At 33.6% G+C, this 50008-nt stretch carries 45 protein-coding genes and 1 pseudogene (1 of these 46 only partly in view); 13 read left to right on the top strand and 33 right to left on the bottom strand.

Going from position 1 to position 50008, the window contains the following annotated elements:
- Window positions 1–817 precede the first annotated feature (817 nt).
- Together AN960_RS13055 and AN960_RS13050 are read left to right on the top strand one after the other, a co-directional pair.
- Window positions 818–1255 (top strand): HIT family protein, encoded by a 438-nt coding sequence (locus AN960_RS13055; protein ID WP_056472092.1) that lies wholly within the window; start codon window positions 818–820, stop codon window positions 1253–1255.
- Between the two features lie 353 nt (window positions 1256–1608).
- Window positions 1609–2169, top strand: coding sequence for an HTH-type transcriptional regulator Hpr (locus AN960_RS13050; protein ID WP_056472088.1), 561 nt, complete (start codon window positions 1609–1611; stop codon window positions 2167–2169).
- 284 nt (window positions 2170–2453) lie between these two features.
- Here the strand turns inward: AN960_RS13050 and AN960_RS24045 are convergent, their stop codons facing one another.
- Together AN960_RS24045 and AN960_RS24040 are read right to left on the bottom strand one after the other, a co-directional pair.
- Window positions 2454–2543 (bottom strand): YjcZ family sporulation protein, encoded by a 90-nt coding sequence (locus tag AN960_RS24045; RefSeq protein ID WP_097973758.1) that lies wholly within the window; start codon window positions 2541–2543, stop codon window positions 2454–2456.
- A gap of 98 nt (window positions 2544–2641) precedes the next feature.
- A complete protein-coding gene (locus AN960_RS24040) occupies window positions 2642–2725 on the bottom strand; it encodes a YjcZ family sporulation protein (RefSeq protein ID WP_082459494.1) in 84 nt (27 codons plus the stop codon).
- A 417-nt stretch (window positions 2726–3142) separates the two neighbouring features.
- On the opposite strand from AN960_RS24040, the gene AN960_RS13045 reads away from it, so the two are divergent.
- The gene (locus AN960_RS13045; protein ID WP_056472085.1) at window positions 3143–3964 is read left to right on the top strand and encodes a peptidylprolyl isomerase; all 822 of its coding nucleotides are present in this window, start codon (window positions 3143–3145) and stop codon (window positions 3962–3964) included.
- A gap of 35 nt (window positions 3965–3999) precedes the next feature.
- Here the strand turns inward: AN960_RS13045 and AN960_RS13040 are convergent, their stop codons facing one another.
- Together AN960_RS13040 and yhaM are read right to left on the bottom strand one after the other, a co-directional pair.
- On the bottom strand, window positions 4000–4203 hold the full coding sequence (locus AN960_RS13040) for a sporulation YhaL family protein (protein ID WP_056472082.1): 204 nt from the start codon (window positions 4201–4203) through the stop codon (window positions 4000–4002).
- A gap of 68 nt (window positions 4204–4271) precedes the next feature.
- Complete coding sequence (gene yhaM, locus AN960_RS13035; protein ID WP_056472078.1) at window positions 4272–5210, bottom strand: 3'-5' exoribonuclease YhaM; 939 nt, start codon at window positions 5208–5210, stop codon at window positions 4272–4274.
- A 338-nt stretch (window positions 5211–5548) separates the two neighbouring features.
- Here yhaM and AN960_RS13030 point away from each other — a divergent pair, with 338 nt between their 5' ends.
- On the top strand, window positions 5549–5734 hold the full coding sequence (locus tag AN960_RS13030; protein WP_056472075.1) for a YhzD family protein: 186 nt from the start codon (window positions 5549–5551) through the stop codon (window positions 5732–5734).
- A gap of 51 nt (window positions 5735–5785) precedes the next feature.
- Here the strand turns inward: AN960_RS13030 and AN960_RS13025 are convergent, their stop codons facing one another.
- The 6 genes from AN960_RS13025 to AN960_RS13000 form a co-directional block, all read right to left on the bottom strand.
- Window positions 5786–6349: a cysteine hydrolase family protein gene (locus AN960_RS13025; RefSeq protein WP_056472071.1), complete on the bottom strand. Its 564-nt coding sequence runs from the start codon at window positions 6347–6349 to the stop codon at window positions 5786–5788.
- Between the two features lie 121 nt (window positions 6350–6470).
- Window positions 6471–7019 carry a YrrS family protein gene (locus tag AN960_RS13020; RefSeq protein ID WP_056472069.1) on the bottom strand — a complete coding sequence of 183 codons (549 nt, stop codon included), beginning with the start codon at window positions 7017–7019 and terminating at the stop codon, window positions 6471–6473.
- Window positions 7020–7399: 380 nt separating this feature from the next.
- Window positions 7400–8188 (bottom strand): enoyl-CoA hydratase, encoded by a 789-nt coding sequence (locus AN960_RS13015; RefSeq protein ID WP_056472068.1) that lies wholly within the window; start codon window positions 8186–8188, stop codon window positions 7400–7402.
- Between the two features lie 72 nt (window positions 8189–8260).
- Entirely contained in the window at window positions 8261–9748 is a 1488-nt protein-coding gene (locus tag AN960_RS13010; RefSeq protein WP_056472066.1) for a coproporphyrinogen III oxidase, read from the bottom strand.
- A 123-nt stretch (window positions 9749–9871) separates the two neighbouring features.
- The gene (locus AN960_RS13005) at window positions 9872–10741 is read right to left on the bottom strand and encodes a Cof-type HAD-IIB family hydrolase (protein ID WP_056472064.1); all 870 of its coding nucleotides are present in this window, start codon (window positions 10739–10741) and stop codon (window positions 9872–9874) included.
- 386 nt (window positions 10742–11127) lie between these two features.
- Entirely contained in the window at window positions 11128–11484 is a 357-nt protein-coding gene (locus AN960_RS13000; protein WP_056472063.1) for a YlbF/YmcA family competence regulator, read from the bottom strand.
- A gap of 174 nt (window positions 11485–11658) precedes the next feature.
- On the opposite strand from AN960_RS13000, the gene AN960_RS12995 reads away from it, so the two are divergent.
- The 6 genes from AN960_RS12995 to AN960_RS12970 all read left to right on the top strand — a co-directional run bounded on the left by AN960_RS12995 (window position 11659) and on the right by AN960_RS12970 (window position 18769).
- Window positions 11659–12753 (top strand): YheC/YheD family endospore coat-associated protein, encoded by a 1095-nt coding sequence (locus AN960_RS12995; protein WP_056472061.1) that lies wholly within the window; start codon window positions 11659–11661, stop codon window positions 12751–12753.
- Window positions 12754–12771: 18 nt separating this feature from the next.
- A complete protein-coding gene (locus AN960_RS12990; RefSeq protein ID WP_056472058.1) occupies window positions 12772–13857 on the top strand; it encodes a YheC/YheD family endospore coat-associated protein in 1086 nt (361 codons plus the stop codon).
- The gene (locus tag AN960_RS12985; protein ID WP_056472056.1) at window positions 13857–15212 is read left to right on the top strand and encodes a YheC/YheD family endospore coat-associated protein; all 1356 of its coding nucleotides are present in this window, start codon (window positions 13857–13859) and stop codon (window positions 15210–15212) included. Before AN960_RS12990 ends, AN960_RS12985 begins: the two co-directional genes overlap by 1 nt.
- The gene (locus AN960_RS12980; protein WP_056472053.1) at window positions 15209–16384 is read left to right on the top strand and encodes a YheC/YheD family protein; all 1176 of its coding nucleotides are present in this window, start codon (window positions 15209–15211) and stop codon (window positions 16382–16384) included. The genes AN960_RS12985 and AN960_RS12980 overlap by 4 nt, the downstream gene beginning before the upstream one ends.
- Before the next feature lie 233 nt (window positions 16385–16617).
- Window positions 16618–17538 (top strand): PucR family transcriptional regulator, encoded by a 921-nt coding sequence (locus tag AN960_RS12975; protein ID WP_056472052.1) that lies wholly within the window; start codon window positions 16618–16620, stop codon window positions 17536–17538.
- A 133-nt stretch (window positions 17539–17671) separates the two neighbouring features.
- Window positions 17672–18769: an ABC transporter ATP-binding protein gene (locus tag AN960_RS12970; RefSeq protein ID WP_056472049.1), complete on the top strand. Its 1098-nt coding sequence runs from the start codon at window positions 17672–17674 to the stop codon at window positions 18767–18769.
- Window positions 18770–18805: 36 nt separating this feature from the next.
- On the opposite strand, the gene AN960_RS12965 is transcribed toward AN960_RS12970, so the two are convergent.
- The 9 genes from AN960_RS12965 to AN960_RS12925 form a co-directional block, all read right to left on the bottom strand.
- Window positions 18806–19057 carry a hypothetical protein gene (locus AN960_RS12965; protein ID WP_056472046.1) on the bottom strand — a complete coding sequence of 84 codons (252 nt, stop codon included), beginning with the start codon at window positions 19055–19057 and terminating at the stop codon, window positions 18806–18808.
- A 77-nt stretch (window positions 19058–19134) separates the two neighbouring features.
- On the bottom strand, window positions 19135–19329 hold the full coding sequence (locus AN960_RS12960; RefSeq protein WP_056472044.1) for an alpha/beta-type small acid-soluble spore protein: 195 nt from the start codon (window positions 19327–19329) through the stop codon (window positions 19135–19137).
- 191 nt (window positions 19330–19520) lie between these two features.
- Window positions 19521–20255: an amino acid ABC transporter ATP-binding protein gene (locus AN960_RS12955; RefSeq protein WP_056472041.1), complete on the bottom strand. Its 735-nt coding sequence runs from the start codon at window positions 20253–20255 to the stop codon at window positions 19521–19523.
- A gap of 14 nt (window positions 20256–20269) precedes the next feature.
- Window positions 20270–20956 carry an amino acid ABC transporter permease gene (locus tag AN960_RS12950; protein ID WP_056472038.1) on the bottom strand — a complete coding sequence of 229 codons (687 nt, stop codon included), beginning with the start codon at window positions 20954–20956 and terminating at the stop codon, window positions 20270–20272.
- Complete coding sequence (locus AN960_RS12945; protein ID WP_056472108.1) at window positions 20943–21740, bottom strand: amino acid ABC transporter substrate-binding protein; 798 nt, start codon at window positions 21738–21740, stop codon at window positions 20943–20945. Before AN960_RS12945 ends, AN960_RS12950 begins: the two co-directional genes overlap by 14 nt.
- Window positions 21741–22160: 420 nt before the next feature.
- Window positions 22161–23042 carry a hemolysin family protein gene (locus AN960_RS12940; protein WP_056472036.1) on the bottom strand — a complete coding sequence of 294 codons (882 nt, stop codon included), beginning with the start codon at window positions 23040–23042 and terminating at the stop codon, window positions 22161–22163.
- Window positions 23043–23442: 400 nt separating this feature from the next.
- Complete coding sequence (locus AN960_RS12935; protein WP_056472034.1) at window positions 23443–24759, bottom strand: hemolysin family protein; 1317 nt, start codon at window positions 24757–24759, stop codon at window positions 23443–23445.
- 163 nt (window positions 24760–24922) lie between these two features.
- Window positions 24923–25339, bottom strand: coding sequence for a MerR family transcriptional regulator (locus AN960_RS12930; RefSeq protein ID WP_056472031.1), 417 nt, complete (start codon window positions 25337–25339; stop codon window positions 24923–24925).
- Between the two features lie 617 nt (window positions 25340–25956).
- Window positions 25957–26547 carry an HD-GYP domain-containing protein gene (locus AN960_RS12925; protein WP_156339679.1) on the bottom strand — a complete coding sequence of 197 codons (591 nt, stop codon included), beginning with the start codon at window positions 26545–26547 and terminating at the stop codon, window positions 25957–25959.
- A gap of 383 nt (window positions 26548–26930) precedes the next feature.
- Here AN960_RS12925 and serC point away from each other — a divergent pair, with 383 nt between their 5' ends.
- Window positions 26931–28025: a 3-phosphoserine/phosphohydroxythreonine transaminase gene (gene serC, locus AN960_RS12920; RefSeq protein WP_056472026.1), complete on the top strand. Its 1095-nt coding sequence runs from the start codon at window positions 26931–26933 to the stop codon at window positions 28023–28025.
- The gene (locus AN960_RS12915) at window positions 28022–29182 is read left to right on the top strand and encodes a phosphoglycerate dehydrogenase (protein ID WP_056472023.1); all 1161 of its coding nucleotides are present in this window, start codon (window positions 28022–28024) and stop codon (window positions 29180–29182) included. Before serC ends, AN960_RS12915 begins: the two co-directional genes overlap by 4 nt.
- A 123-nt stretch (window positions 29183–29305) precedes the next feature.
- Here AN960_RS12915 and AN960_RS12910 read toward each other — a convergent pair whose 3' ends face one another.
- From AN960_RS12910 to AN960_RS12865, 10 genes are all read right to left on the bottom strand, one after another.
- A complete protein-coding gene (locus AN960_RS12910; protein ID WP_056472021.1) occupies window positions 29306–30496 on the bottom strand; it encodes an acetyl-CoA C-acetyltransferase in 1191 nt (396 codons plus the stop codon).
- Window positions 30497–30548: 52 nt separating this feature from the next.
- Window positions 30549–31967 (bottom strand): sigma-54 interaction domain-containing protein, encoded by a 1419-nt coding sequence (locus AN960_RS12905; protein WP_056472018.1) that lies wholly within the window; start codon window positions 31965–31967, stop codon window positions 30549–30551.
- An 84-nt stretch (window positions 31968–32051) separates the two neighbouring features.
- Window positions 32052–32828 (bottom strand): 3-hydroxybutyrate dehydrogenase, encoded by a 777-nt coding sequence (locus tag AN960_RS12900; RefSeq protein ID WP_056472106.1) that lies wholly within the window; start codon window positions 32826–32828, stop codon window positions 32052–32054.
- A gap of 30 nt (window positions 32829–32858) precedes the next feature.
- Window positions 32859–33515, bottom strand: a complete 657-nt coding sequence (locus AN960_RS12895) for a 3-oxoacid CoA-transferase subunit B (protein WP_056472015.1) — start codon at window positions 33513–33515, stop codon at window positions 32859–32861.
- Window positions 33516–33527: 12 nt separating this feature from the next.
- Window positions 33528–34229 carry a CoA transferase subunit A gene (locus tag AN960_RS12890; protein WP_056472012.1) on the bottom strand — a complete coding sequence of 234 codons (702 nt, stop codon included), beginning with the start codon at window positions 34227–34229 and terminating at the stop codon, window positions 33528–33530.
- 42 nt (window positions 34230–34271) lie between these two features.
- Entirely contained in the window at window positions 34272–35702 is a 1431-nt protein-coding gene (locus AN960_RS12885) for a GntP family permease (protein WP_056472009.1), read from the bottom strand.
- Between the two features lie 370 nt (window positions 35703–36072).
- Window positions 36073–36948, bottom strand: a complete 876-nt coding sequence (locus tag AN960_RS12880) for an NAD-dependent epimerase/dehydratase family protein (protein ID WP_056472007.1) — start codon at window positions 36946–36948, stop codon at window positions 36073–36075.
- Window positions 36949–37120: 172 nt separating this feature from the next.
- Entirely contained in the window at window positions 37121–42301 is a 5181-nt protein-coding gene (locus AN960_RS12875; protein WP_056472004.1) for a S8 family serine peptidase, read from the bottom strand.
- Window positions 42302–42917: 616 nt separating this feature from the next.
- On the bottom strand, window positions 42918–43679 hold the full coding sequence (locus AN960_RS12870; protein ID WP_056472002.1) for a metallophosphoesterase: 762 nt from the start codon (window positions 43677–43679) through the stop codon (window positions 42918–42920).
- 78 nt (window positions 43680–43757) lie between these two features.
- Entirely contained in the window at window positions 43758–44294 is a 537-nt protein-coding gene (locus AN960_RS12865) for a sugar O-acetyltransferase (protein ID WP_056472105.1), read from the bottom strand.
- A gap of 206 nt (window positions 44295–44500) precedes the next feature.
- On the opposite strand from AN960_RS12865, the pseudogene AN960_RS12860 reads away from it, so the two are divergent.
- Window positions 44501–45045: pseudogene (locus AN960_RS12860) on the top strand (LysE family translocator).
- A gap of 327 nt (window positions 45046–45372) precedes the next feature.
- Here AN960_RS12860 and AN960_RS12855 read toward each other — a convergent pair.
- From AN960_RS12855 to argF, 4 genes are all read right to left on the bottom strand, one after another.
- Window positions 45373–46380 (bottom strand): PTS sugar transporter subunit IIC, encoded by a 1008-nt coding sequence (locus tag AN960_RS12855; RefSeq protein ID WP_056472000.1) that lies wholly within the window; start codon window positions 46378–46380, stop codon window positions 45373–45375.
- 117 nt (window positions 46381–46497) lie between these two features.
- The gene (gene argH, locus AN960_RS12850; protein ID WP_056471997.1) at window positions 46498–47889 is read right to left on the bottom strand and encodes an argininosuccinate lyase; all 1392 of its coding nucleotides are present in this window, start codon (window positions 47887–47889) and stop codon (window positions 46498–46500) included.
- 27 nt (window positions 47890–47916) lie between these two features.
- Window positions 47917–49131, bottom strand: a complete 1215-nt coding sequence (locus AN960_RS12845) for an argininosuccinate synthase (RefSeq protein WP_056471996.1) — start codon at window positions 49129–49131, stop codon at window positions 47917–47919.
- 48 nt (window positions 49132–49179) lie between these two features.
- Window positions 49180–50008, bottom strand: partial view of an ornithine carbamoyltransferase gene (gene argF / locus AN960_RS12840; protein ID WP_082459491.1) — the 3' portion only. It continues 209 nt past the right edge of the window; only the last 829 of its 1038 coding nucleotides appear in the window; its start codon lies off the right edge, out of view; it ends in the stop codon at window positions 49180–49182.

Here is a 50008-nt window from a genome sequence, read left to right as displayed (position 1 = left end):
ATTTTAAGGTGTACCAATTTATTGAACATTAAAGCAAATGAGGTGTCTGTTAAAGACAATTTATAATTACTCCAATAATCTTTCACCTTCATCAAGAAGCAACTTAGGTTGCTTCTTTTTTTTATGTTGATTCCACTCCGGGGTGCTCCATTTCCTCCTAGGTTCGTTCCTACGAGGGTTCAGCATTCACGCTCCACGTAATACTCAAAATTGATCTAATTTCCTATTATTAATTTAGTTGTAACTTCCACTCAAATCTCATTACTAAGCCCTTTTTTAATATTATATATCCTTTTCCTGCTTTTACTGTTATTAAAAGTTTTTCATTGTTTTGCATACTTTCTTTAATAGAGGGCATCATAATTCTTGAAGGGAAAGCAACACACTTTCCAGTTCAAAATTTGAAATGAGGTGTGTGTTAAAGGTAATTTAATTTGCGTTCAAACCTATGCAAGGGTAGTTCGTTGAAGTGAAATATCTCCAAAGATAAAACATCGTTGTACAAAACAGCAGTGAAAACATCAAAGGAGATGGTTAGCTTGAACATTATCACTTATAAACAAAGGTTTTAGTATACCAATTTGTAAATGAGGTGTCTCGACCAGAGCATATAAATTTATTTTAAGGTGTACCAATTTATTGAACATTTAAGCAAATGAGGTGTCTATTAAAGACAATTTATAATTACTCCAATAATCTTTCCCCTTCATCAAGAAGCAACATAGGTTGCTTCTTGTTTATTTTTACTTAACCCCTATTTCCACTTTATCCTACGCCTATGTTAAAATAAGGAAAAAAGTGAAAGGAAGTATAAAAAATGGCACATGACGCTAATTGTATTTTCTGCAAAATTGTTGCAGGTAGCATTCCAGCTTCTAAAGTTTACGAGGATGATGATGTTTTAGCTTTTTTAGATTTAAGTCAAGTTACAAAAGGACACACATTGGTCATTCCAAAGGATCATGTTGAAAACATATTCGAAATGAGTGAAGAGACAGCTAGTACATACTTCCGAAAAATACCTCACATTGCTAATGCAATGAAAGAAACTTTTAATGTTCAAGGTGTAAATATTTTAAATAATAGCGGAGAAGTTTCAGGTCAAACTGTATTTCATTATCATATGCATATTTTACCACGATACGGAAATAATGATGGTTTTGATGTAAAATGGCTTTCAAATCAAAATCAATACACAAATGAAACGCTTCAAGAGATTGCAAAATCTATCGAAAATAACATTATTAAAAAATAATAAAATAGTCCCATTTATATACGAAAACAGGAGAGTGAATATCTCCTGTTTTCGTTTTTTTCATTTAAATTCCATCTAAATTCTGCAATTTACACTATATTTTTAAAGATTTATATTATATATTTACTATATTACCAACAATGTTTTATCGACAATCACTCTATAGTTTCGCTAAAAATATTATATAAACATAGTTTTCACAACCTATAACACTCAATTATAATATAAAAATGTAGAATTTTATCAACTACTTTGTGAAAATTTTTAAAAATTCTAACTAAAAGTTCTTTATTTCTTCACATATTATTGGCATAATAATAAATAGATAGTTAAATAGAAAAGAAGGTGAATTGATGAAAACTGAACAAAAATTATACACAATGAAAGAAGCTTTGATTTTTAGTCAAAGAATTGCCCAAATTTCTAAAGCATTATGGAAGTCAGTTGAAAAGGACTGGCAACAATGGATCAAGCCCTATGATTTAAATATCAATGAACATCATATTTTAATGATCGCCTTCCACTTAAAGGGTGCGTCTATTTCTGAAATTGCTAAATTTGGTGTAATGCACGTATCGACTGCTTTTAACTTCTCTAAAAAGCTTGAAGAACGTGGTTTATTAGTGTTTTCTAAGAAAGTAGAAGATAAACGTAATACGTATATTGAATTAACTGAAAAAGGTAAAAATATGCTGCTAGAGATCCTAGGAGAATTTGATCCAGAGACAAATTCAGTTTTTCAAGGTACTTTACCATTAAAAGAATTTTATGGTAAATTCCCAGAAAACATGGAAATAATGGCTATTTTACGTAATATTTATGGAAAAGATTTTATGGATATATTCGAAACAACGTTAGGTAACATAGATAAAGAATTTATTGAAGAAGATAACCGTTTAATTAAGAAACCTTAATATCTTCTTTAAAGTTACAATTTCAGTTTATCTGTCCTTGAAATTGTACAATCAAATAGAAGCGGGGCAAGATTAATTAAATCCTTCCGCTTTTTATTTCGGCCACTTTTGTTCAAAATTTCACATAAATACCTCTTTGAAACCCTCAGGCTCATTTCCTTTTCATTTCAAGTTCAAAATTTAACTAATCAAAGAATATGTACATCTTTAACTTATTTTAATCTGGAATAAAAACTCAACCGGAGGTACAATACCTCCGGTCGAATAATTGTCTTATTTACAAATTAGATGCAAGCTGCTCCTACGATAATTAATAAGATGAACAATACAACGATTAACGCAAATCCTCCACCATGGAATCCTACGCCCATCATTCACACCTCCTTTTGCTACATATCTTATCTTATGCGTGTATTAAAAAATGGTCTGGGCAAATGTATAAATAACCTTCATTTTTGAAGATTCATACTACTTATAAAAACGAACACCCGATAATGATTAACAAAATAAATAGGATCACGATTAATACAAATTCATTCGATGCTTTCCCCTCCATTTTTCCACCCTCCTAAAAGTAATTCTTAATAATATATAGACGAATGTCTTAATTGATTGGGCGAATGTCACGATTGACAAGTTTTTTATTTGTAGGATAAGCCAGTTTTTTAGGTGAGGTCTGGGGATAAAGTATAAAATTAGAGCTATAAAAAATAGAATTTATCCTTCCATTTATTACTCTCATAATTGCCTATATTTCATTTAATAACTAGTTCAAGATTCCTTAAAATTGACTAATTTTTAATTAAAAAGTATACCAAATTATTCTTTTTTTGGATAAACTTTGTCACATTGAGGAAAAATATGTTATATTAAGTGAAGTAATTTCCAGTAAAAGGTATGTCTAAATAAAGGAAAAATTAAGGTTTACGCTCTATACTTTAATAAGCAAAATTTTTTTTTAGGAGATGTTTAAATGAAAAAGTTAATCGTATCTGCAGTTTTAGCTACCTCAGTATTCGGACTAGCAGCATGTGGAACTGCTGGTGTTAGTAACGATGTAGTTGCTACATCTAGTGCGGGAGATATCACATCAAAAGATTTATATGACAAGATGAAGGATACAGCAGGCTTAGCTATGCTTAAGCAAATGGCTATTGAAGATTATTTAAAGAAAAACTACAAAGTTAGTGATAAAGATGTTGATGCAAAGTTCAATGAGTATAAAACACAAAATGGTGACCAATTTAAAGCTTTCTTAGCTCAGTATGGATTTAAAGATGAAGCAGCATTTAAAGATCGTGTTAAAGTTGATTTATTAACTGAAAAAGCTGCTGAAGCTTCAGTAACAAAAACTGAACTTGCAAAATATAAACCAGAAATTAGAGCTAGCCATATTTTAGTAAAAGATGAAGCTACAGCTAAAAAAGTCGAAGAAGAATTAGCTAAAGGCGCAGACTTTGCTGCAGAAGCAAAAAAATATTCTACTGACACTGGTTCAAAAGATAAAGGTGGAGATTTAGGCTATTTTGGAGAAGGTGCTATGGTACCTGAATTCGAAGCAGCTGCTTATAAATTAAAAGTTGGAGAAATTAGCCAACCAGTCAAATCACAATTTGGATACCATGTTATTAAATTAACTGGTAAAAAGACTGCTAACGAAAAAGATGCTCGCAAAAAAATTGCTGAGTCTAAGCTAAGTCAAGAAAACTTCTCAGCATTCTCTGATGAACTTCTTAAAAAAGCTAAATTTAAAGTAAAAGATAAAGACTTAGAAAGCCAAGAGAAAAAATCATAAAAAACAAAACCTGCCTAATTGGCAGGTTTTTTAATTTAATTGGATGAAATCTCAGAGTTAATAAGTAATTGCTCTCTTCGTTCTCTTTCTTCTTTAATTCTTTGTAAGTAAATTTCTCCCTCTTTTTCAATGAAAGCTTCATCTGCATCTCTTTCTTGTTTAGAAGTGTAAAGCACCATAAATCCACTTACAAAAATTCCTAAGATCACGATATACATCCAAAATGGTAATATTGGCATTGATTTTCCTCCTTAGTAGACAAGCATTTGCTTCATTATATGGCTAATAAGGAGGAAGTATGATTAATTTAAAATTTTGGTTTGTAAAAACTACGATTTTCTAATGGGAAAATACGCTCTGTATATTCTCCTGGTTCAACTCTTTCAAGTGCGCGGTCTAACATATTCATTTTTGCATCAATATTATCAATATAATGTAAAATTTCCGCTTCTTTAATTAAAGGTAGTTTTGGACTACCGTACTCATACTTACCATGATGACTTAAAATAAGATGCTGCAGAACAGTAACCTCTTCTCCCTCAATACCTAGTTCGATTGAGGCATTTCCAATTTCAATTGCCATAAGTGAGATATGGCCTAACAAATTACCTTCGACAGTATACTTTGTTGAAACTGGACCAGATAATTCTCTTACTTTTCCTAAATCATGTAGTATAATTCCAGCATATAGTAAATCCTTATTGATCGAAGGATATAAATTTGCAATTGATTCACCTAATTTCAACATACAAAAAACATGGTATGCTAAACCAGAAACAAATTCATGGTGGTTCTTAGTTGCCGCTGGAAAATCAAGAAAATCCTCCTGATTTTTTAATACTAGATACTCGGTAAGCTTTTTAAGTTTTTCATTGGTCATATTATTAATGTATGAAGTAATTTTCTCATATAATTCTTCTTTAGAAACTGGTGCTCTTGCGAAAAAATCTTCTGGATTAACTTCGTCTGTATCTTTAGTTGGACGAATTTGGCGTAGCTTAAGTTGAAGTTTTCCTCTATAATCGTGTAGCTCCCCTTCAACTTTTACAACAGTTCCTTCTACATACGCTTCTTCTTGCTCTGAAGAAATATCCCAAAGCTTCGCCTCAATATCTCCACTTTGATCTTGTAAAGTTAAAGATAAGAATGTTTTTTGATTACTTGCTACACCTTTCGTAACAGCTTTGACAAATAAAAATGTTACAAAACGTTCGCCAACTTCATGATCATATACTTTTTTATCCATAAGTACCTCCATTTTGTATATGCTTCCTTAAGCTCTACTTAAGTAATTAGCTTAAAATATTTTGGAAAATCAATTTCACAAAATAAAAAAAGGAAAATCAAATTATGTATTAGTCGTTTTACTTATCCTATTATACGTTAAAATAGATACTTAGCCCAACAATGTTCATACAAAAAATTAAGACATAATCTAACAATTCTTAAAATCTGTTAAAGCCTCCAAACGTCAAAATTTTAAATCTGCACTGAATTTTTTTATAATTCAATTTATTACTTTACACAGCTTTTCAATTTATGCCAAAATAGTAATATCGTAACTACTTTAGGGAGGTCTAGAACATGGCAACTTATCGAATTACTGCTTTTGAAAAAAGTGGAGAATCAATTGTCGATGAACAATTTGAAGCTAATTCTGACTTAGAAGCAAAAAATATTGGTACAGAAAAACTTACTACAATCGGTGCACTTGATAAAACCCACCGTTGCATTAGTCAAACTGGTAAACTTCTTTTATTTCATCCATAATAAAAAAGAAGCTGCGAAAATTTATCGCAGCTTTTTTGTTTTTTATCTAAATTAGTTTAAAGTACCTATCCATGTGTTGACGCTTTGAACTTCTGCTTGGCGTGGAAATATTTTTTCAATGAGAATACGCTGAACTTCAGGATCAATATCGAGACATGCATCCGAAAGTACAGTAAGAGAAAAGTCTTTATCTGCAGCTTCTCTTAAAGTCGATAAAACGACTCCGCTTGTTGAAATACCGCAAAGTACAAGTGAATCAATTTTTTGTGAACGAAGAATAATTTCAAGATTACTACCTGCAAACGCAATAACACGATACTTCGTAATTACTGGTTCGTTCGGTTTTGGCTCAACTGAATGGTGAATACGTGTTGCTGAATCAGCGAAAGTCATGCCACCTGTTTTAGTCATTGCTGAGAAAATCTTATTTTGTGGACTGACCTCCGGATAGCCTTCACTAAAACCTACTCGAACGAAAACAACTGGAATATGATTTTGACGAGCCGCTTCAACAGCTTTTTGAAATGGTTTCAGGATATCTTGATTTTCACCAAAACGGGATACAATACCATTTTGTAAATCCATTACTAATAATGCTGTTTTTTGATTTTTCATACCTTGTTGTTTCTCCTTTCGATTTACATAAAACTAAAAGACAATAAATAATTGATTTAAAATAGGCTGTCGAGAAATTCTCGACAGCCTTAGGATTACCTACGTGCATCCTATTTACATTTTATGAAGCAGGTTCAACTTTTGTAGCTTTATAGCCGGAGCCATCCCATATGAGATGTACTCGATATTTTTGCGAGCCTCTTGTCTTTGCTGATACAGTCCCGACTGAGCCGCCTGGATTACTTTTGTCACTTCCTAAAAACCATACAGTCATATTGCTTGAATCTATTCCAGCAGCAGAAGAGATTGTCTGCAGCATCGCCTGCCAGTCTTGGGAATTTCGATCATAGCTTGTAACATGCTTCGCACCATTTTGTGCACCCGTTTGTTCCGGTGTTTCAGGTGCCGTGCCATCTGAATCGTCATCATCAACAGTTTGAACTGTTGTTGATGTCTCTTTTACACCATTATCATCATTCTTTTCGCTGTTTTTGGCCGATGCATAAGCACTATTTTTAGATCCTGCCTTATTATCATTCGGCGAAAAAATGGAATACGAAATAAATGCTATTAGGATCAGTACGATTCCAATTGATCCAAATAAAATGAGTTTAGTTTTTTTTCTTTTCGCTCTTGACGTTGAACGTGAATTACTTTGAATCTTTTTCAATCTAACCACTCTCCCAAAACTGAGAATGTCAACATTCTACCATGAGTGAAGAAAAACTTGTAGTCTTGTATTTTAAAATTAACCATTTCGTAAAACAACTGTTAAGTTTATTATTCATTTTTAGACACAATTTAACTAACAAAGACTAGTGCATAATAGAAAATAGACAATCTAATTTTTAATGATTTAATCTTATTTATATTAAAAACATAGAATTACAGAAAGAAAATAGTAGTGTAATAGTAAATAGTCATTATATCAAATTTATTGTTAATTACTATTTTAAGTTATTTAATTGTACTTTTGTTCATTTTATTTGTACATCTTTTCTTTCCTTCTTCACCAAAAAAATCGACCGAATCCAGTCGATTTCATTATCCTTATTTACCAGTAAAAACCGGCAGTCTCTTTTGTAAAAATGCCTGAACACCTTCTTGATGATCTGTTGTTCTTCTCATTGCACTTTGTCCTTCTTTTTCAAATAAAAGGACATTTTTTAAAGACTCTAAGTTACCGTTACAATAAATTTGTTTTGTTTGAATCATCGCACTTACTGGTTTTTGAAGTATAGACTTCACTCGTTCATTAATTTTTTGTTCAAAATCCCCACTAATTACTTCATCAATTAAACCGATTTCTAGCGCTTGAGTTGCATTTAGTTTTTTACCTTCCCAGATCAGTTGTTTAGCTCTTGTTTCACCTAATCTCTTTTCTAAGAAGTAGTGTGCACCACCATCTGGTATTAAGCCAATTCCGATAAAGTTCATTGCCAATACACCTGATTCGTGAGCAAGAACAAAGTCACTAGCAAGAGCAAAACTTAGTCCTATACCAGCAGCTGGTCCATGAATCGCACTAATAACGATTTTAGGTAAAGTATATAATTTAACTACTACATCTGTAATTAAATCCATTACTGGACCAAAAGCAGACTCATCTGTATTACTTAGCATCGATTTTAAATCCCCACCTGAAGAGAAACCTTTGCCATTTCCACATAGAACGACTACATCAACGTCTGAGCTTGCGATTTCATCCAGTACATCTCGAAATTGTCTGAATGTATCTTCATTCATTGCATTCAATACTTCAGGACGATTAAATACAACAGTTGCAACTCGTCCCTCTTTTCTTAATAAAACATGTTCTGCCGTGTTCGAAATTGACATAAAAAAATCCCCCTTAATTTCATGGTTAATTTAAACATTAAACATCACAAGGGGATATTCCTTTATTTTTCATTAATTTGATTGATTACTTTTCGAAAATAACTCATCTAAAATCTTGATTTTTGCATTTGTATAATGCTCATAACCCTCATTATATGATTTAGGATCTTTCGCATTAGCAAATCGTGTAATTTGACGAGTTTCTGGATTTACAAATTTACTAGATGCACCACAGCCTAAACCAATAATCGTTTGTTCTTCTTCCATAATTAATATATTATACAAGCTTTCTTGGCCATCAATAGAGTATCCTATGTTCTCAAGATTACCTAATATATTTTTTTGACGATATAAATAGTATGGATGATAGTTATGATTTTTTGTCCAAACTGTTGCTTCATTCATCATTTGCTGCACTTCATCTCGATCTGCAACTTTATATTTTTGTTTGTTTTGCGTCATTTCTGAAGCTCTTTTAAATGAAAGTGTGTGAACAGTCAATGATTCAGGCATTAACTTTTCAGTTTCATCTAATGTATATTGGAATTCTTTTAAACCTTCTCCAGGTAAACCAATAATCAAATCCATATTTATATTATTCATCCCCATGGCACGGGCTAAATGGTACTTAGTTATTGTTTCATCTACAGTATGATGTCTTCCAATCGCTTTTAAAGTTTCTTGAATATAGGACTGTGGATTGATACTTATTCGATCAATATTCCATTTATTTAAAACATCTAATTTTTCGGGTGTAATTGTATCGGGTCTACCGGCCTCCACCGTAATTTCACGAACCTGCTTCATATTTGGAAATGATTCGTACATCTTAGCATACAGTAAGTCCATTTCTTCTGCTGTAATACTAGTCGGTGTCCCTCCGCCATAATAAATCGTAGTAATGTTAATTCCACGTTCCTTTAGAAATTCGCCGACTTTTTCCATTTCATAATGTAATCCATATAAGAATGAATCGACTGCACCCTGTTTCCCTTGAATAGCATAAGCTGGGAATGTGCAATAAGCACACTTAGTAGGGCAATAAGGGATACCTATATAAAGACTAACTTCATTCTGCAAGTTATATAAATCTGGAATTACTTTTAATTGACGATCAACGATTGATTGCATTAATTCAATTTTTTCGTCATGGATTAAATAGTCATTTCTTAGCTCTTCATGCGCCATTTCCTTTGATACACCAGCTTTAAGTTTTGAATGAAGAAGCTTCGTTGGTCGAATACCAGTTAAGATTCCCCACTTTTGCTGAATTCCAGTATGCTCTTGTAGTAATGATAAAAAGACAAAGTTAACTGCTTTCTTTTTAAATTTAAATGATTCTCTAGCATCTTTACCATCTACATAGCTTGTATTTGCTTGGAATTGCGTACCTAATTTACCAGATACTTGTTTATTTATTTCATCTAACTCAAAACTTACTTCTATATCTGCATCTATTTTTTCTAACGATACATCACAGTCTTCAAAAAACAGTTGAGCTAAAAGCTCTAACGGTCTTTGAAAACGAATATCCTCTAAGCCATTAATATATATTTTCATTTTTTATCACCTTTTTAAGTTATCACTTAAGTATAAAATTAAAGAGTAACTAGGTCAATTATTTAAAATAAGGTAAAAAAGCCTGGTTTTCGAAGAGGATTCTCTTGAAAGCCAGGCTTTTATTTATTTTTCGATTTTTAAATGTGTTTTTAAGAATGGCAGTGGGAATTGTTTCCTGAAATGCTCCTTGATCATATATGGGACACCATTTTGGTCATTTGATCTTGTAATCCAGTCTGCAACTTTTTTAATTTCTACAGGAGCGTTTGACATAGCAACTCCTAAACCTGCATGCTCGATTAATGGTAAATCACTATAATTATCTCCAATTACAACCATCTCGTGATAAGAAATTCCGAGATGTTCACCTAATCGTTTTAAGCCTGAATATTTTGAAATTCCTTTTCGGACGATTTCAATTTTGCGATCTTCATCACATAAGTAATCAAGATGCGGATACTTTGCATTCAATTCTTTTTTCACATTATTTTTCTCTACTTCATCGGAGAAATAACATTCGATTTTTAACGGAGATATTGAATTTTCCAGAATACTATCTGAAAGTGATTCAACAAATTGGATTGGATAAAAGACAGGATCAGCATTTGATAAAACTGCTTTTGCCACTAAGTTAGATTGTAATTTTTTTCGATTTCCAATTGAAAAATGTTCATGTGACAAACGAATATTACAATCATATTTTTCTAGTTTTTTAACAATGTCATAAGCTTCTTCCTCTTCAATTCTCTTTTCAAATAATGGTTCATCAAGCTTTGAAGAGATAAAGGCACCTGAGTGAGAGACCAAAAGGTTATTAACCTTAAGAGCTTTTGCGATTTTTTTTGTAGCTTGGAAATTTCTACTTGTAAATAAGGTTACATAAATCCCTTTGTCTTGAACATATTCAACAGCTTCTTTCGATTCTTTTGAGAGTTTTCCATTGGATTGCAATAAAGTACCATCTATATTAATTGCAAGTAACTTATAAATCACTTAATCTCCCCCATTTCGCGAAGAAATACCTTACTAGAATATATGACATGCTTCATTTAATTAGAACAATGTAGGTTTCTTATTATATCCATTCGTATACTAAAAAAGACTCCAATTCAATGAAGTCTCAGACTGTTGACAAACGCTCGCTTTCTTCGTTGCTTCGCCTGCCTGCGGTGCTCATTACCGTCTAAGGTAACTTTAGCTCCTCATCAGACTTCGCGCCTCGAAAGGCAAGCGCTTGCAATCAGTCTGAATATAAATTTTTTATATTTTATTTATACTCCAAATCATTGAAGACTCTCTTATGTATAACAAGGATTTTAAGTAAAGCAGGAAAAAGAAAAAGAATTAAAAGCTCCTCTTCTTATCCTGCCTTTTAACTATTAAAGTTCAAGTAAAGATTTATAAAATTCTTCTAATGGACTCATGACAATTTTATTTACATCTTGAATAACTAAATTTAGTCTTTGTTCCACTTGCATTAAGTTTGCAATTAAAGGATTTTGAGACACTCTTGCAACAATTTCTTGCCCTTTTGCATTTTCTTCAGGTGTAACTGCTTCACCTTGATACATTTTTTGTTGCATCGCTTTTTGGAAATTTTGGAATTCCATAAATAATGGTTTCGCATTTGGATCAGCTAATACTTGTGAGTATAGTGATTGTAAGTTTTTAAATTCTGGTTGCTCCTTAAAAGCATTTTGTAGTGAGTATGCAATATCATAAATATTTACTGACATGTTACTACCTCCTATAAACTTTTGTATCTCCACTATAGCAAACATTCTATTATATGTCAGTTTTTCTAAAACAAATCAAACTTTCTACCCTAAAAATTTCCTAAAAGACATTCACCAACTAGGCGAATATCACATAGTATACAACGACAATTATTTTGGAAAGGAGGAGAATCATTGCAATCTTTTCCTAAAAATCAAGAACCCCAATCTTTTGTTGTAGTAACTGATTCAATCAATGAGGAGTCATTAAATCCACTCGGTTCAATATCGACACTTTGTGAGGAACTATCAGAGTTATGCGGAGACTCTGAAATTGATTTCTATGTAACTACATTTAAAAAACTACTAACGAATGAATTAAAAGGATATAAACGTTCAGAAAATGGCTGGACTTTAATGAATGTATCTGCCCCTTCAATCATCCATAATCGAATTCATTCGAGAAGACTTGAACGAACGAAAGAGTTTAAATTACTTAATTCTTCGCTAACAAGTCAACAAATACCTTTTTTTAATGCTCGCTTCTTAAATAAGCTTGAAGTTTTTAAAGCTCTAATTGATTCAGCCTATATAAAGCCGTACGTTCCATACACTGAGGAATGCTGCTCAGTCGAACAATTAGATAATTTTATCCAAAAATATGAAACGGTTTTTATTAAACCGATTCACGGTAGTCAAGGAAGAAACATTTTTAAGGTTACAAAAAATAAAGATTTGTATCGTTTAAAAAACAGCCAAAATTCTGAAGTAGAAGTTGAATATAAATCAATTTCACAACTATTTCATCCAATTAATCAGCAATTAAATAAGCGGACTTGTATCATCCAAGAAGGCTTACCTTTAATCAGTAAGGATGATCGACTTGTTGATTTTAGATTTTTATGTCATAAAAATAAATTTAATAAATGGGAAGTAACTTCAACTGTAGCTAGGATTGGTCATCCCACACAGTTTGTAAGCAATTTGGCCCGCGGGGGAGATCTTCAAAAAATTGATGAATTTTTAGGTCAATATTTACCAAAGAAAGAGCGAATTCACTTTAAAAAGTTATTAATCGAGTTAGCCATCGAATGCTGTATATGTATAGACTCCTCCTTTGATGGATTATTCGCTGAATTTGGTGTAGATCTCGCTATAGACAATCAATTTAACCCATGGGTTATCGAAATAAATTCAAAACCATCTAAGGATTTACAAGTTTCAGACCCAACTCAAAAAATTAGACCTTCAACAAAAGCTATTTTTTCTCTTGTTCAATCATATTTATAAGTACAAGGAGTGAAAAGAATGAGAATAGGTTATTTATCTCTTAAAGAAAGACAAGAAGGTGAATACGTTCAACATATGGCGAAAGAAGCAAGTAAACTTGGTTACGAATTCGTTCAATTTACCCCTTTTAATATTCAACCAGCTTCTGAAGAAATTATGGGCTGGAAGTATATAGCGGAAACAGAGCAATGGGAGAAAACAACATTTGAAATCCCGAATTATATTTATGATCGATGCTTCTATTCCCCAAGCATTAAAAGTAAGCAGGCAAAGCCTATTGTTGACTGGCTAAAAAAACGTAAAGACATCACTTTTTTAGGATATGGACTGCCAGGAAAATGGGAAACTTATCAGGCTCTTTCAACTGATGAAAGTTTGAATCCATATATCCCTAAAACAAAGAAACTATTACACCTAGCTGTATTTTTTGAAGAACTTAGAAAAACACGCAAGCTCGTCATTAAACCCATCCATGGTTCAAGAGGAATAAATATTTATTTTATTACGTTAAGTGCATATTCGATTAGTGTTTCAACACAAAAACAAAAGGAAGTAATTGAAACTGTTTACGAAACAAGAGATGAGTTTTTTGAGTGGCTACAACCGATTGTTGAATCAAAAGGATATGTTTATCAAAATTATTTAGACCTCCAAACAAAATCACGTGAAGCATTTGATTTAAGGATCCTTTTACAAAAAAATGAAAAAGGTGAGTGGCAAGCTGTTGGAAAAGGTGTTCGAATTGGCCAGCCTAATTCAATTGTTGCAAATTTAAGCGCAGGAAGTAATGCAGTTCCATTTGAAGAATGGATCACTCAATTCAATCAAAGAACTGCTTTAATATTGCAGCAAGATATTGAGACAATTTGTAAACAATTACCAATCACCCTTGAAAAGAATTTTCTTCCTTTATTTGAAATTGGTTTAGATTTAGGCATCGATTCAAATCAAGCCATTTGGATTTTAGATGTTAATTCAAAGCCTGGTAGAAAAGTTCTTCTTCAAACCGACCCTTCTATCCAACAAAAGCTTTACTCAGCACCAATTCAGTATTGTTTACATTTACAATCGAAATCTAAAAGTGAAAGAAGTGAAATTAAATAATGAATGAAGTTTATAAAATCGTTACTCATCGACAGAGTAAGAACCTAGTATGTATACCTGAAGAGCTTACTACTTCTAGAAATATTGAATATATTGCTTTTGGTCAAAAAAAATACCCATGTCAACTAGTTACGATGAATACACTTCACAATATTATTTCGATATCAGAGCATTTAGTCGAAATGCTCTGTATACCTTTTGAGGGTTCTATTGAGCCCATTATTATCGGAAATACTTTACAGCTTGGACCATTGGTCGGAATTTTCACCGCCGGCTTTACTGAGTCACTACTTCGCCCAATCGGGGATCGTAGCTTTATGTTTGCAAACTTAATAGCTGAAAATAATCAAAAGAATAGCTTTATATTTGTATTTGGTGCTCATGGAATCGATTGGGAATCTGAAACAATTCAAGGGTATTTCTTTACAAATAAAAGATGGACCAAAGAGGTCGTTCCTTTTCCAACGGTTATTTATAATAGGTTACCAAATCGAAAAGTTGAGGTTCATAAATCAATTAAACGCGTACGTCAAAAACTAGAAAAAGAATACAAAATCCCTTGGTTTAATCCTGGATTTTTCAATAAATGGGATTTATATTTAAAATTAAAAAATGAGGAATCAGTTGCTCATTATCTCCCGAAAACAGTAAAGTTCAATAATTTTGATACGATTGAAGAATTATTATCGCAATACCAATTTGTATATGTTAAACCTGAAAATGGAAGCCTCGGTTCAAAAGTCATTTTAATCCGTTACAATCGAGAAGAAGGAATTTATTATTGTAGATATCGTGATTTCGAAACAAATAAACTTCAAAAATTCTCAACACTCCAATCTTTAATTAATCATGTTTTTCGTAGCACGAAGTTACACGACTTCATTGTACAACAAGGTATTTCACTAATTCGTTACGAGCATCAGCCTGTTGATTTTCGAGTTCATACAAACAAGGATGCTTTAGGAAAGTGGCATGTAACGGTTATTGCCGCAAAAGTAGCAGGAAAAGGTAGCACAACTACTCACTTAAATAACGGTGGTCGAGTGAAAACTCTTGAAGAATTATTTGATCAGGAAAAAGCGAAAAGAATACATGATAAATTATCTACAGCAGCATTAAAAATTAGTGAATCTTTAGATCGTCAAGTAGATGGTCATATCGGAGAAATTGGATTTGATATAGGTGTTGATAAAGATGAAAAAATTTGGCTTTTCGAAGCGAATTCTAAACCTGGAAGATCAATCTTTTCAAATCCTAGTTTCCAAGAAAATGACAAACAGATCAAAAAACTTTTTTTGGAATATGCTACTCATCTTTCCAGAAAGGGTAATGAACTCGAGGTTTCAATGAAATGATCTCTGTTTTCTATCATCTTGATCAAAATACTTGGTCACATGACCATAGTGAATCAAGATATTCCATAGGTCATAATCGGCTACCTATATTACCATTTCATGACGATCGTTCAAATTCCATTCAATTTCAGGTAAAAAAAATTGGAACACATTTAGGCCCTATTATCGGTATATTAACAAACGAAGATCGGCTACCTTTTAGTGGGAATATTAAGACCTTTAAAAGAATTTGTAAGAAAATATTAGCTGATGGCGGTATACCTATCATATTAACCCCCACCGCCCTCTCAGGTAATTCGGTTAAATGTTATACGTTTTGTTTTAAAACAAAAAAATGGCTTAAACTATTTTCCCCTTTACCGGACGTAATTTATAATCGCATCCCATCTGTACAATACGAATCGAATGATGATTATAAAAATTTTCGAGAAAAAATCTCGGAACTAACTATTCCTTTTTTTAACGAATCATATCTCTCAAAAATACAAACAACGTCAATATTATCTTCAAACGACTTTTTAAAAAGTTATATTCCAAAGACAATCGAATTAACTAGTGAAAAAGATTTATATTTCTATTTAAACAAATGGAAATTTCTATATATAAAGAAGCATAATTCTTCAAGGGGATTTGGCGTGTTTAAGCTCTCCTTGAAAAGTGACAAAGAAGTCATAATCCGTAATGCTTTTCATGTAGAATTGGTGAAATCAATTAGTGATTGTTGGAAATTCCTTAGTTCATTAAGCGAGGAATTTATTTGTCAACAAGGTATAGTCAGCGAATTACCCGATGGAAGAAAGTTTGATCTACGAATTCTTGCACATAAAAATGAAGATAATTATATTCTTTCCGGTGTTGGTGTAAGAGTAGGTACATTTAATGGAATTACAACTCATGTACCTAGAGGTGGTAGCATTATTGCTATTGAAGAACTGCCGATTGAATTAAATTATTCTTTATTACAAGAAATAGTCAGACAAACAGGAAAAGCATTAAATATGGACGATGCACATTTTTTTGAATTCTCAATGGATATCGGAATTCAAAACAATCATTACTATATTTTTGAAATTAACTCTAAACCAATGGTCTTTGACGAAATTGCGATCAAAGAACAAGGACTAGAAAACTTAATACGACTATTTTATGAACTTTCAAATTTTAAACAGTAGTTTATAATGTACTTTAACAGTATTCAAAAACTTAAGTCTCAGACTGATTGCAAGCGTTTGTCTTTCGAGGCGCGAAGGCTGGTGAGGAGCGGAGTTACCCTAAACGGTAATGAGCACCGCTCAACAGGCGAAGCAACGAAGAAAGCGAACGTTTGTCAACAGTCTGAGCTTTTTTATTTTTTCCAACAATGATAAACTAAAATGAAATAATGCTTCGGAAGGTAATAATAATTATGATTGATAAAATTAAGACATTATTTGGGAGTGAGTCTGTTTCAGTCACACCTGATCAGAGTACATATATGGATTATTCTTGGTTTTCTACTGAGAATCAAGAAATCTTTGGGATTAAAAAAGTTTCAATATCAGAGGAACAAAATAACCTACTGGAATGTCTTTTTACAAAATTAGAATCAGAGGCGATTTTGATGCCATCTGCACAAAGCGAATGGTTTCACTATTTATTTCACAGTAAAGGACATAATCCCTTCACTTTCGAAAGCGAAGTTTCTCTCCCTACTTCAATTCGTTTTATTCATTTTTATAGCAATCAGTTATTCTCGAGTAAAAATGAGTTTGAAGAAGCAATCAATGCATTCTTTCATAAAGAAGTAATAGTGGTTTGGAATTCTGCTAGGGAAGGCGTCATTATTGAAAAAATAATCGATCAACCATTTAACAAAGAGTTTTTAGAGCATATGCAAGAAATCATTGCTGCTGACTTGTACCATGATGTTACCTTTTTTGTAGGAAAACGTTATTCACCATTAGCAAATCTAAGCCTTTATTTTGATATTGAACATCAATGTTTTAAAAAAGCATTATCCGTAAAAAAGCAAAAAAATATTCTTTGGTTTTCAAAGGAAATGCTTTATTACATCCTTTCCTTTTTACCAGATGATTTACAAAAGGAATTACCTAATTTATTTTTGAATGATATGAAAATTGATGATCCAATTCTTTCAACAGTAAAAATCTTTCTTCAACAAAATTTAAATGTTACTGCTACTTCAAAAAAAGCTTTTTTACATCGAAATACTGTTCAATATCGTCTTGATAAATTTTCGGAACAAACTGGTATAGATTTAAAACATTTTGAGGATGGACTCGTTATATTTTTAGCAATTCATTTACTTGAGATCGTGAATGAATAGTATAAAAGCCTTTTTTGTGCACCTTGTACAAAGTAGGCTATTTTTTTTGTGAACCTTTGCCATTGTTTATAAACGTTTAAATGCTTACAATTTAATCAATGAAACCGATTACAAATAGTTGGAGGTAATAATAATGGCAGAATTAAAATTAGATCACATTTATAAAATTTATGATAATAACGTAACAGCTGTAAAAGATTTTAATCTTAATATTGATGACAAAGAATTTATCGTATTCGTTGGTCCATCTGGATGCGGTAAATCAACAACACTTCGTATGATTGCTGGTTTGGAAGACATTTCAAAAGGTGACTTCTTTATTGATGGCAAGCGTGTAAATGATGTACAACCAAAAGATCGTGACATCGCAATGGTATTCCAAAACTACGCTCTTTACCCACATATGACTGTATATGATAACATGGCTTTCGGATTAAAATTACGTAAGTTTGACAAAGCAGAAATTGATCGTCGTGTAAAAGATGCTGCTCGTATTTTAGGTCTTGAGGAATATTTAAATCGTAAACCAAAGGCTTTATCTGGTGGACAACGTCAACGTGTAGCTCTTGGTCGTGCAATTGTACGTGATGCAAAAGTATTCTTAATGGATGAGCCATTATCAAACTTAGATGCTAAATTACGTGTTGCGATGCGTTCTGAGATTTCAAAATTACATCAACGTCTTCAAACGACAACTATTTATGTAACACACGATCAAACTGAAGCAATGACAATGGCTACACGTTTAGTCGTAATGAAAGATGGGATTATTCAACAAGTAGGTACACCAAAGGAAGTTTATGATCGCCCAGAAAACGTATTCGTTGGTGGATTTATTGGATCACCTGCAATGAACTTTGTTTCAGGTAAGGTCGAAGATGGTCACTTTAACTTTGGAAGCAAAAAAGTTGCTATACCTGAAGGAAAAATGAAAACATTACGCGATAATGGATATGTTGGAAAAGAAGTGATTTTAGGTGTACGTCCTGAAGATTTACATGACGAACCAGTATTTATCGAAGCATCTCAAGGTACAGTTCTTGATTTAAAAATTGAGGTAGCTGAACTTTTAGGAGCGGAATCAATGCTATACACTAATTTTGAAGGAAATACATTAGTAGCAAGATTAGATGCACGTTCAACGTTTACACATGGTCAAGTCATTAAATTAGCAGTAGACATGAACAAAGTTCATTTCTTTGATAAAGAAACTGAATCTCGTATTCGTTAATTAAATAAACGCGGTACCATTTTAATTGGTACTGCGTTATTTTATTTTCTCAATTATTTTAAGAAAACCTTCATTACAATCTGGACAATTAAACATATGAGTACAATACTGATTTGAATTATGCTCGGTTAATCCATCAGCTTTTGCTGAAATGTCATAATCTAAATATGGACTATATTTATCTTCATAATCAACAGCTCTGCCTTTATCTTCACAATGATTTTCACAAATAGGACATTTTAGTTTATAATGCTCAATTCCATTGCACAGTGGACAAATACCATCCATAAAAAGCTCACTCCAATTTCATTTACTTCATTAAGAAAGGATGGAGATTAATCTCCATCCCTTATTAGCCATAGATATTATTTTGAATAACCACCTAAGCTTTGTTCTGCCATTTGAACTAAACGTTTAGTGATTTCTCCACCTACAGAACCGTTAGCACGAGCTGTAGAATCAGGACCTAAAGTTACTCCAAACTCAGAAGCGATTTCATACTTCATAGAATCTAATGCTTGTTGTGCACCATTTACTACTAAGCTGTTGTTGTTTGCCATGTTGTCTCACCTCCTTAAGTAGTGTAATGATAGTATGACTCTAATCGATTAACATATGTATGTTTAGCAAATGTAAATTTTGGAAATAAGAATTTAATTTGCTTTTCCGCATTTTTTACATAAAAAAAAGCACTAGATCAACATCTAGTACTAGTTTTCTACACTATATTGTAAAATATTTCATCTTAAAATTACTGTATTAATTGTAAAAATTGTTTTGTTCTTGCATGTTTAGGATGCTCTAAAACATCTTTAGGATGACCTTGTTCAACAATATAACCACCGTCCATAAAAATGACTTCATCCGCTACATCCCGAGCAAATTTCATTTCATGTGTAACGACAATCATTGTCATCCCCTCTTCAGCTAACTCTTTCATTACCTTTAGAACTTCTTGTACAAGCTCTGGATCTAACGCTGAAGTTGGTTCATCAAATAAGATTACTGTTGGCTCTAATGCTAACGCTCTAGCAATCCCTACACGCTGTTGCTGACCACCTGAAAGTTGATGTGGCAATAAATTTATTTTCTCTTCTAATCCTACTTTTGTAAGTAAGTCAATTGCTTTCTTTTTTGCAACATCTCTTTTTACTTTTTGTACTGTTACTAAACCTTCCATAACATTTTCTAGCGCTGTTAAGTGAGGAAATAAATGATGTTGTTGAAAAACCATACCTGTTTTACTTCTTAATGAAATAATTTCTTTTTTTGACACCTTATTTGAAAAATCAATTGTCTGTTCATCAATTGTTATTTTTCCATCTGTAGGTTGCTCTAAAATATTAATACATCTTAAAAATGTAGTTTTCCCAGAACCAGAAGGACCAATAATAGCTGTAACAGTACCTTTTTCTACATTTAAGCTTACATCTTTTAATACTTCTAATTCACCAAAACTTTTTTTAATGTTTTCTAGTTTTATCATAAGTTCTTCCTCCCTTACTTAGCAACATAGCGTGCAACCCGTGCTTCTAATCGACCTTGAATGATTGAAAGGAAGAAGCAGATTATCCAATAAATGACCCCAGCTTCTGTATAAACAACTAAAAATTTATAGTTAGTTGCAGCTATTTCCTGAGCTGTTCTAAACATCTCAGTTACTAATATTAAGGATGCTAAAGAAGTATCTTTTACTAAACTTATAAAGGTATTTGATAATGGCGGTAATGAAACTCTCGCCGCTTGAGGAATAATAATTCGTTTTAATGTTTGATTATATGTCATGCCTATTGATGAAGCAGCTTCCCACTGCCCCTTATCAATCGACTGGATTGATCCTCTAATAATTTCAGATGCATATGCACCAACACTTAATGAAAAACCAATAATAGCAGAAATATATGGTGATATTGTTACATTTATTGAAGGTAATCCATAAAAAATAATAAATAATTGCACTAAAAGAGGTGTTCCTCTAATAATTGAAACATAAAATTTGGCTACACCATTTAAGAATTTATTACCTGATAGACGGAAAAGAGCGGTAATAAATGCTAAAACTATACCAACTATAAAAGTAATAATTGTTAATGGAATAGTACCGATTAAAGCAGTTTTAACCATTGGAAGGAAAGAATCCTTCGCAATGGTTAAATTTTCTTGGCTGAATATACTATTTAAGTCCATCTTTACCGAACCATTTTTGTACTATTTCATCATACTTTCCGTCTTTTTTCATATCTGCAAGTGCTTTGTTCACTGCTTTTACTAATGAATCATCATCTTTACGGAACATAAATCCACTGTTAGAAGCATCATTTTCTAAAGCTGCAATTTTAACTTTATTGTCACCAGTTTCTTTTAAATAGTTTTGAATTGATAATTTATCGTTAATTGTAGCATCAGCACGGCCAGATTCAATTAATTGGATTGCTTGGCTAAATCCTTCTACTCCAACTAATTTAGCTCCATATTTTTTAGCTAAATCGCCATAATTACTTGTTAAAGATTGAGCAGCATTTAAACCTTTAATATCATCAAATGATTTAACTTTTGAATCTGATTTTACAACTAATGCACCTGATGATGTGATATATGGATCAGAGAAATAATATTTTTTCTCACGATCTGCTCTAATACCAACTTCATTTGCAATGATATCAAAACGCTTTGCATCTAAACCTGCAAACATTGCATCCCATTGAGTTTCAAAATATTTTGGTTTTACTCCTAAACGTTTTGCAACTTCATTTGATAAATCAACATCAAAACCTGTTAATTTACCAGATTTATCATGGAACGTGAAAGGTGCATATGTACCTTCAGTACCAATTCTTAACTCTCCGCTATCCTTCACTTGAGTTAATAAATCTTTTCCTTTTGCAGTTTCTTCTTTTTTATTTGTATTGCAGCCTGCCATAACACCTGCTGCTAAAAATAGCGAACCTATTGTTAAACCAATTTTCTTAATATTCATTCTTTAATCTCCCTTAACCTTATCGGAATTGTTTGTTTTTAAATGTGTGTCTTAAATATATTGCATGTATTAAAAAATTACAACAAAAAAATCTTATATTTTTATTATTTTTCTTTTTGTCTTTTTAATTCAATTTTTATGATTGAAAAGCTCATTTTCTTAAAACCGAGTATTTTACTTTGTTTTAGGTTGGAATAAACTAATCATTTACGTTGCAAAAAAGTAAATATGGTTGGTTTCTATTACAGGATGCTCGCGCTTTCCATGGGGCGAGACCTGAGCCTCCTCTGCGAGCCTTTGGGTTCTTAACCTTCCCTCATATCCCATAGGAATGTTCACAACTTGATCAAATTTCATTTATTGTTCTATTTATTATAATGACTAGGTATTTCAACACATAAAAAAACTCGGCTCCTAAGAACCGAGTTTACTTTGCAAATTTTGGTGGTTTATTTTTACAATTACACTTTGTATTCTTCTATTTTGAACTTCTTTAATGATGAAGGTTAAATTTTTAAATTGAAGTAATTCCCCATTTTTGGGTATATGTTTAAAACTTTCAAGTAACCATCCACCTAATGTTAAATATCTACTACCAGGCTTTTTTATGTTAAACCGATTAAAAAAACTCGATAAGTCGATTGAGGCTTGGAATTGGTATTCATTCTCATTTATTTGAAAAAAATCATCCTCTAACTCGTCAAATTCATCCCTAATTTCGCCAACGAGTTCTTCTATTATGTCTTCAAGCGTAACGATTCCGGAAGTTCCTCCAAATTCATCCATAACAATAGCAAGATGTGCATTTTGTTTCTGAAGAATTTTTAACACTGTAGAAATTTTCATCGTTTCTATAACAAAAATCGGCTCTCTAATCAGATTATGAATATTAACTGTTTGTTTTTGTATTAGTTGAGTTAAAAATTCCCTTTCAGAAATCACACCGATTATATGATCTATATCCTGTTCATAAACTGGGATTCTAGAGTACCGTTCTTCTAAAAATAAATTATATATAAAGTCCACAGATTCATTAATATCGATCGCTACAACATTTGTCCGGGGTGTCAAAATGTCATTTACTTTTTTTTCTTTAAAAGTGATTGTTCTCAAAAATAATTCATCTTCGTACATTTTAAATTGGTCTTCATCAACAACATCAAATAGTTCATTATGAATTAAGAGATGTTTTTCTATTGTTTCTTCATTTTTTCGATCCTTTGAATTCCTAAAAAAAAGTCGATTAATAAAGGTTAAAAAATTTTTTATACCATTACCCGAGGGAGCATCTGACAAGCACTTCACATCCCTATAACAAATTTTTAAATTATTAACTATCGACAATCCTTTACAAATATTTAATTTATATGTATTCAATAAAGGTAAAATTATGCAAAAAAAAGCCTCTAACTTTACAAAAGTAGAGGGGGAAAAATGAGGTATTGTACGAAACGATTAAAAAATAAGCTGATTGAAATAGTTAATAAAATAACTAGTAGAAGAATAAGGACTTCTGCACAAATCAACCTTACAACCTTATTTTATAATAAAAGGAATTGAATTGGCGATGTAAGTTGTTAACTTTTTGTGAATCATTGTACAAAGTATAACACTATAAGGTTATAGTATTTTTTGTCTAAGAATCAAAAAAAGAAGGTATAAAGACTTATGCCCTTATCCTTCTTTCATCTTATCTTTATGATTTTACTGCTTGAATTAACTCATTTTTTTTTATTTCAACTAATTTAACTTGGTGTGAATCTAATTCAACAACTTTGAATTCAAAGTCCTCAAATATGACAGATTCTCCTTGTTGGATGTCGTGATTTTGAGTTAAAATCCACCCACCAATTGTATCAACATCATCTTCCTCAACATACAGACCGAATAAGTCATTAATTTCGGTAATTAATACTTTTCCGTCTACAATCTTATGTGATTCTGAAATATGTTGAACGGCTGGTTTTTCATCATCATCATATTCGTCACGTATTTCCCCAACAATCTCCTCAAGAATATCTTCCATTGTTAATAATCCCGCTGTTCCACCATATTCATCATACAATATTGCAAGTGGAATACGTTTCTTTTGCATTAACAATAATAAATCATGAATTGCGATTGTTTCAATTACCTGAATAACTGGGCGTGTAAAGTTTGCGAAATCGTATGTTTTTTCAACTTTTCCATCCAGATATCGAATAAAAAAGTCTTTCACATTTACCATACCTAAAATATCATCTTTATCTTCCCCAAAAACTGGGTAACGTGTATATTTTTCATTTTTAATTATTTCAATTTGTTCTTCAATTGGGTCTTCTTCATATAAACCGATAATTTCAGTACGAGGGACCATAATTTCTTTTGCAAGTCGGTTATCGAATTCAAAAATATTATTTAAATATTTATACTCAGCCTGATTAATTTCTCCGCTTTCAAAGCTTTCTGATAAAATAATTCTCAATTCTTCCTCAGTATGAACTTCTTCTGATTCAGATGCTGGCTTAACTCCAAATAATCCTGTAAAAAATCTTGCAGAACTATTTAATACCCAAATAAATGGATAAGCTATTTTATAGAAAACAATAAGTGGAGTAGAAAGTATTAGTGTGATTGATTCAGCTTTTTGAATTGCAACCGTTTTAGGTGCTAGCTCACCAATTACAACGTGAATAAATGTCATAACTGAGAAAGCTAAAATAAACGAAATAGTTTTAGCGATTGTTCCGTTTAATCCAAGAAATTCTACCACTGGGTGTATAAGATGCTCAAATGTTGGCTCACCTAAAAAACCTAATCCTAAAGCTGTAACCGTAATACCTAATTGACAAGCTGATAAATATTCATCTAAACTCGTCGTAACCTTTTTAGCAGCTACTGCACCTCGCTTTTTTTCGGCTACTAGTTGATCAATTCTACTTGATCTAACTTTCACTATCGCAAATTCTGCTGCTACGAAAAAAGCTGTAAGTGCGATTAAAACTGCAATCATAAACAAGTTAACTATGTCCAATGACGAACTCGAGTATATTACTCGAGTATTCACCTCCTGAGAATTTCAATCTACAAAAATATAAAATTATTATTTTACTTACTTAATAGATTACCATAATTTAGTAAAACGCACATATTTTATAGCTTTAATAAATTGTTAAGTTTTAAAATTAATTTAGTCATTATTTTACAAAATGTTTCAATGTTTCAAATAACGGAAATGTATGATGTGACAATGAATCTACTAAAGCGTTTTTTTCACAATCATTCATATCTGATATTACTGGTACTAATTGAGCTAATTTAGCTTCAAGCTCAATAATTTGATTTGATATTTGTTGAATTTGTTCAAAAACACAATTTTTTTTATTATAATTAGTTTGCAATAAATCTTTTATCTCTTCTAAGGATATTCTCATTTTTTTACAATGTTCAATAAATCTGAGAGTCTCAATTGCCTCTGTGGAATAATATCGATAGTTTGATTCTGATCGTTTTGCTTCTAGTAACCCTAATTTTGTATAATAATCAATTGTTCTTTTTGAAACTTGAGCTATTTCAGCTAACTCACCAATGCGATACTCGATCCCAAGTGACAACCCTCCCCATTTTAAGTAATATTTCTATTATATAATTTAGAAAGTATACAGTCAAACGTTACAGTTCTACATAAATTTCGTAATATGTGAGGTATAAAAATAAATATTATTATAAATTTTTGAGTAATCTTTGATGTTTTTTAAGAAGTTGGTACGTTGATTTCCGCTCCAGGATGCTCGCTTTCCATGGGGCGAGACCCGAGCCTCCTAAGCAGGCCTGCGGGGTCTCAGGCTTCCCGCATTTCCCATAGGAGTCGAGCACCTTACGCTCCAATCTTTTTCATTATTTTTAGTTGGTTGAACAAAACCAATGAAAAACAACATTTATTAAAATTTTTTTTAAAAAAAATTTCCTTTTGAGTGAAGTTCTTTTTTTATGTGCAGTTTTCCTAAATTTAATTGCCTCAGATTTTAATTGCAGTCCCCTGTTCTTTTGTAGTTTTTCATCGTTTATTTGCACATTTGAACTCCTTATTTGCTATTCTATAATACTTATTTGCAACACAGGACTTTAATTCGTCCGATTCCTTCTTTAAGTTATTTCAAATCTAATCAATTTACGAAAAAGAGGGCCCCCATCATACTTTTGGGACACCCTCTATTTTTTATGAATTATTTCATTCTCTACAATCAAATAAGCTAAGGAAAACATCAGTAATCTCTGGATCAAACTGGCTTCCTTTATTATTTTCTATTTCCTTTAAGCAGTCTTCTAAAGACATCCCCTTGCGATATAATCGATTTGAAATCATCGCATCATAGCTATCGGCTATTGCTACAATTCTAGCAGTTAAAGGAATTTGATCACCCTTTAGACCTTCTGGATATCCTTTTCCATCGTATCGTTCATGATGGTATAAAACGATATCAAAAATGCCATTTTCATTAAAAATAGCAATATGTTTAATAATGTCATATCCAATCACAGGATGTTTTTTAATTATATTGTATTCATCCTCAGTCAATTTCTCATCCTTCAGTAAAATATGCTCCGGAATTCCAATTTTACCAATATCATGTAATAGTCCCCCTTGGTGGATGAGTGCACAAAGACTTTTAGATAATTTCATTTTCTTTGCGATTTTATAAGCAATATTGGCAACACATTCTGAGTGATGTGCAGTGTAGTTGTCTCTAGAATCTAACGCCTTTGAAAGAGCTAATATTAACTCGATCGATCCCGTTTTAACTCTCTGATATTGTTTCATTAAACCGACTGATATGTACGTGATTAAGTAATATGTAATTAGGTAGCTAATAATATGCCCTGCCTGTGGAACCAAATAGTATCTAGAAACGACTATTATTGTAGAAACTCCCTTAAAAACAATATAATCATTAAATTTTCCATTATCTTTTAAAACTATGTATTTTTATTTATCAATCAAAGTATTATCCGACTTAATTTTTGGTTTTTACTCATATAAATTTACAAATTTAAATACTAAAATAATTAATATTCCCTTTTCATTAATTAGAAAATTAATATATTTGTGAATTTTTTATGATTTTATTTCATCTTTTATTGACCAACGTATATGAGTAGTTTAAAGTTAGAATATTAAAAAAATAACTAGTGAGGATGATTTTTATGGAACGCGTCTTTAATTTCTCTGCTGGCCCTTCTGTCTTGCCTGTTCCAGTATTGGAAAAGGTACAAAAAGAGCTTGTTACTTACGGTACTTCTGGTATGTCAGTTATGGAAATGAGTCATCGTTCGGCTGAGTTTGAAGGAATTATTAAGAAATGTGAAAGCTTATTACGTGAACTTTTAGAAATTCCATCAAATTATAAAGTGTTATTTTTACAAGGTGGAGCATCAACTCAATTTTCAATGATTCCATTAAACTTATTAAGTAAGTACAAAAATGCTGCTTATATTAATACAGGAACTTGGTCAAAGAAAGCAATCTCTGAGGCAAAAAAATATGGAGATGTTCATGTTATCGCTTCGTCTGAGGATGAAAATTTTTCATATATTCCTAATTTAGAAGATTTAGCCCTTTTTGAACCATACGATTATTTACATATTACGACGAATAACACGATTGAGGGGACAAAATACTCTACTTACCCTAAAACAAATTCTCCATTAGTTGCAGACTTTTCTTCAAATATTCTTTCTGAACCAATTGATGTCTCACAATTCGGTTTAATTTATGCTGGAGCTCAAAAAAACATCGGTCCAGCAGGGTTAACAATTGTCATTATTAGAGATGATCTTATTGGAAGTGCTGATAAAAATTGCCCAACAATGCTCGACTACAAAACACATGTCGAAGCTTCTTCACTTTATAATACACCACCTACATTCGGCATTTATGTAGCGATGCTAGTTTTAGAATGGATTAAAGAATCTGGTGGCTTAAATAGTATTTATCAAACTAATCTTTTAAAAGCTCAATTATTATATGATTTTATCGATCAATCTGACATGTTCTCTTCACCAGTTAAGAAAGAGAACAGATCACTTATGAATATTCCATTTACATCAACTTCTGATGAATTAAATAAGCAATTTCTTGCTCAGGCAAATTCAGCTGGCTTGGTGAATCTTGAGGGCCATCGTTCAGTTGGGGGAATGCGAGCTAGTATTTATAATGCGATGCCATTAGAAGGCGTTGAGAAATTAGTTCAGTTTATGATTCAATTTGAAAAGAAAATATTAGAGGAGATTGTAAGATGATTAAAATTCAAACATTAAATAATATTTCTGAGCACGGAATAAAAGAATTTCCTTTGGAAAACTTTAAGATTAACAATGAATTAAATGAACCGGATGGCATTCTTTTAAGAAGCCATAGTATGCATGAAATGAGCATACCAAACAGTGTTAAAGCAATCGCAAGGGCTGGGGCTGGTGTAAATAATATTCCAATCGAAGAATGTACTTCAAGAGGAATTGTTGTATTTAATACGCCTGGTGCAAATGCAAATGCAGTTAAAGAACTAGTTCTGACAAGTTTATTCCTTTCTTCACGACGAATTATAGAAGGTATTGAGTGGACTCGTTCTTTATTTGGTGAAGAAAATGTTTCGAAAATTGTAGAAGCTGGTAAAAAAGAATTTGCAGGAGCAGAGATTGCAGGAAAGAAATTAGGTATTATTGGTTTAGGAGCAATTGGTGCACTTGTAGCAAATGACGCTCTTGCGTTAGATATGGAAGTATATGGTTATGATCCTTATATTTCAGTCGAAACTGCATGGCGATTATCTAGGAATGTACAACGAATCGATAATTTAGATCAAATTTTTTCAACATGTGATTATATAACAATCCATGTGCCTTTAACTCCTGAAACAAAAGGATTTGTGAATGAAAAACTTTTATCAGGAATGAAAAAGGGATCAAGATTACTTAATTTTTCTCGCTCTGAATTAGTAGATGATGTTGCGCTAGAATATGCGCTGAATAACGGCACTGTAGGAGTTTATGTGACAGATTTCCCAAATGAAAAAGTGATTGGTATGAAGAACGTCATTCCAATCCCTCATTTAGGAGCATCAACAACTGAATCAGAAGAAAACTGTGCCCGTATGGCTGCAAAACAATTAAAAAATTATTTAGAAACAGGTAATATTAAAAACTCCGTTAATTTTCCAAATGTAGAATTACCTTATACAGGGAAAAAACGTATTACGATTGCACATAAAAACATTCCAAATATGGTCGGTCAAATAACAGGATTACTAGCAAACTATCAAGTAAATATTGCTGATATGCTTAACCGAAGTAAAGGTGCGTTTGCTTATACAATGATTGATCTTGATGAAACGATCAATGGACCAGTTGAACAGATGCTAAGAGATATTGAGGGTGTTATTTCAGTAAGAATCATCTAACCTTCAGACTTGTGACAAGCGACTGCAATCAGTCTGAACCCAGATTTTTTGTTTTTTTGGTTTTGTCTTCACAATAAAGCGGTAGGTCTCATTATAAGAGTCCTACCGCTTTTTACTTATTATTTATTCAAAACAATTTTCAATAATTGTCGCAACGCCTTCTCCGCCACCAATACATAGTGTTGCAAGACCGTATTGTGTCTCTCTTCTCTTCATTTCATGAATCAATGTAACTAGTATTCTAGTTCCACTCGCACCGATTGGATGTCCAAGTGCAATCGAACCTCCATTTACATTGACAATATTTTCATCAAAGCCGCATTCCTTTAATACAGAAAGCGATTGCACTGCAAATGCTTCGTTTGCTTCAATCAAGCCAATATCACTTAATTCAATCGATGATTTTTCAAGTGCTTTTTTAGCTGCAAATGCTGCTCCAATTCCCATTATGCTTGGATCAACGCCTGCACTACTATTTGCATTAATTTTTACTAAAGGTTTAATGCCTAGTTCTCTTGCTTTACTTTCACTCATTAATACAACTGCTGCTGCGCCATCATTAATACCTGAGGCATTTGCTGCTGTAACTGTTCCATTTTTTTCGAAGGCTGGTCTTAGTGATGAAATCTTCTCTACTGTAGCACCAAATTTTGGATACTCATCCTCTTTAAAGATGATTGGATCCTTCTTTCGTTGTGGAATTTCAATGGTAACAATTTCGCCTTCAAATTTACCTGCCTTAATTGCACTCTCAGCTTTTTGTTGGCTATTTACCGCAAACTCATCTTGTTTTTCCCTAGAGACTTCATAGCGTACTGCTAAGTTTTCAGCGGTGTTTCCCATGTGATAATCATTAAACGCACACCATAGTCCGTCCGCAATCATACTATCAACAACTTGTTGATTGCCCATTCTATATCCATCTCTAGCACCTTTAAGTAAATATGGGGATTGACTCATATTTTCCATCCCACCAGCAACTATAATTTCAGCATCTCCTGCTATAATTGCTTGAGTCGCCAAATGGACTGATTTTAATCCAGAGCCACAAACCTTATTTATTGTCATTGCAGAGACAGTATTTGGAAGTCCTGCCTTTAATGCTGATTGTCTTGCTGGATTTTGACCTAAGCCAGCTTGAAGTACATTCCCCATTATGACTTCATCAACATGGCTTTCTTGAATACCCGCTCTATTAATCGCTTCTTTAATAACTTTAGCGCCTAATTCTACTGCACTTACATCTTTCAATGTACCACTGAAACTTCCGATCGCAGTTCTAACAGCACTAACAATTACAACGTTCTCACTCATTTTATTTCCCCCTTTTTATTTCATCCTAATGAACCAAACGACACGAAATCTTTTAATTTTTTATGTTATAAGCTTTACATTTTTCATAAAAAGTTGACTTGCTTATTTCTAATAATTTTGCAGCTTCAATCTTATTACCTTGAGATTCTATTAGAGCTCTTTTAATTGCTTCCTTTTCAGTCTCCTCAATCATTTCTTTTAATGATTTTAAAGAATTATGATTGTGTAATTGAGATGCATTTATTTCGAATTCAAATGTATTTTTGGGGCTAGTTGGATTTTCATATAAATAAAGAGGTAATTGTTTTGGTGTAATCACTTTACCATTTAGGACATTTATGCATCTCTCAAGTACGTTTTCAAGTTCTCGAATATTTCCTGGCCAATGATGTGACTTAAGAATTTGAAAAACTTCATTTGAAATTTGAATTCCGTTTCGATGAAATTTCCTTTCGAGTTTTTTTATTAATGAATCTGCTATGAGAGGTAAATCATTTATCCTTGATCTAAGTGGAGGAATGTCTATTTTAATTACATTTAAGCGATAATACAGATCCTGGCGGAATTCTTTTAATACGACCATCTTTTCAAGATTTCGATGCGTAGCGGCAATGACTCTTACATCAATGGAAATAGGTGAACTTCCACCAATTCTTTCAATCTCTCTTTCTTGAAGTACTCGCAGTAATTTACTTTGCATATGCAAAGACATATCACCAATCTCGTCTAGGAAAATTGTGCCTCGGTTCGCAATTTCAAATTTTCCTTTCTTCCCGCCTCTTTTTGCACCTGTAAAAGCACCTTCCTCATAGCCAAAAAGCTCTGATTCTAGTAAATGCTCTGGAATCGAAGCGCAATTTACTCGTACAAACGGAAAGTTTCTTCTTGGACTAGCATCGTGAATTGCATGTGCAAACAATTCTTTACCAGTACCTGATTCCCCAAAAAGTAAGATTGCAGAAGAACTTGCAGATACTTGCTCTGCCAAGTTTTTTGCAGAATTAAAGATTGGCGTATCACCAATTATTTGATTGAAGTTATATTTACTACTTAACTCTTTCTCAAATTTTCTTTTATAATAGTTTAATTCTTCTACTAAAGGTTCTACTTTTTTAGAATACTCTAGCCATTCTTGCGCATTACGGAACATTACGGTTCCAACAGCACCTACTAATTCATCACCTACATACAGTGGATAACGATTTGCTACCATTTCAGTATTTTTTATTGGATGGATCTCCGCCACCTCTGCTTGACCAGTTTTAGCGACTATATGCATTCTAGAATTTTCAATAACATCACTCACATCCATACCAATCACTTCATCAGCAGAACGCCCAACAAACTCACAATACGATTCATTCATATATAAAACTTTTCCATCACGATTAACGACAACAATCCACTCAGTTGCAAGATTAATAATCTCGGAAATCCACTCAAAAGGAAGACTCTCTAACATACTTTTCATACCATACCTCACTTAAAGTAGTAGGTAACTAGAAAGGATAAGAGCAGGAATCTCCCCCTGCTCAAAAAACCTTTCATCCTTTTCCTACTGAACTGTATATCCTGCGTCTATTACATTCGCTTGACCTGTAACCCCGCCAGTATATTCACTAGCAAGAAAAACTGTATAATTTGCAATTTCTTTTACTGTAAGTAATCTTTTTTGAGGTACTAAAGGATAAATTACTTCTTCAATTACACTTTCAATTGGTACATTTCTTGATTTTGCTAAGTCAGCCAACTGGTTTTGAACTAAAGGTGTATCCACATAGCCCGGGCAGATTGCATTGACTGTAATACCATCATTTGCACCTTCTAATGCAGCAACCTTTGTTAAACCAATTACACCATGCTTCGCAGAATTATAAGCAGCTTTACCAGCGAATCCTATTAATCCATTGATCGAAGCCATATTAATAATGCGACCATACTTTTGCTTTTTCATAATAGGAAATACATGTTTGATACTAATAAAAGGTGCAGTTAACATGACCTTAATAAGTAATTCGAATTTTTCAGTAGGGAAATCCTCAATTGATGAAACGTATTGTAATCCAGCATTGTTTATTAAAATATGTAATTCACCAAATTGATCGATTACTTTATGAAACGTGTCAACTACTTGTTCTTCATTTGTAACATCACATGCATAACCGATCGCATTAAACCCTAGCTCTTGTAATGAAGTAGCTGACTTTTGAACATTTTCCTCATTTAAGTCGGTTAAGACAACTGTTGCTCCTTGCTCTGCAAAGGTTTTAGCAATTTCAAAACCAATTCCACTACCGGCACCAGTTATCAGTGCAACCTTCTCAGAAAGCATTTGCTGCATTTGTTTGCCTCCTTTTAAAGATTAGTTCACGTTATTTAATAACTTTGGACTAATTGTAAATGTAGCCTCTGTTTTTTCAGTAATTTCTTGAATCGTTGCTCCACCAACGCATTCTACTAAAACCATTCCATTTTCTGTAAAATCAAAAACGGCTAATTCAGTAATTAGTCTATGGACTACGCCTTTTCCAGTTAAAGGTAAAGTACATGCTTTTTTAACTTTACTTTCACCGTATTTATTTGCATGTTCCATTACAACGACGATTTTTTTAGCACCATTTACTAAGTCCATCGCACCGCCCATACCTTTTACCATTTTCCCTGGGATCATCCAGTTAGCAAGATCACCAGTTTCAGAGACTTCCATACCACCTAAAATAGCTAAATCAATATGGCCTCCTCTAATCATCGCAAAAGATTCAGCGCTATCAAAATAAGAAGCTCCTTTAGCCGCAGTTACTGTTTCTTTACCTGCATTGATTAAGTCAGCATCTAGTTCAGCTTCTGTTGGGTATGGTCCAATACCTAGTAAACCATTTTCAGATTGAAGCATAACTTCAATACCTTTTGGAAGATAGTTTGCTAATAAAGTAGGTAATCCAATTCCAAGGTTTACATACATACCATCATGAATTTCTTTAACCGCAGTTTGAATAATTAATTGACGAATATCTTTCATGTTATTAGCCTCCTATACTCCTGTAGTCATTCTACGTTCAATTCGTTTTTCGTATGTTTCACCGTGGAATACGTGTTGTACATAAATGCTTGGCGTATGAATTGCATCAGCATCAAGTTCTCCAACTTCTACTACTTCTTCGACTTCTGCAATTGTGATTTTTCCAGCCATCGCTGCAAGTGGGTTAAAGTTACGAGCAGTTTTTCTAAAAATTAGATTTCCTTGCTTATCAGCCTTCCACGCTTTAACAAATGCAAAGTCTCCTACGATTCCTTCTTCTAATAAATAAGTTCTTCCATTAAATACTTTATGTTCTTTTCCATCTGCGATTGGTGTACCTACACCTGTTGCTGTATAGAATCCTGGGATACCAGCGCCACCTGCACGAATACGTTCAGCTAGGGTGCCCTGAGGAACAAGCTCAACTTCAAGTTCTCCACTTAAGAACTGCTTTTCAAAAATTTTATTTTCTCCAACATATGAAGAAACCATCTTTTTAATTTGTTTATTTGCTAATAAAAGACCAAGACCCCAATCGTCTACTCCACAGTTATTACTTACGATTGTTAAATCCTTTGTCCCTTTATCTCGTAATGCTAAAATCATTTTTTCAGGAATACCGCAAAGACCAAAGCCACCTACAATAATCGTAGCTCCATCATGAATTTGTGAAACAACCTCTTCAACTGAAGTAATTACCTTATTCTTGCCCATTATTTTGCTCCCTTCAAAAGTAAGATTAGTAGTTTAACATTCTTAAACAAGTCCTGTAAGTTTAAATACTGCAATGATTAAGAATACTGCAACTGTTTTAATGATTGTTAATGCAAAAATATCTTTATATGACTGGCGATGTGTTAAACCAGTTACAGCTAATAATGTAATGACTGCACCATTATGAGGCAAAGTATCCATACCACCTGAAGCCATCGAAATAACACGATGCATAACTTCTGGAGGAATATTGTATTTATTAATTGCCTCGATATATTTTTCAGACATTGCACTAAGTGCAATACCCATACCACCTGATGCAGAACCTGTAATACCTGCTAAAGTTGTAGTCGTTACAGCTCCATTTACTAATGGATCCGTAAATGTATGAGAAATTCCTTTACTTACCATTCCAAATCCAGGTAATGCAGAAATTACTCCACCAAAACCATACTCAGCACCAGTATTCATAGAAGCAAGTAGTGCTCCACCAATGCTTGCATTCATACCTGTCTTTAGATTTGTACGCAAATTCTTATAGCCATAAATCATCGCTGAAAGAATCCCAATAACTAAAGCACATTCAACTGACCAAATACCAACAACTGCAGGAATTTGAACAACCCCAAAAGCTTCTAGTCCGATTGCTTTAAAGTCAAAACCATTCGGATACCATTTTGGGAATGAAACAACAAAAAATTTATTTGAAAATCCAACTAATAATAGTGGAACAAATGCTAAAATCTGTTTTAATACTGGTGTAGGAGTATTTGTCGTTATTGAAGGAACTTCTGTTTGCGTTTCATTTGCAGCAGCTAGTTCTCCATTAAATCCTAAATAACCTTCACCCGCTTTTTCTGCTTTTTTACGTCTTGATTCTAAGTACCAAAGACCAACTGCAAGTACAAAAACAGCCGCTAAAATACCTAGAAATGGTGCCGCATAAATATCTGTTTTGAAAAATGTAGTTGGAATTACATTTTGAATTTGCGGTGTACCCGGTAATGCATCCATCGTAAACGTAAACGCGCCAAGTGCGATTGTTCCAGGAATTAATCGTTTTGGAATATTACCTTCACGGAATAAGTTTGCAGCAAATGGATAAATAGCAAATACAACAACAAACAAGCTTACTCCACTATATGTTAAAATTGCGCCCATTAATACAATCGCTAAAATAGCTCTTTTTGCTCCAACTAATTGAATAATTGTTTTGGCGATCGATTCAGCAATTCCAGACATTTCAACGACTTTACCAAAAATTGCACCAAGTAAAAATACAGGAAAATATAGCTTTATGAAACCAACCATTTTTTCCATAAAAATATTACTAAAGAATGGAAGAATATAACTTGGTTCAGTTAAAAGTACTGCAAATAAAGCACAAATGGGTGCAAATAAAATAACAGAAAACCCACGATAAGCAACAAACATTAAAAGTCCTAATGCTAATAAAATAATTAAGATTTCCATAATAACCTCCTTGTTATCTTTACGTATTGGCACTTTTTGACAACGCTTTCATTCAAACTAAGTATTAGTTTAAATTCCACTATTTACTGTATTTTGCTCCTTTCAACAGAATGTTCTTCTGCTTTAATACAAGCAATTAGTGTGCCAAGTTATTTATGGATTTTGTTCAGACTGTTGGAATACTCTCTGGACTTCATCTTCACTATGAATATTTTATTTTATAATTCTAATAATATTAAGTTAATTTATAATTTTCAATATTTTTAAAGTAATTTTTTCCGAAATTTCGGAATTTATCTCCAATAAAATTCCGAAAACCTGGAAATTCCAGAAATTCGGAATTTTGTTTTTCGAACATTTTGTGAATTTTTTATAGGGAACAATAATGATGAATTAATTCCTTCATCCATTTATGTACTTCTAAAAATTGAAACCCTGCTTTTTTAGCTTTCTCATTACTCAACGATTGATCGCTATAAGCGTCGAATGGAGATTGTTTTTCATTTGCACCCTGAGATTTAATAATAGCCTTTTTACCAGTTTCCATTTCACAAATATTTATTATTTCTTTAAATGTTACTACACCATTGGAGCACGCATTAAAAGGACCACTTTTAATCGATTCGTTCTCACCTAACCAAAGTAAAAACTCAGCAGTTTCATCAGAATCGATAAATGTCATCTCTTTGTTTAAATCAGATATAATAATTTCTTCATTTCTTCCAATTTTATCAACATGGAAGAGTAATCTCTTCGTATAATCATCTGGCCCTAATACGACTGGAAATCTAGCCACAAACACTGGAAAGACTGCTTCTTGAAATAAAACAGCTTCACAAAGGCGCTTCCCTTCCGCATATGAATACTTATTATCATTGTTATATTCAATTTGATAATTAAATGGATCAAAGTCATTTTCAACATGGTTTAATCCAGTATCATAAACGGCTAAAGATGATGTGAAAATATATTTTTTAACGTGATCAGTTAATAGATTAATAATTTCTTTCGCTTCATTTGGAGTATAGCAAATATTATCATAGACTAAATCCCAATTATAATTACTTAATTGAGCTAACGTATCAGGATTTCGTCGGTCAATGATAAATCGACTAACATGTTCTCCAAAGTCATCTTCTGTAAGACCTCTAGTTGCGATTGAAACATCATAACCTTTTTTGATTAGTTTATGAACAAGTCGTTTTCCGAAAAACCTCGTACCACCTAATACTAAAACTTTTTTCATTTTCTAGCCTCCAAAGAAAAATACACGTATTAACTATTCGCCATTAAGCAACAAAATACCTTTTTATATAGAAAACTTCTTTTACTATATTAGTAACTTTTTTGCATTTTTGGAAGATAACCAATCAAAAAGAGCCCCATTTAAACGATCAGGGGCTCTCCATTTTTTATTACTATTTGTTTAATACAACTGTTTGAGTTGTAGTACTCACGTTTCCTGCAGCATCTTTTGCTGTAACATAGATGACAGTTCCAGTGAATGTGCCATTCGCGTTATGAGGTATTTCTAAACTGAAGTACCCATTTTTATCAGCTTTTACTTCACTTACTACATTGTTGATTTTGATCATAACCGTCGCATTTGCTTCGGTTTTACCTGTGATAAATTGATCCTTTTTCGTTACTGTATTAACAATTGGTGCATCTGGTGCTGTAATATCCACTACAGTGATAGTTGTTCCACTACTTACTTTTCCATCATCATTTGTAGCTGTAATCACTAAAACAGTTCCTGCTTTTTGTTTTGCGATTGGAACCGTAAAGTCCCCTGCTTCATTTGCTTTGCCACTTGCTACAACAGTATCACCCGCTTTTACAGTAATAGTAACATTAGGGTCTGCTTTTCCAGAAATTGTTGTATCACTGTCACCTAATCCTTTGACAACTGGTGCGTTTGGAATTGGCACTACTTTTGTTGTTAAACTCACAGTGTTTGATACACCAGCGTTTAAACCACCTGTAATCGATACTCTGAATTGATAATTCGTATTTTCAGTTAAACCAGTTATAGTTGCTTTGCCATCAGTCACAGACAATGTGCCGTCTGTTGTTGCCGTTTGCCAGCTTGATCCATTATTTGAAGATTGCTGGATTTTGATCGCTGTTGCATCCACCGCTGGGTTCCATGTGAATGTTGCTTTGTGAGCACTGCTATCCACATTTTTGAATGTGTTTACGAGTGATGCGATGCCAAGTGCGTTAAAGTAGTCAGTTGCGTATTTTCCATCTACCATCTCTTTTGGTGTGATTAAAGCATCAAAGTTTGATTTATATAAGTTACTTACTAAGAAATTCATATCTTTCTTATCTACAATCCCATCTTGGTTTAGATCTTCGATATTGAATTTTGTTGTATTTTGAACTCCAAACATTTTCGCAACTTGTTTCACGTCTAAGACGTCAATCACGCCGTCGCCGTTCACATCACCAGCTAGACCATTCGGTTGTCTTGATGTAGCTCCAATATAGCCGCTAAACGTACCAACATTGTCGCCCCATGGAGTCTGCGTATTCATTGTGATGGTCTGAACGCTCTTTAAATGCCCTGGTGCTTCGATGATTACTTTGAATGGGTCTTTTGAAATCGGAATGTTTAAGATATTGACATACCCTTTCGCATCAATCGTTCCTGGGTACTTAGAACCATCCGAAAGTAGTGCATATGCTTTCGCATTTAGTTTTGTATAGTCCATCGTTACGTTGTTCGCAAACGCTTGAAGTCTAACAAAGGATTGAACTGAATTATGCGTCGGAAGAACTTGGAAGCTGTTCACTCGACTAAACGCTGTAATGTTGGTCGGCTGCGTTTGACCATACTGCATCATGCTGAAGTTGGTCATTACATCATCCTCAACCATATTCCCATATAAAATCGAAGCCGGCCCTTGCGGGTCATCGTTCTTCACTTTTAGAGTTACTTTCAAAAATGGCATATTATCGCCGCTGAATCCTTTGAAGTCTTCTCCGCCGCTTAAATGAGCGCCCACATTGATCATTGTTTTGCTTGAATAAAGAGGGTCAGCCGTTGCAACAGACGTATCCACATTTACCTTCACGCCATGATCATCTGCCCATTTTTGGAATTCAGGCGCTACCGTCACCCCTTGCAAATCGTACACATCTTTCCAGTACGTTGCATTATATGTCCCTGACATCATTTGTTGAACATTGTGAAGGTTCAGTGTCATCGTGACTGTATCATTCAGGGTCACTTTTTGTTTGTCATACGTCGGCACCATATACGGCGTGCCTTTTTTAACAAATGCATACTGATGAAAATCATTGACAAGTTCCGCGTTTCCTGCAACATCTCTAGGGAAAAGTGTGACGACTGCAGGACTGTTTTCAATGTCCGCTTTTTCAATCCCGAATTTCGTATCCCCATTTGCATCGGTTAGGAATTGTGCATCCGGATCGTCAATGCGATTATAGTAATAGAACAACGTGTTATCCGATTGAGTGATGCCTAGAGGAGCCAACTGAGCGGTTCCTTCATCGAATAAGTTAGCATGAACCCAAAACGCATGATAGGTATTGCCATCCTGTTTTTCATCCGTAAAGTCTGAATCACTTAGCTCGTACACGCCTGGAGCATGGTCTTTATAAGTCAATTTCGGCAATTGGTTGTCCACTATAAATGGCATCGACTTCTCATACGTTTTCGCATACATATTTGTCGTATCCGTTGTGCGTACTTTAATCGTGTACTGACCTTCTGGCAATGATGCTTTTGTGAACTGGCTTGTCAACTCTTTCGACGGATCTCCGATAAATGGATAGTAACTAGCTGCGTCAAAAGAGAACGATATAAACTGATCCGTTGGCGCTGTACTTGCACTAAGTGGCGATACTGTGGTAGCTCCAAGTGCGTTGCCGTTTTTGTCATAAATTACCCCCCAGACATATGTCATCGGGCTGTTTAATGTAAAGCCGATATTTCGTGCACTGCCATAATTAAAAAATGAAGGGATGACCGGCTTTCTAGTAGTGGCCGCATTGTCGTCCATCATCAAGTTGCTGAATCCTTTTTCAACCGTACGAACAGCCAATGGCATGCGGTACGTTTCACTTGGATTATCATGATTTACAATGTTCAAATATCCTTCGTATCGACCATAATCTGCACTACTTGGTACGTTCACGGTTGCTGTAAAGCTTGTTGTTTCACCTGCTTTTACTGTTAGTGATGGTGAACTTGCAGTCACTGTAATGCCGTTTTTAGTTGCATCACTTACCGCTGCATTTGGTTTAATAAAAGTTGCAGATATATCAAACGTTTTGTCAGAGTTTCCTCTATTTTTTACTTTCACTGTTCGATTACTCGTATTGACCGCACCTTCTTTTCTATACACTGCGCCAAACGTTAATGAACCTTTTTCGTAATTCATGTTCACAGTATTACCACTACTATCAATGTTTGCCGTTGTGTCTTGTGCTTTAAAGCTCACGTCACGTTTTACTGCTTTCACTACATTGACTAAACCAGCACCTTGTTCGTATACAGAGTAATCTCCGTCTAGATTTCCAGAAGTGTTCGTCAATGCTGCTTTCACGTCAGCTGGTGTGTAGTCTGGATGTGCTTGTAAGATTAGCGCAGCAATTCCTGCGACATGTGGCGACGCCATCGATGTACCTGATATACGAGCGTAAGCGTTGCTATAGTCTACTTTATCTGGGCTATGGACGAAATATGGATAAGTTGAGTACACCGATACTCCTGGTGCAACAACATCTGGCTTAATGTCATATGTCGAAGCAACTGGTCCTCTAGAACTAAAGCTTGCCAAGTGATTTCCTTGTGTATTCGTTGAACTTACATTCGTAAAAGTAATTGTATTTGTGCCTACACTACGTAATCGTTCACCATCAGCTTTAGTCATACGGAATGTTGGTATAAACCCTTCGTCACTTGCTAAGTAATTATCAATGTCACCGTCAATATTGTTAGTCATAATCGCTGCAACCGCGCCTGCTTTCGCTGCGTTTGTTATTTTTTCAGCTAACGAGCTTGTACCACGTGTAATCAGTGCAACTTTTCCAGTTAAATCGATTGGATTACCGTTTGCATCTTTAAAATCAGCTGCTTGTGCTAAACCAACATCAACGAATTGATAAGTTTTATTCTCAAGATCTGATACCCGATCGTTATAACCTTTTCCAAGTAACTTGAAGTTAGTAAATGTTTCATTCCCTACTTTTGCTGATGCTGTAGGGACACTTACTGGGAAATCACTTGCTCCAACCGTAATTGCAAGCGCTGATGCACCCGGCGTACCTAGTGTGCCTGCACCCGGACCTGAGTTCCCTGCTGAAATAACACATGTTACACCTGCAAGAGTTGCATTATTAATTGCCACAGCTTCAGCTGATAACGGATCATTACTTGGTGCCCCAAGAGATAAGTTGATAACTTTCATACCATCTTGTAAAGCTTTGTCAATCCCACCAATAATCGCATCTTGAGACCCTGTACCGTACGGCCCAAGTACACGATAATTATACAAGTTTACACCAGGTGCAACCCCTTGTGCTGGTAAATCTACATTATTTTTCGATTGAGCTGCAATCGTCCCTGAAACGTGTGTACCGTGGAATGTATAATACGGTTCCCCACCATCACCTTCAGGTTTGCCAGCTTTTACCCAATCATCAACTGTTGTTTCCATTGGATCAGCATCGTTGTCAACAAAATCCCAACCTTTAACTGTTGTTGGATCGATTTTGCTTGCATCTTCTCCACTTTTTGCACGGTAGCCTTTATATACGTCTGTTAAATCTGGGTGATTGTAGTCAATCCCTGTATCAATAACCCCTACATTGATTCCTTTTCCAGTAGTACCTTCTTTATGCAAATCTTCAATACCTGGTAATGGAATGTAATTTTCTGGTAAATTATTCTCACCTTGTTCACTTGCAGCAGAAGCTTTCAGTTCGCTTGGGTCAAGCTTTACTATGTCATCGTTTAATACACGACTTACTACACCAGAATCAAATAATTTCTCAACTAAGTTACCTGGTAGTGTCATTGCCACCCCGTTTAATGCATGTGTGTATTCACGCGTAATTTGAACGGTAGCCTCCCCAGCTGTGTCTGTTGTTTCATTAGATACTTCATTTGGTGCGATACTTAATGCTGATACTGCATTTACTGAATTGGTTTTACTTGCACTATTATTTAGCTCATTTACAAATGACTTGAATGTGGCGTGTGACGATTTAACTGCGCTATTTTCTGCGCTTAATGTCGTTTTTTCACCAGCTACTTCTTTTTGTAGGACACTTATTTTTGCTGGTTCTTGCGTAAATTCGACAATAACCTTGACCATTTTTGAGCTTTTCGTATCAATCTTTTGCGAAACCTTTACATCACTTTCTGTTGATATTTTCTTTAAAGCGTCGATTTGATCAGCTGTTAAGTCTGGTGTGCTTGTTTTTTGTGTATGTGAACCGACGACAGTATTTTCTGTGCTAGCATTTGGTGTAGCTGCTAGTACATTAAATGGAATCATCGAGCCCACGACCAGAGCACTGATCGTTGTTTTAGCTAAACTTACTTTGAAGTTTCTTTTACTCACACTTTACTCCCCCATTTTTGAAATTTTTTGACAATTTTCTATCTTTTTTTTATTTTAACGCTAGCAATCGTTATCGTAAATTGGGGGAATTTGACCAAATAAACTATAAAAAAATCAGATAATAGGTACAATTTGTAAATTTTTTTTTTTAAAGCCCTATAAAACTTAATTTTCAAACATTTTTCATTTGGGGGAATTATCATTTTTTTTGCCAAAAAAATAAGAACACAAAATAATTATTATAATTTTCTAATTTTATATTTTTATAATATTTTATCAAAAAAAATATTAAAAGAGTTTTTGTAATAAAAAAAGAAGATACAAATGCTGAATTGTTTCCTTTAAAGTGGACACATAAAAAAAGAGACTGATGACCAGGACATAAAAAATACACGAATAATAGACTCTTTTTTTATGTGTCTATTATTCAGGTCTAAGACAGCCCTTTTTTGTCATTTAGTAGATTTCAATCCCCCTCCAAACTAAGAAACTGTCCATTTCGAAAGCTATAAATCTACTCTCTATTTTGTTTATAAAAGTCGAATTTCAGGTTACAGAGTATAAAAAAAACATGAAATATATTTATATCTCATGTTTAAGTCATTTTCTTATGACTTTATATACTTTTAATCACAATGTAATGAGTTTCAGGGCGTGCATTTAACCTAAGTGGTATAGTCGTTGTTCCATATCCATTACTTATTATTTGAGTTATCCCATTATACACATGCGTTTTACCTTTTTCATATGGACCATATCCGAAAATTCTTATTTGTCCTCCATGCGTATGACCACTTAATACAAGCGATACTCCATGTTCTTCCTTTAAAAACTTCAAGATTCTTGGATTATGACTAACTAAAAGCTTAAATGCATCTTGTTTAACACCTTGAAAGGCAAGATCAAGATCCACCTTCCCCGTTTTCAAATCATCTACCCCAATTAATGCCCATTCTCTTTGCAAATGGTTTAAGGTAACAGAAGCGTTCTTCAAAACAGTTACATTCCATTTATTAAAAATAGTCAGTAAATCCCTTTTTTCAATTTCTATATCATTATTACCCCAAACAAAGTAGACCTCACCAAGACTACATAGCTTTTGAATATTATTTTCAATCCTTTCAAGAGGCACTCCCTTTTCTAATAGATCACCGCCTATAATGACAAGATCAACTTGATTAGACAACTTCTTAATAATAGAAGAATCTATTTTTCTTCTATGAATATCGGAAATAAAAAGGATTCTAATCGGCTTTTCAAGGGGAGTAGTTGAAAAAGAGAACTCATGTTTTCGAATTATATTCATATGAGCCTCAATAAACATATACACTAGCAACATAAAACCTAGTAATATACAAATTAATATTAAATAAATCATATAGCCCCCCCATTTTCAGAATTGGAAAAATTAGATTCACGCTTTATGCATTTCTTAAATGCCTTCTCGTAAAATCTGTTACTTAATTTCCTTAATAATTCTAGCTGGATTTCCTCCAACGACTACATTGTCAGGAACATCTTTTGTAACAACAGCCCCAGATGCGATTACTACATTATGTCCAATTTTTACTCCAGGGTTAATGATGGCTCTTCCACCAATCCAAACATTATCACCAATCGTAACTGGTTTACCAAATTCAACTCCACTAGCCCTTTCAACCGGATCAAGTGGATGTGTGGCAGTATAAATATGAACCCCAGGTGCCATAAAGCAATTTACCCCAATATGTACCGGGCAAACATCCAAGATGACACAATCAAAGTTGGCATAAAAATTTTCACCTACATGAATATTGTAACCATAGTCACATCTAAAGGTAGGTTCAATATTTATCGTTTCACCCGTAGAACCAAATAATTGTTTTAATAGACTTTCTCTTTTACTATTTTCAGTTTCAAACGTTGAATTAAATTCACGCGTCAACCTTCGAGCATTACCTCTCTCTTCAACTAATTCATCATCCCACGCTAAATACATCTCACCATTTATCATTTTTTCCTTCTCGCTCACATTAACCTCTCCTTTAAAATCTTTTTTCACCTATCTTTTCCGGCTTTTCCTGTCTTTTTCATATTAAAGTATTATAAAAAAACAAAAAATTGATAGGAGGTATTTCATTGGAATTAACGATTTACCTGTCGTTTATTGCTGTGTCCTTATTATTAATAATAGCACCTGGACCAGATAATATTTTTGTTATGGCACAAAGCATTTCATACGGAAAAAAAGAAGGAATTGCACCGGCATGTGGCCTTTGTTCAGGCGTTACAATCCATACACTTGCTGCTTCAATTGGATTATCAGCCATTTGGTATAAGTCAGATATCGCTTTTCCATTTTAAAATACTTAGGTGCTTTTTATTTACTGTACTTAGCTTACCAGGCCTTTCGTTCAAGCAATGAAGTAAGCTCTTTCACGAAACCCCAAAAACAAACTTTACCTTCTTTATATCGTCGAGGATTTTTAATGAACGTACTAAATCCAAAGGTATCTTTATTCTTCCTAGCGCTTTTGCCTCAATTTATAGACAAAAGCGGTATGGCAGTTTCCCTACAAATGATCGTTTTAGGTTTAACTTTTATGGTATTAACTCTCATTGTATTTTCAATTATAGCGATTTTTGCAGGTAGCTTGGGTGAAAAATTGTTACAAAATGAGAAATCATCTAAAATTATCAATCTAGCACAAGGCATTATTTTTACAGGAATTGGATTGAAGCTGTTTTTTATGGATCGAACGTAATCACTAAAACAGAAAAATGAGTACTGTGGATAGTACTCATTTTTTGTTTTGTAGGGAAGGAACTGTATCAATCATGATCCATTTTACTGGATTTCGTTATGTTTTAGTCGATTTACATTCTATTTTATTGTTGTTTCTTTGAATTTAGTAGGTGACACTCTATTTATTTGTCATTAGTGAGTCCTTATTTGCAGATTCCAAAATATTATTTGCAGTTTTGAATTTTTTAATTGCAGATATGCTATATTTTAATTGCACCCTGATTGATTTATTTGCACTTTCAATATCTTTATTTGCAGCTCATCAAACATATAGCACTCAATATATTTATAATATTTTCAACTCTCCAGGTTTAATCATATTTGCTTGTTTTAAGAATATGTACACAATATACGAAACGATTCCTGGAACTAAGATATAAGTAACAATCATTGGAATAATAACTGCACTTCCGTATGTAGCTAATAAATTCATTGGTGCAACTAATGCGCATAACCCTAAACCTGTGATTTCTTTTGGCGCTTCAATATGAAATAAGAATGCAGAAACCGGTCCTGCCACAGCACTTGCAATTGCTGTCGGTATAAGTATTTTGATATTCCTTGTTACATTTGGGAGTTGTAATTTCGGCGTGATGATTAATAATCCAAGGATACTTCCTGGATCATTCTCTCGTGCAGAGATAACAGCTAAACCAACAAATTGTGCTGCACATCCTGCTAAGGCAGCCCCGCCAGCAAGTCCATCTAAATTCAACGCAATTGCTAATGCAGCAGAAGACGCAGGCGAAACAATCAATATCCCCCAAACTACTGCTAATACTATTGAAGCAATAATTGGAGAACCTTCAGTTGAACTTTTAATAAAATTCCCAACCGCTATTAAGATTGGAGAAATCCATTTTGATAAATATAATCCAACTAGTCCTGAAATTAAAATTGCAAATAGAGGTACAACCATTAAATCTAGTTTCGTTTTACCTTGAACAGCTTTTCCAATCAGAATTGCAACTAAAGCTGATAATAAAGCTCCTACTGGTTCACCCATTTTAATGGTCATAGCCGTATCTACCATTAATAATGCACCGGAACCGATTATTGCAGCAGACATTGCGGAAAAAATAATTAATGTACTTGAACCTAATAAAACAGCTATACCCGCTCCAATAGCTGGTGCCATTAATAACTTAGTTGAAAATCCGATCGTCACTAAAGATTCAAAATGAAAAATTTTCCCAATACTCTCAAGTAAAGACCCGATACCGATCATTACGAACACAGCATGCGCTATCCCTTCTGATGCTCTAAATACACTACTTTTTTCTTGCTTACTCATATAATACCTACCTTTTTTTAGTAACTACTTCTAGTATTTGCATAATGAATAGAAAATTATTAATAATTAGAAGCACAAAAAAACGTCCAAAAAGATTGGACGCTCTTGAATAGAAAATTATACCATATTTGTTGTGATGCTTAAACACTCTTCCGCTTTCATTATTTGTTTCCAAACTTCATTTGTAGAAGTTCCACCTTCACTTATTCTTGCTTCCATAACCGTTTTTGGATTTAATGTATGATAAATATCTTCTTCAAATACTTCATTAATCATCTTAAATTCCTCAAGATTTAATTCCCCAAGAAATTTATGATTCTCAATAGCATATAGAACCGTTTTTCCAACGATTTCATGTGCTTGTCGGAATGGAATATTTTTTCGAACTAAGTAATCAGCAAGGTCAGTAGCGTTTGAATAATCATTTTTAACAGCTTCGTACATTCGAGTTTCGTTTACTTTCATTGTATCAATAATTCCTGATAGTAATTGCAGTGCCCCTACAACAGTATAAACAGTATCGAACATACCTTCTTTATCTTCTTGCATGTCCTTGTTATATGCTAAAGGTAGTCCTTTTAAAACAGTTAATAACCCGATTAAGCTGCCATAAACTCTCCCTGTTTTACCTCGAAGTAATTCTGGAACATCTGGATTTTTTTTCTGCGGCATAATACTAGAGCCGGTACAAAAAGCATCGTCTAATTCAATAAACTGAAATTCTTGACTAGACCAAATGACAAATTCCTCTGATAGTCTAGAAATATGTGTCATTAGTAATGACGAATCAGAAAGAAACTCTACGATAAAATCACGATCACTTACTGCATCTAAACTATTATGATAGATATCACTAAAACCAAGTAATTCAGCGGTACGTTGACGGTTAATTGGAAATGTCGTTCCAGCTAATGCACCTGCCCCTAATGGTGAAATATCCACTCGTTTTAAACTATCTATGAATCGGCTTTTGTCACGCTCAAGCATCCAAAAATACGCAAGTAAATGATGTGCAAATGAAACAGGCTGTGCTCTTTGTAAGTGCGTATACCCAGGCATAATTGTATTTACATGCTTTTTGGCTTGTGCAACGATTTTATTTTGAACCTCTTCAATTAAATGAATAATGGAGGACGTATTATTTTTTAAAAATAGGTGCATATCCGTTGCTACTTGATCATTTCGACTACGACCTGTATGTAGTTTCCCTCCTACAGGACCGATTTCTTCAATTAACAAACTTTCGATATTCATATGAATATCTTCATTTTCAATACTAAATTGAACTTCATTTTTCTCAACTTTTTTTAAGATCGTATTTAAACCTTCTATTATAAGTTCAGCTTCATTGATTTCAATTATGCCACATTCTCCAAGCATCGTTGCATGTGCGATACTTCCAGCTATATCTTCCTTAGCCATAATTTGATCAAATTCAATTGATGCCGTAAATTCTTCTACTAATTGGTTTGTTTCCTTCGTAAAACGTCCGCCCCAAAGCTTTGACATAACTGCCTCCTTAATCCACTCTATATTTTATTTACTTAAAACTGTATTTTTCTGTGTAACTTCGCTATATACCTTTGTTGGTAATCCCCATAGTTTAATAAAGCCTACCGCTGCATTATGATCAAATAAATCACCCTTTGAATAAGTTGCAAGCTCTTCATTATATAGACTAGTTTCTGACTTTCTACCTACTACTGTATGAGTACCTTTAAATAATTTCACACGAACAATACCACTTACTGTTTCTTGTGTTGTATTTACAAACGCATCTAAAGCACCCATTAAAGGTGAATACCATAATCCATCGTAAAGCATTTTTGAAAATTGTTGTTCAATACTTACTTTAAAATTTGTCACCTCACGAGGTAATGTAAGGAACTCTAATTCTTTATGAGCATTGATTAAGATTAGCGCTGCTGGATTTTCATATACTTCACGCGACTTTATGCCTACTAATCTATTTTCAATATGGTCGATTCTTCCAACACCGTGCTTTCCACCTATACCATTTAATTGTTCAATTAGTTGAACTAGCTCAATAGGCTGACCGTTTAAGCTAACAGGTACACCTTTTGAAAATTCAATTTCAATATATTCAGGAACATCCGGAGTATTTTCAATTGCATTCGTCCAATCAAAAGCTTCTTCAGGTGCTTCATTCCATGGATTCTCTAATACACCTGCTTCACAAGCTCTTCCCCATATATTTGCATCTATTGAAAATGGATTATCTAGATCGACCGGAATCGGAACACCATTTTCATGAGCGTATTGTATTTCCTCATCACGAGTCATGCCCCATTCACGAACAGGCGCTACTACTTTAAGATTCGGGTTCAAGGCCATTACTGAAACTTCGAAACGAACTTGATCATTTCCTTTTCCTGTACAACCATGTGCTACCGCAACTGCACCCTCTTGCTGTGCTACATCAACTAATAGTTTTGCGATTAAAGGTCTTGATAGAGCAGATGATAGTGGATACTTACCTTCATATAATGCATTCGCTTTTAGAGCGGGGACAATATATTCATTTGCAAATAAGTCTTTTACATTGATCATATAGGACTTAATTGCTCCTAAATTTAACGCTTTTAGACGAACAGCTTCAACATCTTTTCCTTCACCTAGATCAAGACAAAGTGCAATTACATCGTAGTTATATTTCTCCTGTAACCATTTAATACAAACTGATGTATCTAAACCACCTGAATATGCTAAAACAATTTTTTCATTTCCCATGTTATTACCCCCGATTAGATTTTTAAAAAGTATAATAGATTTTTAGAATTATAAATTACCCATTAAAGCAACTAAGATTGCTTTTTGAGCATGAAGTCGATTTTCAGCTTCATCAAATACTACCGAATGATTACCGTCAATTACCGAAGCTGTTACTTCCTCCCCTCTATGTGCAGGTAAGCAGTGCATGAATAAATAATCTTCTTTTGCGTTCTCTAATAAGTGATCATTTACTTGATACGGACTAAAATCTTTTAAGCGAATTTCAGTCTCTTTCTCTTGCCCCATACTGGTCCAAACATCTGTTATCACAACATCAGCTCTACTTACACCATCTACAGGATTATTAACTACTTCAATAACACTTCCAGTAGTTTTTGCAACATGCTTCATCGATTGAAGTACTACTTTATTAGGTTCATACCCAACGGGACATGCAATCGTTAAATAAACACCAAGCTTAGCGGCACCTTCAATTAAAGAATGACAAATGTTATTATTTCCATCTCCTACATAAGCAATCTTCAAACCTTTTAATCTACCTTTATGCTCTAGAATCGTTAAGAAATCAGCCATAATTTGAGCAGGATGGTGCAGATCAGTTAATCCATTAACAACCGGAATGGACGAGTGCTCAGCAAACTCCTTCACCATCTCATGAGTATTTGCTCGAATCATGACTCCGTCTACATAACGAGAAAATACTTTCGATGTATCATGGACAGTTTCTCCTCTACCAAGCTGTAAATCTTTACTGCTCATAAAGATGGCATGACCACCTAATTGCATCATCGCGATTTCAAATGATAATCTCGTTCTAGTAGAATTCTTTTCAAAAATCATCCCTAGCACTTTGTCTTTTAAATAAGGATGCGCC

The organism is Bacillus sp. FJAT-25509, from assembly GCF_001420605.1.
Classification (GTDB): domain Bacteria; phylum Bacillota; class Bacilli; order Bacillales; family Bacillaceae_G; genus Gottfriedia.
This window is presented reverse-complemented; position numbering and strand designations above follow the sequence as displayed.

Coding starts and splice junctions, on each gene's coding strand:
- AN960_RS12905 (WP_056472018.1), bottom strand. CDS start 31,967: ATGAAAAGTATGTTAGAGAGTCTTCCTTTTGAGTGGATTTCCGAGATT.
- AN960_RS12865 (WP_056472105.1), bottom strand. CDS start 44,294: ATGATAAATGGTGAGATGTATTTAGCGTGGGATGATGAATTAGTTGAA.
- AN960_RS12960 (WP_056472044.1), bottom strand. CDS start 19,329: ATGGCAAACAACAACAGCTTAGTAGTAAATGGTGCACAACAAGCATTA.
- AN960_RS13040 (WP_056472082.1), bottom strand. CDS start 4,203: ATGCCAATATTACCATTTTGGATGTATATCGTGATCTTAGGAATTTTT.
- AN960_RS13000 (WP_056472063.1), bottom strand. CDS start 11,484: ATGTCAGTAAATATTTATGATATTGCATACTCACTACAAAATGCTTTT.
- AN960_RS12895 (WP_056472015.1), bottom strand. CDS start 33,515: ATGAAAGATATTCGTCAATTAATTATTCAAACTGCGGTTAAAGAAATT.
- AN960_RS12955 (WP_056472041.1), bottom strand. CDS start 20,255: ATGATAAAACTAGAAAACATTAAAAAAAGTTTTGGTGAATTAGAAGTA.
- AN960_RS12890 (WP_056472012.1), bottom strand. CDS start 34,229: ATGGGCAAGAATAAGGTAATTACTTCAGTTGAAGAGGTTGTTTCACAA.
- AN960_RS13045 (WP_056472085.1), top strand. CDS start 3,143: ATGAAAAAGTTAATCGTATCTGCAGTTTTAGCTACCTCAGTATTCGGA.
- AN960_RS12885 (WP_056472009.1), bottom strand. CDS start 35,702: ATGGAAATCTTAATTATTTTATTAGCATTAGGACTTTTAATGTTTGTT.
- AN960_RS12965 (WP_056472046.1), bottom strand. CDS start 19,057: ATGGATGGTATTTGTCCACTGTGCAATGGAATTGAGCATTATAAACTA.
- yhaM (WP_056472078.1), bottom strand. CDS start 5,210: ATGGATAAAAAAGTATATGATCATGAAGTTGGCGAACGTTTTGTAACA.
- serC (WP_056472026.1), top strand. CDS start 26,931: ATGGAACGCGTCTTTAATTTCTCTGCTGGCCCTTCTGTCTTGCCTGTT.
- AN960_RS13025 (WP_056472071.1), bottom strand. CDS start 6,349: ATGAAAAATCAAAAAACAGCATTATTAGTAATGGATTTACAAAATGGT.
- AN960_RS13015 (WP_056472068.1), bottom strand. CDS start 8,188: ATGTCAATTTCGAACACGGCAGAACATGTTTTATTAAGAAAAGAGGGA.
- AN960_RS13055 (WP_056472092.1), top strand. CDS start 818: ATGGCACATGACGCTAATTGTATTTTCTGCAAAATTGTTGCAGGTAGC.
- AN960_RS12975 (WP_056472052.1), top strand. CDS start 16,618: ATGATTGATAAAATTAAGACATTATTTGGGAGTGAGTCTGTTTCAGTC.
- AN960_RS12950 (WP_056472038.1), bottom strand. CDS start 20,956: ATGGACTTAAATAGTATATTCAGCCAAGAAAATTTAACCATTGCGAAG.
- AN960_RS13050 (WP_056472088.1), top strand. CDS start 1,609: ATGAAAACTGAACAAAAATTATACACAATGAAAGAAGCTTTGATTTTT.
- argH (WP_056471997.1), bottom strand. CDS start 47,889: ATGTCAAAGCTTTGGGGCGGACGTTTTACGAAGGAAACAAACCAATTA.
- AN960_RS12915 (WP_056472023.1), top strand. CDS start 28,022: ATGATTAAAATTCAAACATTAAATAATATTTCTGAGCACGGAATAAAA.
- AN960_RS12855 (WP_056472000.1), bottom strand. CDS start 46,380: ATGAGTAAGCAAGAAAAAAGTAGTGTATTTAGAGCATCAGAAGGGATA.
- AN960_RS12845 (WP_056471996.1), bottom strand. CDS start 49,131: ATGGGAAATGAAAAAATTGTTTTAGCATATTCAGGTGGTTTAGATACA.
- AN960_RS12900 (WP_056472106.1), bottom strand. CDS start 32,828: ATGCTTTCTGAGAAGGTTGCACTGATAACTGGTGCCGGTAGTGGAATT.
- AN960_RS13030 (WP_056472075.1), top strand. CDS start 5,549: ATGGCAACTTATCGAATTACTGCTTTTGAAAAAAGTGGAGAATCAATT.
- AN960_RS12870 (WP_056472002.1), bottom strand. CDS start 43,679: ATGATTTATTTAATATTAATTTGTATATTACTAGGTTTTATGTTGCTA.
- AN960_RS12880 (WP_056472007.1), bottom strand. CDS start 36,948: ATGAAAAAAGTTTTAGTATTAGGTGGTACGAGGTTTTTCGGAAAACGA.
- AN960_RS12910 (WP_056472021.1), bottom strand. CDS start 30,496: ATGAGTGAGAACGTTGTAATTGTTAGTGCTGTTAGAACTGCGATCGGA.
- AN960_RS12925 (WP_156339679.1), bottom strand. CDS start 26,547: ATGAAACAATATCAGAGAGTTAAAACGGGATCGATCGAGTTAATATTA.
- AN960_RS12980 (WP_056472053.1), top strand. CDS start 15,209: ATGATCTCTGTTTTCTATCATCTTGATCAAAATACTTGGTCACATGAC.
- AN960_RS12985 (WP_056472056.1), top strand. CDS start 13,857: ATGAATGAAGTTTATAAAATCGTTACTCATCGACAGAGTAAGAACCTA.
- AN960_RS24040 (WP_082459494.1), bottom strand. CDS start 2,725: ATGGAGGGGAAAGCATCGAATGAATTTGTATTAATCGTGATCCTATTT.
- AN960_RS12990 (WP_056472058.1), top strand. CDS start 12,772: ATGAGAATAGGTTATTTATCTCTTAAAGAAAGACAAGAAGGTGAATAC.
- AN960_RS24045 (WP_097973758.1), bottom strand. CDS start 2,543: ATGATGGGCGTAGGATTCCATGGTGGAGGATTTGCGTTAATCGTTGTA.
- AN960_RS13010 (WP_056472066.1), bottom strand. CDS start 9,748: ATGAAAATATATATTAATGGCTTAGAGGATATTCGTTTTCAAAGACCG.
- AN960_RS12970 (WP_056472049.1), top strand. CDS start 17,672: ATGGCAGAATTAAAATTAGATCACATTTATAAAATTTATGATAATAAC.